40 protein-coding genes (2 of these 40 cut by a window edge) are annotated in these 57,671 nt (G+C 50.5%); 25 read left to right on the top strand and 15 right to left on the bottom strand.

All coding sequences use genetic code 11. The features are described 5' to 3' along the window. From L0Y31_RS16815 to L0Y31_RS16795, 5 genes are all read left to right on the top strand, one after another. Positions 1-656, top strand: partial view of an SPFH domain-containing protein gene (locus L0Y31_RS16815; protein WP_234734241.1) — the 3' portion only. Its footprint begins 331 nt before the window's first position; the window shows 656 of its 987 coding nt (coding positions 332-987); the start codon falls outside the window, past its left edge; the stop codon is at positions 654-656. A gap of 67 nt (positions 657-723) precedes the next feature. Next, positions 724-1,821, top strand: coding sequence for a TFIIB-type zinc ribbon-containing protein (locus L0Y31_RS16810; protein ID WP_234734240.1), 1,098 nt, complete (start codon positions 724-726; stop codon positions 1,819-1,821). A 76-nt stretch (positions 1,822-1,897) separates the two neighbouring features. Beyond that, a complete protein-coding gene (locus tag L0Y31_RS16805; protein ID WP_234734239.1) occupies positions 1,898-2,908 on the top strand; it encodes an ABC transporter ATP-binding protein in 1,011 nt (336 codons plus the stop codon). A 51-nt stretch (positions 2,909-2,959) separates the two neighbouring features. Further along, entirely contained in the window at positions 2,960-3,139 is a 180-nt protein-coding gene (locus L0Y31_RS16800; protein ID WP_234734238.1) for a hypothetical protein, read from the top strand. A gap of 20 nt (positions 3,140-3,159) precedes the next feature. After that, complete coding sequence (locus L0Y31_RS16795; protein WP_234734237.1) at positions 3,160-3,342, top strand: hypothetical protein; 183 nt, start codon at positions 3,160-3,162, stop codon at positions 3,340-3,342. Positions 3,343-3,365: 23 nt separating this feature from the next. Here the strand turns inward: L0Y31_RS16795 and L0Y31_RS16790 are convergent, their stop codons facing one another. Then, complete coding sequence (locus L0Y31_RS16790) at positions 3,366-4,403, bottom strand: alpha/beta hydrolase family protein (protein WP_234734236.1); 1,038 nt, start codon at positions 4,401-4,403, stop codon at positions 3,366-3,368. Positions 4,404-4,486: 83 nt separating this feature from the next. Next, positions 4,487-5,263 (bottom strand): hypothetical protein, encoded by a 777-nt coding sequence (locus tag L0Y31_RS16785; protein WP_234734235.1) that lies wholly within the window; start codon positions 5,261-5,263, stop codon positions 4,487-4,489. 267 nt (positions 5,264-5,530) lie between these two features. On the opposite strand from L0Y31_RS16785, the gene L0Y31_RS16780 reads away from it, so the two are divergent. After that, on the top strand, positions 5,531-6,097 hold the full coding sequence (locus tag L0Y31_RS16780; protein WP_234734234.1) for a hypothetical protein: 567 nt from the start codon (positions 5,531-5,533) through the stop codon (positions 6,095-6,097). Positions 6,098-6,161: 64 nt separating this feature from the next. On the opposite strand, the gene L0Y31_RS16775 is transcribed toward L0Y31_RS16780, so the two are convergent. From L0Y31_RS16775 to L0Y31_RS16760, 4 genes are all read right to left on the bottom strand, one after another. Then, complete coding sequence (locus tag L0Y31_RS16775; RefSeq protein WP_234734233.1) at positions 6,162-7,127, bottom strand: 2-hydroxyacid dehydrogenase; 966 nt, start codon at positions 7,125-7,127, stop codon at positions 6,162-6,164. Then, entirely contained in the window at positions 7,124-7,618 is a 495-nt protein-coding gene (locus tag L0Y31_RS16770) for a VOC family protein (RefSeq protein WP_234734232.1), read from the bottom strand. Before L0Y31_RS16770 ends, L0Y31_RS16775 begins: the two co-directional genes overlap by 4 nt. Before the next feature lie 12 nt (positions 7,619-7,630). Next, a complete protein-coding gene (locus L0Y31_RS16765) occupies positions 7,631-8,791 on the bottom strand; it encodes a mandelate racemase/muconate lactonizing enzyme family protein (RefSeq protein ID WP_234734231.1) in 1,161 nt (386 codons plus the stop codon). Between the two features lie 61 nt (positions 8,792-8,852). Continuing rightward, on the bottom strand, positions 8,853-9,740 hold the full coding sequence (locus L0Y31_RS16760) for a sugar phosphate isomerase/epimerase family protein (protein WP_234734230.1): 888 nt from the start codon (positions 9,738-9,740) through the stop codon (positions 8,853-8,855). 237 nt (positions 9,741-9,977) lie between these two features. Between L0Y31_RS16760 and L0Y31_RS16755 the strand changes: the two genes are divergently transcribed. After that, positions 9,978-10,886 carry a ThuA domain-containing protein gene (locus L0Y31_RS16755; RefSeq protein ID WP_234734229.1) on the top strand — a complete coding sequence of 303 codons (909 nt, stop codon included), beginning with the start codon at positions 9,978-9,980 and terminating at the stop codon, positions 10,884-10,886. A gap of 8 nt (positions 10,887-10,894) precedes the next feature. After that, positions 10,895-14,086, top strand: a complete 3,192-nt coding sequence (locus tag L0Y31_RS16750) for a PVC-type heme-binding CxxCH protein (RefSeq protein WP_234734228.1) — start codon at positions 10,895-10,897, stop codon at positions 14,084-14,086. A gap of 80 nt (positions 14,087-14,166) precedes the next feature. Here the strand turns inward: L0Y31_RS16750 and L0Y31_RS16745 are convergent, their stop codons facing one another. After that, positions 14,167-16,689 carry a DUF5686 and carboxypeptidase-like regulatory domain-containing protein gene (locus tag L0Y31_RS16745; RefSeq protein WP_234734227.1) on the bottom strand — a complete coding sequence of 841 codons (2,523 nt, stop codon included), beginning with the start codon at positions 16,687-16,689 and terminating at the stop codon, positions 14,167-14,169. Between the two features lie 284 nt (positions 16,690-16,973). On the opposite strand from L0Y31_RS16745, the gene L0Y31_RS16740 reads away from it, so the two are divergent. The 3 genes from L0Y31_RS16740 (at position 16,974) to L0Y31_RS16730 (ending at position 22,610) form a co-directional block, all read left to right on the top strand. After that, a complete protein-coding gene (locus tag L0Y31_RS16740) occupies positions 16,974-20,435 on the top strand; it encodes an Eco57I restriction-modification methylase domain-containing protein (protein WP_234734226.1) in 3,462 nt (1,153 codons plus the stop codon). A 146-nt stretch (positions 20,436-20,581) separates the two neighbouring features. After that, positions 20,582-21,037 carry a hypothetical protein gene (locus L0Y31_RS16735; protein WP_234734225.1) on the top strand — a complete coding sequence of 152 codons (456 nt, stop codon included), beginning with the start codon at positions 20,582-20,584 and terminating at the stop codon, positions 21,035-21,037. A gap of 88 nt (positions 21,038-21,125) precedes the next feature. After that, the gene (locus tag L0Y31_RS16730) at positions 21,126-22,610 is read left to right on the top strand and encodes a helix-turn-helix domain-containing protein (RefSeq protein WP_234734224.1); all 1,485 of its coding nucleotides are present in this window, start codon (positions 21,126-21,128) and stop codon (positions 22,608-22,610) included. 28 nt (positions 22,611-22,638) lie between these two features. Here the strand turns inward: L0Y31_RS16730 and L0Y31_RS16725 are convergent, their stop codons facing one another. Next, on the bottom strand, positions 22,639-23,658 hold the full coding sequence (locus L0Y31_RS16725) for a LacI family DNA-binding transcriptional regulator (protein ID WP_234734223.1): 1,020 nt from the start codon (positions 23,656-23,658) through the stop codon (positions 22,639-22,641). A 468-nt stretch (positions 23,659-24,126) separates the two neighbouring features. Here L0Y31_RS16725 and L0Y31_RS16720 point away from each other — a divergent pair, with 468 nt between their 5' ends. From L0Y31_RS16720 to L0Y31_RS16685, 8 genes are all read left to right on the top strand, one after another. Beyond that, positions 24,127-27,306, top strand: coding sequence for a SusC/RagA family TonB-linked outer membrane protein (locus tag L0Y31_RS16720; protein WP_234734222.1), 3,180 nt, complete (start codon positions 24,127-24,129; stop codon positions 27,304-27,306). Between the two features lie 20 nt (positions 27,307-27,326). After that, positions 27,327-29,189, top strand: coding sequence for a RagB/SusD family nutrient uptake outer membrane protein (locus L0Y31_RS16715; protein WP_234734221.1), 1,863 nt, complete (start codon positions 27,327-27,329; stop codon positions 29,187-29,189). Between the two features lie 105 nt (positions 29,190-29,294). Then, a complete protein-coding gene (locus L0Y31_RS16710) occupies positions 29,295-30,908 on the top strand; it encodes an endo-1,4-beta-xylanase (protein ID WP_234734220.1) in 1,614 nt (537 codons plus the stop codon). 68 nt (positions 30,909-30,976) lie between these two features. Further along, positions 30,977-32,602, top strand: a complete 1,626-nt coding sequence (locus L0Y31_RS16705) for a GH35 family beta-galactosidase (RefSeq protein WP_234734219.1) — start codon at positions 30,977-30,979, stop codon at positions 32,600-32,602. Positions 32,603-32,643: 41 nt separating this feature from the next. Further along, entirely contained in the window at positions 32,644-34,971 is a 2,328-nt protein-coding gene (locus tag L0Y31_RS16700) for a glycoside hydrolase family 95 protein (protein ID WP_234734218.1), read from the top strand. A gap of 51 nt (positions 34,972-35,022) precedes the next feature. Then, positions 35,023-36,267 carry a mannonate dehydratase gene (gene uxuA / locus L0Y31_RS16695; RefSeq protein ID WP_234734217.1) on the top strand — a complete coding sequence of 415 codons (1,245 nt, stop codon included), beginning with the start codon at positions 35,023-35,025 and terminating at the stop codon, positions 36,265-36,267. After that, positions 36,264-38,375: an alpha-glucuronidase family glycosyl hydrolase gene (locus L0Y31_RS16690; protein ID WP_234734216.1), complete on the top strand. Its 2,112-nt coding sequence runs from the start codon at positions 36,264-36,266 to the stop codon at positions 38,373-38,375. Before uxuA ends, L0Y31_RS16690 begins: the two co-directional genes overlap by 4 nt. After that, positions 38,375-39,187: an SDR family NAD(P)-dependent oxidoreductase gene (locus tag L0Y31_RS16685; protein ID WP_234734215.1), complete on the top strand. Its 813-nt coding sequence runs from the start codon at positions 38,375-38,377 to the stop codon at positions 39,185-39,187. The genes L0Y31_RS16690 and L0Y31_RS16685 overlap by 1 nt, the downstream gene beginning before the upstream one ends. A gap of 351 nt (positions 39,188-39,538) precedes the next feature. On the opposite strand, the gene L0Y31_RS16680 is transcribed toward L0Y31_RS16685, so the two are convergent. Next, complete coding sequence (locus L0Y31_RS16680; protein WP_234734214.1) at positions 39,539-40,729, bottom strand: acyl-CoA dehydrogenase family protein; 1,191 nt, start codon at positions 40,727-40,729, stop codon at positions 39,539-39,541. A 196-nt stretch (positions 40,730-40,925) separates the two neighbouring features. On the opposite strand from L0Y31_RS16680, the gene L0Y31_RS16675 reads away from it, so the two are divergent. Continuing rightward, positions 40,926-42,524, top strand: a complete 1,599-nt coding sequence (locus tag L0Y31_RS16675; protein ID WP_234734213.1) for an NAD(P)/FAD-dependent oxidoreductase — start codon at positions 40,926-40,928, stop codon at positions 42,522-42,524. A 54-nt stretch (positions 42,525-42,578) separates the two neighbouring features. Then, entirely contained in the window at positions 42,579-43,226 is a 648-nt protein-coding gene (locus L0Y31_RS16670; RefSeq protein WP_234737191.1) for an NUDIX hydrolase, read from the top strand. Positions 43,227-43,295: 69 nt separating this feature from the next. On the opposite strand, the gene egtD is transcribed toward L0Y31_RS16670, so the two are convergent. The 5 genes from egtD to L0Y31_RS16645 form a co-directional block, all read right to left on the bottom strand. Beyond that, positions 43,296-44,273: an L-histidine N(alpha)-methyltransferase gene (egtD, locus tag L0Y31_RS16665; RefSeq protein WP_234734212.1), complete on the bottom strand. Its 978-nt coding sequence runs from the start codon at positions 44,271-44,273 to the stop codon at positions 43,296-43,298. An 81-nt stretch (positions 44,274-44,354) separates the two neighbouring features. Further along, a complete protein-coding gene (gene egtB / locus L0Y31_RS16660; RefSeq protein WP_234734211.1) occupies positions 44,355-45,551 on the bottom strand; it encodes an ergothioneine biosynthesis protein EgtB in 1,197 nt (398 codons plus the stop codon). Positions 45,552-45,560: 9 nt separating this feature from the next. Continuing rightward, positions 45,561-45,845 carry a UBP-type zinc finger domain-containing protein gene (locus L0Y31_RS16655; protein ID WP_234734210.1) on the bottom strand — a complete coding sequence of 95 codons (285 nt, stop codon included), beginning with the start codon at positions 45,843-45,845 and terminating at the stop codon, positions 45,561-45,563. A gap of 4 nt (positions 45,846-45,849) precedes the next feature. Next, entirely contained in the window at positions 45,850-47,511 is a 1,662-nt protein-coding gene (locus L0Y31_RS16650; RefSeq protein WP_234734209.1) for an FAD-dependent oxidoreductase, read from the bottom strand. Positions 47,512-47,576: 65 nt separating this feature from the next. Then, entirely contained in the window at positions 47,577-48,983 is a 1,407-nt protein-coding gene (locus L0Y31_RS16645) for an ATP-binding protein (RefSeq protein ID WP_310587102.1), read from the bottom strand. Between the two features lie 376 nt (positions 48,984-49,359). Here L0Y31_RS16645 and L0Y31_RS16640 point away from each other — a divergent pair, with 376 nt between their 5' ends. The 3 genes from L0Y31_RS16640 (at position 49,360) to L0Y31_RS16630 (ending at position 56,211) form a co-directional block, all read left to right on the top strand. Next, on the top strand, positions 49,360-52,410 hold the full coding sequence (locus L0Y31_RS16640; RefSeq protein ID WP_234734208.1) for a SusC/RagA family TonB-linked outer membrane protein: 3,051 nt from the start codon (positions 49,360-49,362) through the stop codon (positions 52,408-52,410). A gap of 39 nt (positions 52,411-52,449) precedes the next feature. After that, the gene (locus L0Y31_RS16635; RefSeq protein ID WP_234734207.1) at positions 52,450-54,132 is read left to right on the top strand and encodes a RagB/SusD family nutrient uptake outer membrane protein; all 1,683 of its coding nucleotides are present in this window, start codon (positions 52,450-52,452) and stop codon (positions 54,130-54,132) included. A gap of 75 nt (positions 54,133-54,207) precedes the next feature. Next, the gene (locus L0Y31_RS16630; protein ID WP_234734206.1) at positions 54,208-56,211 is read left to right on the top strand and encodes an alpha/beta hydrolase family protein; all 2,004 of its coding nucleotides are present in this window, start codon (positions 54,208-54,210) and stop codon (positions 56,209-56,211) included. Here L0Y31_RS16630 and L0Y31_RS16625 read toward each other — a convergent pair. Then, the gene (locus L0Y31_RS16625; RefSeq protein WP_234734205.1) at positions 56,208-56,855 is read right to left on the bottom strand and encodes a redoxin domain-containing protein; all 648 of its coding nucleotides are present in this window, start codon (positions 56,853-56,855) and stop codon (positions 56,208-56,210) included. The two genes, L0Y31_RS16630 and L0Y31_RS16625, sit on opposite strands and share 4 nt — an antisense overlap. Before the next feature lie 489 nt (positions 56,856-57,344). Here L0Y31_RS16625 and L0Y31_RS16620 point away from each other — a divergent pair, with 489 nt between their 5' ends. After that, positions 57,345-57,671, top strand: the beginning of a protein-coding gene (locus tag L0Y31_RS16620; RefSeq protein ID WP_234734204.1) for a DNA gyrase/topoisomerase IV subunit A. 2,325 nt of this gene lie beyond the right edge of the window; the window shows 327 of its 2,652 coding nt (coding positions 1-327); the start codon lies at positions 57,345-57,347; the stop codon falls past the right edge of the window.

Genomic DNA, 57,671 nt, shown 5'->3' with positions numbered 1-57,671 from the left:
AAAACCCGATTATCATCCGCGATCCGGAATTGAAGCAGGTACGCGTTCGGGCATTCGGGGTGTTTGCCTTGCGGGTTGCCGATGCCGGAAAGTTCATCAAGGAGTTCGCCGGAACAACGCCGGTCGTGCGCATCAGTGATGTAGAAAGCCAGCTTCGGTCGGCCATTATTACGAATTTCTCCGATACGGTCGCTGAAGCCGGGGTATCCGTCTTCGACATGGCCCGGAACTATAAAGAGCTGGGCGACAAGCTGCTACCCATGTTGCAGGATAGCTTTACCGGCTACGGACTGGAACTAACCCGCTTCTACATTGAAAATACGAGTCTACCGCCGGAAGTAGAAGCCTTCCTGGATAAAACTACGCAAATGAACATGGTCAATGACATGGCCAAGTTTCAGCAGTTTCAGGCCGGGATGGCGTTGGAAGATGCCGCCGAAAACGGGGGTGGTGTTGGCTCGGCTATTTTGATGGGAGGCTTAGGTAACTTCATGCAAAACTCCAGCGCGGCGAATGCGCAGCCACAAAGCGCGCCGAAAGAAGACAAAGGGCAGGTGATGGAGTTGCTCAAACAACTGGGCGAACTCAAGGCCGCCGGTATTCTGACCGATGAAGAATTTACTGCCAAAAAAGCAGAATTGTTGGCAAGATTATAATTTTTGATTAAAAGTCGCCGGGGCTAGCTCAGTACGTGGTTGGTTCCGGCGGACTTTTGTCCAGCCTATGCAATCCCTAGAACTTGCTGATTTGTTCCGGGCGCCCTGCAAAACCTGCGGGGCGCAATTGAAATTCTCCGCTGAAAAACAGAAACTCGCCTGTGACCATTGCGGCAACACCGAAGATATTGGGTTTACACGCAATAAATTACAGGAAAACCCGCTGGATTTCAAGGTGGAGAATCGGCAGTTGCCCAACGCGCCAACCGAAGAAAAACGGATTTTTGCCTGCCAGAATTGCGGGGCCAAAACCACGGTGAACTACGATGTGCCAACGCTGACCTGCGCCTTCTGCGGATCGAAAAACGTCAATCCTGAAGCGCAGAAGACCAGGCTGATCGAGCCGGCGGGCGTGCTGCCTTTCCGACTTTCGAAAGAGCAGGCATTGCAGCGGTTTAAAACCTGGGTCGGCGATAGCTGGCTGGCCCCCTCGGACCTGAAAGCGGGGGCGGCGCTGGACAACCTGCACGGCATGTACATTCCTTTCTGGACATTCGACGCACAGGCGCATTCGAGCTGGGAAGGCGATGCCGGATTTTATTATTACGTGCCCGTTCAGGTGCGCGATGCGAACGGCAGAACGGTGACGCAGCAACAGCAGCGGGTTCGTTGGGAATACCGCAATGGCAGACATCAGGCTTTTTATGATGACATGCTGGAGATGGCTTCGCGTAAACTAACCCAGCAGGAAAACCACGTTCAGGAAGCCAGTCGGTACGATTTAAAAGAAATTGTTGACTACGATCCTCGAATTTTACTGGGTTGGGAGGCCGAAGTCTACAGCATTGATTTGAATGAAAGTGCCCGAAAAGCGGAGGAACAGATTCAGGAGCGGGAACAAAGTGCCTGTGCCAGCCAACTGGGCGGCGACACCCAGCGGAATCTGCGGGTCCAAACGGAATTATCGAATCAGACCTTCAAGCATATCCTGTTGCCTCTCTGGATATGCTCGTATGTCTATAACGGGAAATTATACCGATTCTTAGTAAATGGTCAAACCGGCCAAATTGCAGGAGAACGGCCAAAATCAGCCTGGAAAATTGCCTTGCTCGTTCTTGCCTTCATTCTGCTGGTTTTGTTTTTTATGTACTTAGGAAAAAAATGATAAGTTTGAGTTAACCTTAGCGTTAATTTGGTAACAAAGGCGTGCTTCAACGTCAATTTCAAATACAATTTAGATAGTGCTTCAGGCAGAACGAGTTAGTAAGTATTTTGGCGATTTAATGGCCGTGCGGAGTGTCACGCTGACTGTAAAGTCGGGTGAGGTAGTTGGGTTGGTAGGGGCAAGCGGTTCCGGAAAAAGTACGTTACTGAATCTAATGGCTGGTTTGCTGGATAGCGATGACGGAGGCGTGTCGTTTAATAACGAACACATACAAGGTCCTTCTGAGCGCCTGGTGGCTGGGCATCCCCAGATAAAACTCGTTCATCAGGAGTACCAGTTGATGCCCAATATTACCATCCGGGAAAACATCGTTTATTCCATTCGTTTTTACGAAAAAGAGTACCAGGAGTATCGCGTTAAGCAATTGCTGGCGCTTTGCCGGCTCGAACACGTAGCGAATCGCCTGCCAAAACAGGTCTCGGGTGGCGAAAAACAACGAACGGCCATTGCCCGGGCCATTGCCGAAAAACCGGCCGATGGGGTACCAACCGCTTTGTTGCTGGATGAACCGTTTAGTCACCTTGATTCGGCTAACCGCGATCTGATCCGCGAGTTGATTCTGGATTTGGTTCGAAATGAAAAAACCGCGTGTTTGTTTGTAACGCACGATGCCGCAGATGCCCTCTCGATCTCTGATCGAATCGGTATTTTGCAAAGTGGTCGGCTGATTCAGCTGGATACGCCGCAGCAGGTGTACCGGTTTCCGCACAATGCCTATGTGGCACAACTAACGGGACTGGCCAACATCATCCGGGCAAAACACTTGCCATCAATGGGTATCCAGCATTCGTTTCACCCAAACGCGACGGTTTGCGTTCGTCCGGAACAGTTGGAAATTAATGACCGGGGATTGTTTGGGGGAATCATCCGACGGATTTTCTTCAAAGGTCATTACTCCGAGGTTCAGATCGAATTAAATCGGTATGCAAAAGTTACCGTAGTGACCGACAAGCCGGAAGGCCTGGCCGTTGGGCAGTTGGTGGGGCTAAACCTGCTGGGTGGTGTGCATTGGTTGCGGGATGGCTAAAACAGTTCTCGGTCCAGAGAGTTATAACCAAATAACAAACAACACAGCGTTATGGAAAGCATAAATCAACAATCGGACGAAGAACGGATGGCACCCTATGGCCAGCATCTGGTAGATGAAAATCACGATGATGTGGAACCGACCGGAGTAGATGATAAATCAATGGGCGAAGAAGGCAACGGCGATGACTACCTGGGAAAATCAAATTTAAAAAGAAAGAACGACGAGTAGGTTGTCATAAAACAAGTAAGATGCCTGGTGATGAGCCAGGCATTTTTTACGTCATAGCCTACCTTTGGCGCATCAATCGAAAAGCATTGGCTCGGTTATTCGTGGATGATCTTCGGTATACGATGCAGGACGGGCAGGAATCACCCTTATTTGCCGCCCTTCTGAGTAAGGCTATGATTCATTTCGCGAATACTCCGCTCTAAACTTAGGCTGACTAGGGAATCGGCTAGTGCTTTGCCAGCCAGTCGAAGTAGTCCTTTTCGACCGCATCGCCGTTGTATGTTTTCTGACTTACTTTTCCCGCCGCATCGTAGGTTAGTTTAAAGAATGTGTGGTCGTGGCTGGGATAGGCTTTCAGCGTCAAATTCTTCTTTCCGCGTCGGGCAAACTCCAGGGGAAGGATGTCGTTGGACGTTGCTCCGACGTCGGCAGTGCCGTACAGAATGCAAATTGGAATTTGGAGCGATAGTAAGTGATCAAGCCCATCGCCGTTTGAAAATGAATAGGTTGTTCGGTAATTATCACCTAGTTTTCGTTCTGTGCCGAGGGAGTCCCGGCAAATTTCCGCCCATTCCTGCTGAAGCGCTTCGATGGAACGCTGGGCCTCTTCGTGGCTAGTCTGTCCGGCAAAGGCTTTAGCCCGCTCCGCTCGGATAATCGATTGAAGGCGACCTTCCAGATTACCCGAAAACGCAATTAAATGAGTAACCTGTTTATTCTGAGAAGCTGTTTTGATCGCCACGTGATACCCTTCCGACCCACCCGTCAAAACCACCTTTGACGGATCAGCCCACGGCTGTTTTAGCACGAAATCCAACACCGCATTCGTCTGGCGGACGTAATAATCCAGGTAATTGCATTCCATGTATTTTTTGGGATACATCTCGGCTTTAGGGTTATTCAAGGTCGAAAATAGCGTGTCGACATACGCCGAATTGACAACGAGGGGTAGGCCCGGTTTGGCAATGGTGATGCTGTAATACTCGTCATGCGCATAGCAAGCGGCTGGCAACTGAATCAGTACAGGGGGCCTGTCAGTAGGCTGCTCAAACAAAGGGATCGGGAGTGAGCCTTGACGAAAAAGAAAAATAGGCTTCTTTTGAAGTAGTTTACCCGGAGGAGTTGTTACGGCAAAGGTCACCGAATCCCCATCGAAGGGAATGGTGAAAACGCTATAATTACCGATAGACCGGGGCGTAGTCTGAGCAGAAGAAGCGTAATAAACAAACGAAAAGAGAGCGGCAAAAACTAAAAATACCTTCATGGAAAAGAGCGCAAGCAACTTGGACGGTACAAAGATGCTGGCTGACTAACGAAGGTAAAAGTTAAAAAAAGTTAAGCCCTGTTTTAACGAATCTGATAGGCAACCGAAATAGACAACGTTGGTATAAACCGGCTTTCAAATTGCTTTTTGATTTCTTCATCTATTAGTGGAAGTATATTGGTTTCGGCAAACTCGCGCAGAAAAGCCGGTTCCAGACGATCCACTTTAGTATTAATTCGGGCTGAGTAAAGCACACCCAAGTCCGTGGAAATGCTTAGTCGGGGAACTTGAGGAATGTAAAAGGTGCGCCCCGCCGACAGCCCCACCTGAGAAAAATGGCCCGTCGGTGTAAGGTCCTGGTTTTCGTAGAAGTCAACAATGCCGGGTAAAATCGGACGCAGGGCTGACGTAATATTTTCGATTGTGCGGGCCTGATCTGGCGCAAACGCTTCGACGAGTCGTTTCGGGGTGCCATCCACTTTGTAATTCAGTCGCTGCCACCAGCCACTCACGCGCCATTTTCCCAGGTGCAGCCGCCCGCCTACGCCGTAGCTGATTGATGACTGCAAATTATCTCGGACGTATTTATAATCGATATCCCTGTTTTCCGGACTGAAATGAGTCAGCATCCATTTGGTATAAGGAACGGAAGGAAAGCCAACCTGCCCGAAAACGGAAAACTGGCGGATGGGCCGAACCTCTACGCCAGCAACGTGCTGGAAAGGAAGTTGTGTGCCAGCATAAATTTGGTAGGTAGCTCGAAAAGGAACCGGTGCAGGTCGGGAAATGGAATCGAATTGAGCCGAAGCGGGCTGAGCCAACCAGGTCAGAAAGCAAATTACAGAGAGAATCCGCGTCATTAGATTTAAGAACCAGCCTATAATTCCAGTCTGGCCGGGAGGCAAATTCATCAGAAACGATTTCTAAAACAAGCTATGCGGAGTGGAAACCCGCTTTTTTCTGCTGAGTGGCCAACAAATAGCAATTCAACCAAGCTTTTTGGCAATTCAGGAGGCTGTCTGGTCGATTGAGTAAGCCCCATTTTGGGAAAAAGGGCCTCATCCATTTTGTTTGTATTCATAAATAAAACAAACAACAACTACTGAACCGCTTCGGCGTAAATAATCATGAAAAAACAGTGTTTTGCGCTTTTAGCGTTCCTATTTCTTTGCATGGCTTGTACTGATAAAGGAGGTAAAGTTGACCCCGAAAACCCAGATAATTCTGGTAGCATAGGTGGTGGAACCGGTGGGGGAGGTGGAAAAATCCCTTCCTCGGTCGTTGGTAAGTGGTCATACGGTGTATTTTCGCCAAGTAACTTCTGGGGATATGACGGAGTCTACAAAGGAAATGCCTACGAGCAGGCGCTGGTCTTTGTGTTCAATGCCAACGGAACGTACGAACAATACGTGATCAACTCGGTCATGGCCTATAACTGCCGAACCGAAGCCTACACCTATTTTAAGGGAAGCGTAAAAGTCAACGAAGCAAACCACACCCTCACCATAACGCCAACGGAAGGTCGGCAACGGGGTTATTATTCCTGCGCTCCTAAAAGCAATATTGATCGGCCTGCAAAAGCCAGTGAGATGAAACAGGAAACGTTCACGTATCAGGTTGACGGTAAGGCCGGAATCAAACTGTCTGATGCTGAAGCCCCCAATGGAGTTTATTTGAAAGCCATTGCTTGGTAACAGAAATATAAAGTGTCTAAAACAAAAAGCCCCGGAAGTTTTTCCGGGGCTTTTTGTTTTCGTATTATTCCTGGAAAAGATCAAGTGCTTCCCGGTTAAAAATACTTCGGGGATCGGGGGTTCCACCCGCCAGGATAGCGACTACATTCTGAACCGTATAAATGCACATCAGCCGGTAGGTTGTAGCCGTCAAGCTGCCTACGTGGGGCGTAATGATGGTTTTCGGATGTTTGGCAAGCTGGTTGTCGGGGGCGGGTGGCTCCTGGCTCAACACATCCGCTCCGAAGCCGCCGATGGTGCCTTCATCCAGCGCCTGCAACAGAGCCGCTTCGTCAATCAACGCACCCCGGGCGGTGTTAATCAGGATGGCATTGGGCTTCATCAGACTTAGTTCTCTGGTACTTAAAATCTGGTCTGTCTCGTCCGTTAATGGCAAATGAACGCTGATAATGTCGGCCTGTTGGAGGACCGCTTCGAAGGAAAGCGATTGATACAGAAGCAGATCCGTGCTTTGTTTGTCCCAGTAAACGATGTTCATGCCAAAAGCCTCGCCCAAACGGGCTACTCGCTTCCCAATATTTCCCATGCCCAAAATACCCAGCGTTTTGCCGGATAGCTCATCGCCCGAAAACTGATTTCGCCAGTTCCAGGCTCCGGCTTTCACCTGCAACGCCGATTCGTAGGTATTTCGCATGAGCATGAGCATCAGCGTCAGCGCGTGTTCGGCAATGGTGCCCGCATTGGAGCCAGGCGCATTCACCACTTTCACGCCCCGTTCGGTCGCCGCCTGAACATCCACATTATCCAAACCGACACCGCAGCGAGCCACTACTTCCAGGGCTGGGCAGGCATCCAGTAAAGCCGGGTTGATCTGGCCTTTTCCACGAGTGATGACAGCATGAATTTCTTCTGTTTCAAGAATGTCAGCCAGTGACCGCGCTTCGTAAGCGGGTATCACACGGGTATTCTCGTCCAGCAAACTCAAGGCTTCGTCGGCGATGGTTTCCAGCAGTAAGACCGTTTTTTTCATGAATTGCTGCTGTGGTACAAGGTCGCGTTGTCGGAGCGTTCACCCCGGAAATCGTTGCGATTGGAGACGTATAAACCATCGGCATATAACTCATCTTCCAGAATGGCCGGATCAACTTCACTACCCGGTTTAGACGAAATTTCGACCAGATTGCCCGACGGGTCGCGAACGAACATCTGCATGGCGCCATCCGGTAGTTTGCGCACTTTCCCCCAGGGACTTACGTCCACAACGCCCAGCTCTTTCATGCGGTAAAAAAGGCTGTTGAAATCATCGACTTGCACACAAATATGACCCCGGAACGAAGGCGTATCTTCCCACTCAGAAATATGAAGTTGCTGCTCTTCGTTGAATTTGAAGAACATAACGGGATAATCGAAATTAAAAGCGGGCAAAGCTTCCAACCCTAATTCGTTGGCATAAAATTCTCCGGCTTTTTCCAGGTTGTTAACAATGAGGGTAACGTGATTGATTTTTAAAGCGCGTGCCATAGTGTTAAGGGTTTACTGTTTATACTCGTTCACAAAATCCCAATTGGGCGTCAACCCTAAACCGGGACCAGTGGGAACATCGATAAAACCATCTTTTACTGTAATCTGCTCCTGAACCAGTTCATACATCATGGGGTTTCCACCCAGCGAAAATTCAATGATGGTGGCCGCTGGTGAGGCAAACGCCACGTGCAGCCCCGCCATGAACGAAAAGGCTGATCCCCAGCAGTGCGGCGCCAGTTCGAGTTGGTAGGTACTGGCCAGGTGCCCCACGCGCATCGCTTCGGAGATACCGCCAATGATGGCCGAGTCGGGTTGTACCACATCTAGCGCCCGTACTTCGATCAAATCCCGAATGTCAAAGCTGGTGTATTCGCTTTCACCGGCAGCAATGGGAATCGATGTAGAAGCCCGCACCTCCGCCGTTCCGTGCCGATTGTCCGGGCTTATGGGTTCTTCAAACCAGTAGAGGTTGCAGTCTTCAACGCCCCGACAAAACTGTTTTGCTTCCGGTACGCTGAAGGTACCGTGGGCGTCGGTCATTAATTTGATGTTATCGCCGAGGGCTTCGCGAGCCGCCCGCACGCGCGCAATGCTGCTCTGAACCGTGTCGTCCATGACGCCCACGCGCATTTTTACGCCGCTAAACCCTTTGGATACATAGCCATTTAACTGCTCGCCGATGCGGTCAACCCCCGCCCAGCCGCCGCTCGCGTAAGCGGGCATCTGGTCCCGGCACGCGCCACCCAGTAATTCCAGCACGGGTACGTTCAGCGCCTTTGCTTTCAGGTCCCACAGGGCCGTATCAATGCCACTCATGGCCGAAATGGTCAGTCCCCGACGCCCCAGAATCGGGAATTTCCGACCGCGTTTTAAGGCGTAGTGGTCGCGGGTTCCGTTGTACAGGTGTTCCCAGATGCGGGAGATGTGCCGGGCATCTTTCCCAATCAGGAGCGGTTTTAGCTCCTGTTCAATGCAATGAACAATGGAGGAGCAAACGCCCGATGACCCAACGGCGGCTTTGGCTTCTCCAAATCCCTGTAGGCCGTCTTCGGTGGTGACCACCACCAGCGTCATATCAAAATCGGTTAGCAGACCGTAATCCGAAGCGTGTTGTTTTTCTTTTGGGATCGGGCAGCGCAGCCAGAAAGCTTCTACGTTACTAATTTTCATGGAGGAATTCAGGTTTGTTTGTGTCTGGTTTCGGCTGATTACTCAAAAACCGCCAGACCGCTTATTTAATCAGGGCTGAAAGCGTATCGATTGATTTTTGGGTGAGCATGGTATAAAACTCCTCCGTGACGGATGAGCTTCCGTGGTCTTCCAGAAACTTCTTCTGTTCGGGACTTAGCCCCTGCGGGTTTTCGTCGATGGAGTTGGGGTAAGGGTTGGCCGGAGTGCGGTCCAGGGGCGAGCAGAACTCCACCGAAAGGACTTCATCGTAGCCCACTTCGTGGAGGGTTTCAATGATTTTCGGCCAGTTTAGCGTCCCCATGCCCGGAGCCATGCGGTTGCTGTCGGCTACGTGGAAGCCAACCAGACGTCCTTTGGCCCGACGAATCGCATCGAACAGGTTTTCTTCTTCAATATTCATGTGAAACGTATCCAGACAGACGCCGCAATTAGGCCCAACCGCCTCGGCCAGTGCCAGCGCCTGGTCGCCGCGATTCACGAAATAGGTCTCGAAGCGGTTGATGGGTTCGATGCCCAGCAAAATTCCGGAAGCCTCGGCGTAGTCATAAATTTCTTTCATCGCCTCTACGGCCCATTTCCATTCTTCGTCTGGTCTGCCGTCGGGGACAATTTTTCCAACTGTTCCCGGAACCACCGAAACCATGTGGCCGTCCAGTTCTTTGACCATGCGCACCACATCTTTGACGTATTGAATGGATTTGGCCCGTTGTGCTTCGTCCTTAGCCAGCAGATTGCGATCTTCCAGCATCAGCGTAACAGACCCCCAGCAGCCTAAGCCGTTTTCTTTCAATAACTTCCCGACAACTTTGGTGTCGTAGTGCTCGGGACTTCCGGCAATTTCCAGTTTGTTATAACCTAATTTGGCAATCCTCCGGATGGTCGTTTCGATGGGTTCGGCGCGCATCCAGTTATGAATTGAAAGCTCCATAAATACTGAATTGGATAATGGGGATTAAGGTGTAAATAGGGTATAAGGCGGGGACTCACCTTGATACGTTGTCCGATCTTATAAACATAAAGACAGATCGACGTAATTTATACTTCTTTTACGGAAGGCCGAGTGCCGCTTCTAAATTGATTTGGGGCTTTTTTGGGTAGTATTCTGGGACGAATGTCTTTTATCGAAAGAATGAATGACTACTGATTCAGGCCTAAGTGATACAATATGAAAACAAAACGCAGAGCTTTTCTCCAACAAACAACGAGTCTATTGGGCATGGCCGGTTTATTGACGCTGACCAAAGCCGGGGCGCAGGCCGCGCCGAATGCAGACCAGCAGGCAGCCAAGCCTTTAGTGGTGTTTGTAACCGGAGATCACGAGTACAGCAGCGAGCTTACCCTGCCGCTGCTGGCCGCCGAACTGGAAAAGAACTACGGAATGCGCACAAAAGTCCTGACATCGGTGCCGGACTATAAGGGGGAAAAAGATATTCCGGGCCTGGAAATTCTGCGCGAAGCCGATCTGGCCGTGTTTTACCTGCGCTGGCGTCTGCTTCCCAAAGAACAATTGCAATACATTGACGAGTACCTGAAATCGGGTAAGCCCGTGATGGGTTTCCGAACCACCACCCACGCCTTCAATTATCCCGACGGCGACGACCGCAAGTCCTGGAATGCGTTCGGAGAATATGCCTTTGGTAGTCCTCCGGGTTGGGGCGGAGCGGCCAAGCACACGCACTACGGCCACGAAAGCACAACCGATGTCAGCATTATCCCCGCCGCAGCCAAGAATCCCATCCTGATCGGCGTTGCACCTACCTTTCATGCCGCCTCCTGGCTCTACCACGTGCTGCCCGATTACCCGGCGAAAGGGTCTACGCCCTTGTTGATGGGTAAGGCCGTTAATCCCAACAACAAAAACGCGGTTGATAATCCCGTGGCCTGGACCTGGAAAAACCAGTGGGGCGGTAAAGCCTTTATGACCACGCTGGGGCACCCCGAGGATTTCAACGTGGAGTCATTTCAGCGGCTGGTTATAAACGCGATCCATTGGGAATTAGGCAAGCCCGTTCCTAAAAAATGGAAAGGTAAAATCGATATCAACGTGCCCTACGGCCATCCTAACAAATCCTGATCACCACAATGTCTAAACCCAGGAAGCGCAGTCTCATTGGCGTGCTGATCGCCTTTGGATTGGCACTCATCGCCTTCAGTGCTTTTCAGTCGAGTCAATCCGAATCATTAACCATTAAGCTAGGGTCCCGCATCGTTTTACTCGGTAATAATCTGGGATCAAGGATGATGAATTACGGTTCTTTCGAGACCGAAATGCAAGTTCGGTATCCCCAGCATTCGCTGGTCATTCGCAACATGTGCGATGGCGGGGACACCCCCGGTTTCCGCCCCCACGCCAGCCGCAATTTGCCCTGGGCGTTTCCCGGAGCCGAAAAGTTTTATGAAGGAACCGAATTAGCCACCAATTCGCAAAGTGAAGGGCATTTTGACAACCCCGACCAGTGGCTTACCCGCCTGAAAGCCGATGTAATTGTTGCTTTTTTCGGCTATAACGAATCCTTCAATGGAAAAGCCGGTCTGGAAAAATACAAAGCTGAATTGGATGCTTTTATCAAATGGACACTGAGCCAGAAATATAACGGAACCGCTGCGCCCCAACTGGTCCTTGTATCGCCCATCGCCTTTGAGGATTTGTCCGGTAAATACGATCTTCCGAACGGCAAAAAAGAAAACGAAAATCTGGCGTTGTATGCAAAAGCGATGAAAGAGGTTGTCGAAAAAAACAACCAGAGCGCTGGATCCGTGCTTTTTGTAGATGCGTTTGCTCCTTCGCAGCAATGGTATGCAGACAGTAAAGAAGACCTGACCATTGATGGTTCGCAGCTTAATGCCGCGGGGTATCAAAAAATGGGCGTTTTGCTGGCCGATCAGATTTTTGGGAAAACGCCTGCCAAGACCGAAAAGAACCGGCAGCTCGTCGATGCCGCCGTTTTGGAAAAAAACTGGATGTGGCATAACGATTACAAAATTCCGAATGGCGTGCATGCCTACGGTCGTCGGTACAACCCGTTTGGACCAGACAATTACCCCGCCGAAATTGAGAAGATTCGCCAGATGACCGACATCCGTGACCAGGCGATCTGGCTGGCGGCTGACAAAGGTCAGAAGATGGATGTGGCCGCTGCCGATAAAAACACCAAGCAGCTTCCCCCGGTAAAAACGAATTTCAATCCCGAGAAAAATGGTAGCCTGACCTACCTCTATGGCCAGGATGCGCTGAACAAGCTAAAAGTCGCTCCCGGCTATAAGATTGAGCTTTTTGCGTCGGAGGAGCAATTCCCGGATCTGGCCAAGCCCATGCAAATGTCGTTTGACAACAAAGGGCGGCTCTGGATTGCGACGATGCCAAGTTATCCGCACTACAAACCCGGCGATGTTAAGCCCAACGATAAAATCATCATTCTGGAAGATACCAATGGGGACGGAAAGGCCGATAAACAAACGGTTTTTGCCGATGGCCTGCATTTGCCCGTTGGCTTCGAAATTGCGCCGGAAGGCGTTTACGTTTCGCAGGGAACCAACCTTAAATTTTTCCAGGATACCAACGGCGACGATAAGGCCGATAAAGTGGAGATTCTGCTGAGCGGCTTCGATGATCACGATACGCACCACAATAGTCACGCGTTTACGGTCGATCCGTCGGGAGCAATTTATTCGGGCGAAGGCGTGTTTTTGCACACGGACGTGGAGACTTCGTACGGTCCCGTCCGGGCAACCAACGGCGGTTTTTACCGCTACAGTCCGCAGCTTCGTAAATTGGAACGGACGGCCCAGCTTTCCATCCCGAATCCCTGGGGAATTGCTTTCGACGAATGGGGACAACCTTTCTTTGCCGAGACCTCTAGCCCCGATGTGCGCTGGATGATGCCGGGTTCGGTTTTTCCCCGCTACGGTGAGGCAACCCATAAATCCGTTCAGTTGGTTGAAGAAGCCCACCGCGTGCGTCCAACTTCGGGTCTGGAATTTATTTCGAGTCGCCATTTCCCCGACGAAGTGCAGGGCGATTTCCTAATCAACAATACCATTGGTTTTTTGGGGACGAAAGAGCATTCGCTCGTAGATGATGGGACCGGCTATAAAAGTCGCCACCGGGCCGATCTGATCGTGAGTGAAGACCGGAATTTTCGGCCTGTCGATATGGAGTTTGCTCCCGATGGTTCGCTTTACGTCATCGACTGGCACAACATCCTGATTGGTCACATGCAGCACAACGCCCGCGATCCGCTGCGGGATCATTCGCATGGGCGGGTATATCGGGTTACGTACCCGGCGCGTCCACTGGTGAAACCAGCCAAAGTTGACGGAGCGAGCATTGAAGAATTGCTGGATAACCTAAAGTTACCGGAATACCGGACTCGTTACCGCACCCGTCGCGAACTTCGGGGACGGAATACAGTGGAAGTATTAGCCAAACTAAACACCTGGATCGCCAAACTGGACAAAAACGATCCGCGTTACGAACACCATATGCTGGAAGGCCTGTGGGTAAGCTGGGGGATGAACAAAGTAGACCAGAAGCTACTGCGGCAAATGCTGAAAGCAAAGGATTTTCACGCGCGGGCGGCGGCGGTTCAGGTGGTGCGTTATACGGGGCATCAGGTGCCCGATCAGGCTAATTTGCTGATGCAGGCCGTTCGGGATGAAAACAGCCGGGTTCGTCTGGCCGCTATCGTGGCTTCCTCCTGGATCGGAAAAGAAAAAGGACTGCCTATCCTGGAAGAAGCCAAAAAGATGCCGCTAGACGACTGGATGATTCACGCCTACGAAACGGCGGTGGCGCACTTGAACGATAAGCCGGTTAAAAAAGAGAAAGAGGTTGCCGTAAAAACTAGTCTGAAAGGAAAGGAACTCGAACTCTTCACGCTGGGAAAAACCATTTATAACAAAGAAGGCTATTGCGTTACGTGTCACCAGGCAGACGGAAAAGGCTTGGTCTCCTCTGGATTCCCGCCGCTGGCCAGTACGACGTGGGTAACCGGCAACGAAGATCGGTTAATCAAGATTGTACTAAAAGGGTTATTGGGGCCACTCGAAGTTAACGGGAAAAAATACCCCGGTCAGGTGCCAATGACGCCTTTTGGTGGCTTGCTCAACGACAACGAAGTAGCCGCCGTACTGACCTACGTGCGCAATTCATTCGGCAACCAGGCGGCCGCCATTCAGGCCGATCAGGTGAAAAAAGTCCGGGCTGCCACTGAAAGCAAGAAGGATTTTTATTCGTCGGAGCAGCTTCTGAAAGCCCATCCGATGGAGAAATAAAAAGGAGATAATCTGTAATAAAAACCCCGCGACAGCTTACGGTCGCGGGGTTTTTGTTGGTATCGTCTTGGCGAAAAAGTCTACAAACTTAGATAAGCAGAGACCTTAACGGCGAAGCGCGTCACGTTTGGATTGTCGCGGTACGTGAGCCGGTGCAGCGCATCGACCCGAAAAAGCTTGAAAATATTGTCGATGCCGTAGCCCACTTCCACATACGGCGTGCGACCCAACGCCCGGAAGCCTTCCACGGAGCGGCCCGCTTCGTCGGTGGTGGGAATGAGCAGTGTGTTTTTCTCACTAACACTACCCGCAAATACTTTGGCGGTCACCAGCGTACGCCACTTCAGCCGCCGAATGGCCGGTAGCCGGTTGAAAAACAGGCCTTCGAAATTGTGTTCAAATTTCAGCGATACATAGCGGTCGCTGACAAACTCGAAGAAATTCATCAGGTTATAGGCGTTGTAAAGGTAAAAGAACGTCTCGTTGCCCAGCGGTGTATACAAGAGCGGATAGGGAATGGTCGAAGGAATATAGCCAGCATTCACGTTGTAAAACGTCCGTCCCAACACCCCCACGCGAAAAGAGTGCCGCCAGTCGGCGGAGAAGCGGTGGTAGTTGAAATCTCCGTGAAAAACGTGGCTCATGCCCAGGTTATACCGAAAGGTAAATACAGGTTTATTGGTGGCCGTGATGTTGTAGCGTTCATTATCGTTCTGGACCATCAATTCGCCCGGTGCGTAGCGTGTTTCCAGCGTCAATTCGGTAGTCTGGTAACTGGTTCGAACGTCTGTTTCGGGACTAATAACAGGCTCCGTACGGTAGGCAAATGGGAAAAGCGGCTGAAAGCTTCTGTTTTGTAGGGCAATAGTCTGCGTGAAGCCACTGCCTAACTCGCGTCGAATGTAAGTCGAATAGCTCTCCTGATAATAGGGTCGGCGGTAGATGCCAAATCGGCTGTAGGCCAGCAAAAGCGAATTGTTGTTCAGGTTTTCGGCATTAATACCCAACTGCTCCAGATCGTTACTATACCGAACACCGGCAATGGTATAAGGCTTTTTAGAGAGCACATAGTCGATATTGAGGCCATATTTAAACTGCTCGTCGCGGGTGCCATAAGCGAGGTAACCGCTTAATAGCCAGCGGCGGCTAAAACCCGTGTTGGTACGTAAACCAATTCGAAACCGGTTGCCCTCAAAAGAATTGTTGGCGTACGTGTACAAAATAGGCCCAAAATCAAGATGGAGCTTACCCAGCGGCTGGTAACCGTTAAAACTAAGTTGAAGCAGTTTAGCCGTTGTTTTCAAAAAAGGCGTATTCCGAACCGAATCAACCACATCAAAGGCGTGCATTTCTTCGGCGGTGACCGAAGCCGGGCGAATGTCGTTCCAGAACTTCGGGTCTTTTTCCTTGTAATTGTCGGCCAGTTCCAGAGCGGGTTCGTAAAACTTGGCTTCTTTGGGTTGATTAACGACGATTTCCTGGGCAGCAATAAAAAAGCGAACGAGGGCTCCCGGCGCATTAGGCGATACCTCGGCCATATCGATGCTGATTTGCGTCAGCGTTGGCAGGCGATGCCCCGTTTCGGTAGCCTCGTATTCCTGTTCGATCCGTAGTTCATCCACAAAATTAATGTTGGCGCGCCCATCAATTTTAGACTCAATCTGAACGAGTGAAAACTGTGTTGTATCGACCCAGACTGTGCCTGTGAAAGCCAAATCCGTTTGCCGTTTGGGCTCAAAATCAATCTGAAAGCAAGTCGATTCGCCCACTTTCAGCGTGTCCATCAGGTGAAATTCGTAATACGTTTGCCAGGCAGAGCCCAGGGGGGAGGGGATGTCCTTCCGCAGGACCGTCAGGAAGTTGTTGTAGAAATTATATTGCTGAAAAGACGCACCCGTAAACTGAGAAACCAGACTGCCATCGTTGATTCCTACGGCAGCAATGCGGGTTCTACGAATAATTTCTTTGGACTTGTTCGGATTATGAAGCTCGTAGTAATCTGAATAGTTTTCGGACACAAAAACCGGAACGGCGGGCAGCCCATTGTCGTCAGTTACGGCAGGGAGCCGACTTAGTAAGCGCCCGACGGGACCCGGGCGGCGGCCCTTTTTGCGTTTTTTAGCGAAATTATTGATATAGGCCTCAATCTTGGTGTAATTCTCGTACTGGAAGGCTTTGAGTTTACTGGGGTCGTATTGGTCACTGCGGCGGCGGGTCTCCCGAATAATGCGGTAGGCTGGATCACCACCTTTGGCATACACTTTAAATTCTTGTAAAGTGGCGGCAGAGTTTTTCAGGGAAATATCAAGGGTCTGGACAGAGGTTTGACCAAGAGCGGCTTTTGTGGTTTGATAACCCAGGCTGGAAACCACCAGCGAATCAGTGAGTTGGGGCGTTTTGAAGGAATAGCGTCCATCGGCATCAGAGGTAGTTCCTATGGCTTTGCCTTTCAGAGCAATGCTGGCAAATGGAATTCCTTCGTTAGTAACTGCGTCGGTAATGCGTCCTGAGAGAGTGTATATATTCTGGGCAAACAGCAGGTTCGCCAGAAGACAGAATACGATACTTAGTCCACCTGATAAAGCAGGTATAGCATGTTTCATGGAGTTAGTTGATGTATCAACCATAAGCTAACGCTAAAAAAGTCAATCTGGTTTACTTTCTTTGAATAATTCCAGACAGGATGTCTATAATTGCTAATAGAGCCTATAAAATGTAGGTTAATTGCAATTTTGATTTCTACCTCTAGCTCAAAGGACTAGCGTTGGAGCCTCTTGAAAAGAACGGGAAGATGGCTTCTGCCCTTAAGGATGATGCTGGAAAAGACCAGACTGTTGCTAAATCATTGTAACTTGGCATCTGATTTTGTTTCAGGTATACTTTTTTCATGAATACCACCGCTGCCAAGCCTTACTTAACGCCCCGTCAGTCGCTCGAAAATACAGTTAGCCGAATGGCCGTCGGGCGTGCGCAACTGGAGATTTTTAAAAACCAACTACGTTTTTTGCTTGGTGAGGTAGAAGAGAACAGCGCACCAGAAACTGTGAAGGCAGCGCTTGTTGGCTTCTTCAGCGAAAACGGGTTTGGTACGGAATACCTGATTGGAACTGACAAAAAAGCCCGGATTGACCTTCACGCATCACAGGCAGAAGACGGGCGGCCCGGAGCTATCATAAGCGTTAAGACACCGGCTGATCTGGCCGAAATGCCCACCTTGTTTAGCCTCAACGTACGGGCGATGCATGAACTGGTTTTGCATTACCTGAATGAACGAATCCTAGGCGACAACACGAATTTAAAGCGACTAGCCATTACCAACGGCCACGAATGGTTTCTGTTCGAGGCGGCAGATTTCGAGCGTTTGTTTGGGTCATCGACCATGCTGGCGCGGCATTTCCGGCAGTGGCACGAGGGGAAAAAAAGCCGCCAGACACCCGAGTTTTTTTACGACGAGCTAGTAAAACCATACCTTCGTAACCTAAAGAACGAACAGATTCCGTTCACCTACTTCAACCTGAAGGAATACGAAAATCGGCTGACCAGCAACGGTATACGCGCTGAAGATGAACCGTTGATTCCGCTTCTGAAAGTGCTGTCGCCCACGCATCTGCTTAACCTTGAGTCTGAGGGTATAACTTCATTCTGCGCTCCGTTTTACCACGAACTGCTACACATCATCGGTCTGGAAGAAGTGAAGGAGTCCGGCAAAGTGATCATTCGGCGGTGTCAGCAGCCTGTAGAAGGGTCTTTGCTGGAGCGAACGATTTTGAAGCTGTACGAAGGCAACTATATAAATCTGCCGGGGGACCGAGCTGAGGAAACAAATGCTGCGGATTTGGTCTTTTCCGCAGCGCTGGAGCTTTGTCTGACCTGGGTTAACCGAATCCTCTTTCTGAAATTGCTGGAAGCGCAAATTGTCAGCTACCACAATGGCGATTCCTACAAGCATTTTCTGCGCTGCGACCGCATACCCAACTATGAGGCGCTCAATAATTTGTTTTTTCAGGTGCTGGCCTGTCTGCCTGAAGAACGCTCGGCCACGGTCCAAAAAGGCTTTGGATTTGTGCCTTACCTGAATAGCTCTTTATTCGAAGTGAGTGAGCTGGAAGCGCAGACCATTCAGATCAGTCAGTTGGGAAATGAGGCGGTTATGCCTTTTTACGCAGAGACGGTGCTACGGGATGGGCAGGGTCGTCCCGTGACGGGTTCGGCTTCCACTTTGCATTATCTGCTTGACTTTCTGAATGCCTATCACTTTAGTCCGGAAAGCCGCGAAGAGATCCAGGACGAGGCAAAAACACGCATCAATGCAGCGGGGCTGGGACTGATTTTTGAGAAGCTGAACGGCTTCCAGCAAGGCTCGTTCTACACGCCGGGCTTTATGCCTCTGTACATGTGCCAGACAGTACTGCGGCGAACGGTTGTTGAGAAATATAACGAACAGATAGCGGAAAAAGAGCACGCTGTTGCTGACTTTGCTGATTTAAAAAAACACTTAGGTAGTAGTGATATTTCAGCTCGCCAACGCGTGAATGACCTCATCAACAACCTGCACATCTGCGATCCGGCGGTCGGTTCGGGGCGTTTTCTGGTGGCAGCCCTAAACGAACTGATTGCGATCAAGGCCGATCTAGGCGTGCTGAGTTACCACGACAATGGCGAGCCAGTCGCAGAATACGACATTACGCTTGAAAATGAGGAGCTATATGTTACGGAGCGGGATACTGGCAAGCCGTTTGCCTACCACCTGGATCGGCAGAACCAGCGCCCGATTCCGGCACTTCAGCGCATGCAGGAAACCTTGTTTTATGAGAAACAGACACTGCTGGAAAACTGCCTTTTTGGTGTCGATATTAATACAAATGCCGTTAAAAGTTGCCGACTGCGTTTGTGGATTGAGCTGCTGAAAAATACCTTTTATGAGGTAAAACTGAAGCTTGAGGAACCGCGAACGGACGTCGCCTTAACGCCGGGTACGCCACTTTGCATTCTGCATTTGAAGACGCTTCCAAACCTGGATATAAACATCAAACAAGGCAATAGTTTGGTAAGCCGATTTAAGTTAGGAGAGGATTTGACGGACGTTTTTCGGCAGCAGCAGTTTAGTCACGAACTCTACATCAGAACGGTTCAAGCGTATAAAAATACAACGTCCAAAGCGGCTAAGGCTGAGATGCTGGATTTTATCCAACGCATTAAGGAACAGTTTCGCACGACTGTTTCCTTGCGGGACCCACGGCGTAAAAAGCTGGCTGAATTTCGGGGCCAACTGACGCTGCTGGAACATAACGTAGATCTTTTTGGCAATGAAATTCGCTCAGGGGAAAACATTGCGCTCGAAAAAGAACGCATTCGTCAGCGGTTGGATCTGGTGGAAGAAGAGCTAAAAGCCGACGCCAAGGCGGCGCATTACCGCTCCGCGTTTGAGTGGCGCTTTGAATTTCCGGAAGTACTGGATGAGCAAGGAAACTTTATCGGTTTTGACGTTGTAATTGGCCATCCGCCGTTCGCGCGGGCTACCGAATTGGTAGCTCTGAAATTGCATCTGGCCCGCCATTTTAACGTGTATGCCAGCGCGGCTGACCTGGCCGTGTATTTTGTGGAATGTGGTCTGTCATTGCTAAAACAAGGCGGGCATTTTTCGGCCATTATACCAGCGGATAGCATTCGGGTAGGGGCCGGTAAAGCTTTGCGGCGGTGGCTTCAGAACTGGCAAATTACTGAGGTACATGATTTTGGCAATCTGCCTGTATTTGGGCGAGGTCTCCGGTCGCCGCTTATTTTGTCGGTGCAGAAAACCACGCGAAATGCTGCCGCAGTTGTCTCGCAAGTTCAAAGCTTGTCCGTTCAGGATTTGAAAACACACCTAACGACGCACGGGCTGACGCTGTTACCCGAATTTATGGGAGATGAAGCCTGGCAATTTGTGCCCGAAAAACAGCAGCAACTGTGGACTAAAATACGGAACAAAGGCGTTTTGCTCAAAGATTTAACCGACGTATCGACTGAATGGCGTTTTGGCTGGGACGTAGGCGATCAGGAAGAGGCAAGCGAAGAAAGCTATTATTGGCAGGCGCTGCTTCAGTCCAAACCCACCCGCTATTACCTGTCGTTGCTTGGACTGAACCAACTAAAAGCTACTGCGAAGATAATTGGCCTTATCCCGATTCCGCAATTACTCCCAGAAAATCAACAGCCTTTTATTCAGCGCGTAAAAGCCGTATTGAACGCTAAGCGGCAGAACCCGGAGACGGATATTTCAGCGTTGGAGAACGAAATCGACCGGTTAGTTTACCATGTGTATGAGTTAACTGATGAGGAAATTGCCACCGTCGAAGCAAATACTTAGTTTGTACTTTGAACAAAGCCAATAAGGGCTGGTTTTAATACGCAATGTCTCCCATTAAATCTGAAAAAATATACGTATTTTGGTAACATCTACGTTTAAATAGGAGCTTAATGCACTGAGTTAACGCGTTTAAAATCTAGCTTTTTATGATCCGCTCGACGATATTTTTGTTAGTTCTGGTTTTTGCTTTTTCCTGCAAGTCAAAAAACAAGGATGATGTCAACCCCCGTGAACAATACGTTGGTACCTATGATGTAGCTTACACGGCATCAACGCTTGTGGGCACTTTACCCTTCAATCCTAATGAACGCGGTAATGGACAAGTTGTGGTGTCGGCGGGTAATGCTGCTGACGAACTTAAGTTTGATATTTCGTTTCCGGCTTACACAGAAACAATCATGGCCAAATTATCGGGCGGTACCTTTGTCTGGGAGAAGCAGAAGGATATTCTGAAAGTTGGCGCTGGCAGCTACGACGCTGATTATTCGGCATCGGGTGAATTTAGAGGAGCCAACCTGATCATCAATGCGCGAGCGGAAACCACTACGCCAGACGGTACCAAGATTGTTAAAACAAGCACTTTCAACGGAATAAAAAAATAAGGTTTAGCGGGTAAGGTTTGAACTTTGAGCTTAGATTGAAGAACTTTAAACTTTAAATCTCAAATCTTTCCCATTAAACCCCTTTGCCGTGGCTGTACATACGGATCATATTCGACTTCTGTTTGGACTTAAACTGAAACAACTACGGCTTGATAGAGGATTGTCAATCAGTGAATTGGCTCAAGCTTCCGGGCTGTCAGTTTCTTATTTTACCGAGATCGAAAAAGGGCGTAAGTACCCTAAAACCGATAAGATTGCCGCCATTGCCGCCGCGATGGGCGTTGACTACGATACGCTGGTTTCGCTGAAACTAAGCAAAAAGCTGGAGCCAATTTCCGATTTACTGCGCTCTAAATTTCTGACCGAAATTCCGCTCGAACTTTTTGGCATCGATCCGTCTGACTTGCTGGAGTTGCTGGCTGAAGCGCCCGCCAAAGTGAGTGCGATGATTTCGACCTTCATGGAAATTGGCCGTAGCTACAACATGAGCGTTGAGCGTATCTACATGTCCGTGCTGCGTTCTTACCAGGAAATGCACGACAATTATTTCGAAGACATTGAAGCCGAAGCAGATCGGTTTCTGGAACAATATGCCTCTGGAAATACGCCCGTCGATGAATCCTTGTTAACGAGCCTTTTGCGGTCGAATTATAACTACAAAATAGAACGCTTCGACCGGGCGTCTCGCCCTGATCTGGCACCCTTGCGGTCTTTCTTTCGGCCCGAGTCGAGTACGCTGTATCTGAATGGGCATCTATCGGAGGAGCAGCGGCTGTTTATCCTGGCGCGTGAGGTTGGCTTTCGGTTTCTGAATCTTAAAAATCGTCCATTAACGTATGCGTACGTAGAGGCTGATTCCTGGGAACAGATCTTAAACAACTACAAGGCTTCTTATTTCGCTGGGGCCATCTTGATTCGCCGCACCATGCTAATCGAGCGACTTCAGGAGCTTTTCAACCGGGAAAGCTGGAGCAACGACGGCTTTCTGGAACTAATTCAGTCGTGCCGGGCTACTCCAGAGCGCTTTTTCTATCGATTGAGTAACTTATTACCCCGGTATTTTGGCATTGATCAGCTGTTCTTCTACCGGATCAATAATACAAGCGGAAAGACAAGCTACCATTTAACAAAAGAAATGCACCTTTCACGCCACCAGGGCCCGAAAGGCATTGTTGATGAGCATTTCTGCCGTCGCTGGATTGCGCTTACTATTCTGCAGGAACTATCGTTTACGCAGCAGCATAAAAATTTCGGAGGAGCCTTGTGCCGGGCTCAGCTCTCCACCTACGCCGACTCGGAGCAGACCTATTTTATCGTGTCGGTAGCGCAGCCGTACCAGCCTCACCAACAAGAGAATATGAGTGTATCCATGTGTTTCAAAATGACGGATACACTACGGACCAAGATGCGCTTTTTGAACCCCTTATCGCCTGAAATCCCCATTCGGATTGTGAATGAAACCTGTGAGCGCTGCGGTATTTTCGACTGTCGGGAACGTGTGGCAGCCCCAATAATTTTGCAACGAAAACGCCAGCTCGAAGCCATGAAGCTTGCTTTGGAAGGACTAAAATAAGCCTTTGAAATCGGTTACAATACTCATTCTACTTGCGAAGCGAAGAAGCCCGAATCTGTAGCTCAGACCGTAAAACGATGGTATTTGTGCTAGTCATGCTCATGGTGCCATTTAAATGGTTAATTAAGCACTGTACCGCCATTTCGCCCATTTCCTGACCAGGGTAGTGAATGGTAGTCAGTTTGGGTTCAACTACCTGAGAAACAGGATCATTATTAAAGCCAACTACGGCAATATCTTGCGGAATGGATAGACCTACCTGCTTTAATTCGCCCATGCAGCTAACGGCGCACAAGTCATTGGTAACAAATAGTCCATCGGGTTTTTCATCCAGGGCCTCGATCCGGCGGGCCGCTTGCAGACCAGCTTCGCGGCTGAGGTCAGTGACGAGCAGCAACGAATCATCAAAAACTAGGTTATGGTCCATCAATGCCAGTTTATAGCCTTTTAAACGGTCGGCGTAAACATTTCGCTTTAGATTTCCGGTAACGTGCATGATGCGACGGCATCCCTGTTCAATGAGATGTTCGGTGGCTTCGTAACCAGCCCGAACGTTATCAATAATAATGTTTGTGCAATTCTTATGGGCAGCTACCCGGTCAAAAAATAATAGCGGAATTTGCTTTCTGACGAATTTATCAAAGTGATCAATGCTGTCTGTATCGTAGGCAAGGGAGACTAGTAAACCGTCTACCCGGCTGTTGAACATGGTTTCTGCATTGGCTATTTCTTTCTTGACAGACTCTAACGACTGGCTGATAATCAGGTTGTAACCCGCTTCGTTAGCTACCTTTTCCATGCCTGCCAGAACATAGGACATGAAGTTACTATTTAGGCGAGGAACAATAACACCAATGGTATTGGTCCGTTGGCGGCGGAGATTACTAGCGAACGTATTCGAACGGTAGCCCATCTCTTTGGCCGCCGTCGTAATGATATTCTTTGTGTTGCTATTTATTGCCGGATGGTCATTCAGTGCCCTGCTAACAGTAGCGGGAGAGAGATTGAGCAACTTGGCAATATCATAAATCGTAATTTCTTTCTCCATGAGGTTAGTAACTCGAAAAGCGGTGTCGTAAGATAAAAGCAATTCTTTGAATAAACTGCTGCAATCGGTTTCTGAAAGTCGGAAACTTATTCAACAATTTCTCTAATTATAATAAATAATTTTACAAGCTACTACTATTCAGGTACTTGAGTAAAAGATTTGATTTTTACTTAAGAAAGAATCAGTATAGGAAAATTGAATAACCTGTTTCTAGGGACTAATAGAGACAAACTCTATTAAGCTTATCCGACGATATTTCTCCAAAACAGTACATTTCGACTGTAAAATTTAACTATTCTAAAAAATATATACTGCAACCGATTGCATTGTATAAAAAAAAGTAGGATTTTTAGGCTCCAAAGGGAAAAAGCCAGATCTAGGAGGCCATTACTGCCTGCTACTCATTTCAGACTGGCTTGATCTTCGGTAAAATCAGTGAAAACCTATAACTAACTGATAATTAAAACGATGATTCTTAATTTTTACTTCACAAAGCCATTCTGCGTACAGCGTGCAAGTGCTCCGCCAATGGTTAACATTCTCTTGAGGCAGCTTCGACTCTTACTGTCGGTCGTGTTGCTCTTGTTAGGTAGCTTATTCAGCGCTCAGGCACAGAACGCAGCTGTGCATGGCACGGTAACGGATGACCAGGGTGGGGGACTACCCGGCGTAAGCATTCTGTTAAAGGGAACGCAAACGGGAACCGTAACGGATGTTAATGGTCGCTACTCCATTAATGTGCCCAATAGCGGCGGTACGCTGGTTTTTTCGTTCATAGGTTATGTGAGCCAGGAGGTACCGGTTAGTGGCCAGTCAACCATCAATGTCAAGATGGCTACGGACATTAAATCACTCAATGAAGTGGTTGTAGTCGGTTATGGTACGCAGCGGAAAAGCGACATTACCGGCTCTGTTGCTTCAGTTGGTTCCGAAGCTTTGCGGGAAGTGCCCGTAGCCAACCTACAGCAGGCCTTACAAGGCCGGGCGGCGGGTCTGGAGGTACAGCAGATCGGTTCCAAGCCGGGTGCTGGTGCCCAGATTCGTATTCGGGGCGAGCGCTCCATCAATGGGTCCAACGACCCGCTAATCGTTTTAGACGGGATTCCGTTCGAAGGCGGAAACCTGAACGACATTAATCCAAATGAAGTAGAATCCGTTGAGGTTCTGAAAGATGCATCGGCAACAGCCATTTACGGATCGCGGGGTGCCAACGGTATTATCTTGGTAACTACGAAACGGGGCAAAGCGGGTCCGGCCCGTCTGACTGTCAATTCATACTATGGCGTTAGCTCCGTGGCGCGGAAATATCCAGTATATAGTCCCGAGCAGTACCGGGCCTTGCGGGACATTTCACCGTTTAACGGGGGCTATTTTCAGCAGGAATTGGAATCGATTGCAACTGGCCGTTCAACGGACTGGCAGGACTTGATGTACAAAAATGGGTACATTACCGACAACAGCGTTGGCTTATCGGGCGGAACGCAGGACAGCCAGTTCTCATTGGCAGGTGGTTATTTTAAACAAACTACCGTGTTGCCAGGACAGGATTTTACGCGCTTCTCGCTACGGGCAACCATTGACTCAAAGGTTGGGAAGCGGTTGCGTATAGGCCTGAACACACTCAATACGTTAGGCATAACGAACGGCGATCAGTTTGTGAATCCCATGTTTCCAATTTTGGCATTAAGTCCGCTGATGCCGGCCTACGATGCCGATGGCAATATTGTTCGGTCGCCTGCTGGTAACGTGGATGACCAGGCTGGAACCTACAGTCCATTATTGCTTAACAACAACGATAACAACTGGGTTGACCGGAAACGCCGCCTACGCACCTTTAACAGCGTTTATGGTGAATATCAGATCATTGATGGGTTGAAATACCGCTTGAATATCGGTCTGGACTACCGCCAGGAACAACAGGCGCAGTTTCAGGGAGCAGATAGCTACTTCCGGGTTCGTACCGGTAATACGGCCAGCGTTAACAACATCGAAGGATATGGTTACACCATTGAAAACCTGTTGACCTACGAAAAAACCATTGCCAAAAAGCACCGGATCAATCTGACTGGATTGTATAGCCGACAAACGGATCGTACGTATAACAGCTACGCGAAGGTGGATTCCATCGACCAGGATTTTATTCAGTTCTACAACCTGGGGCAGTCCAAACAATCCTCGACAAACCGGCCAACGCTGAGTGGTTCAGAATCGACCTGGGGGTTGATTTCCTATATGTTCCGGGCGAACTACGCTTACGACGACAAGTACCTGATCACGCTAACGGGTCGCCGGGATGGGTCTTCGCGGCTGGCGCAGAAATGGCACAACTACCCGGCTATATCACTGGGCTGGAACATTGCAAACGAAGCCTTCATGAGCCCCGTCAAAGTGATTACGAACCTGAAATTACGGGCGGGTTGGGGTGAAACATCGAACCAGGCTGTTGCGCCTTACTCATCGTTGGGTGGTGTAACCAATACGATCGCAAACGGTAGCACAAACGTTCCTATTTTGTACAATTACGGTCGGGATATTCAAAGCGGTTACTACGTCAATGCGGCGCCAAACACAGCGCTGGATTGGGAATATACACGTACCACAAATGTCGGGCTTGACTTTGGTTTCTGGGGTAACCGCCTGACGGGGTCAGTGGACTGGTACAGCGCGCAAACCCGTAACATTCTCTACGGTCTGGCGCTGCCATCTTCATCGGGAATTCCGGGTAACTTCACGACCAACATTGGTCGGATGGAGAACAAAGGTTTGGAAGTAGCCCTGAGCAGTGTAAACGTTAAAACATCGTCGGGTTTTACCTGGTCAACGGATCTGAACTTCTTCTTTAACCGCAACAAACTGCTTGGTTTACAGGATGGTTTCGTTCGGAACATTCCCAACGGATTGCACGTAGGTTACCCGATTAACGCCATTTACGACTACAAAAAGCTAGGCATCTGGCAAATTAACGAATCCGAAGAAGCCGCCAGATACGGTCAGGTTCCGGGGCAAATTAAAGTGCAGGATGTTAGCGGTCCGGAAGGTAAACCCGATGGCAAGATTGATGCAGACTACGACCGGACGATCATCGGTAGCGGACAAGCCAAGATTCAGGGTGGTCTGACCAATCGGTTTTCTTACAAAGGATTTGATTTCTCGTTTGTGGCTTACGCCCGCATTGGCGGAACCCTGGTGAGCGGCATTCACCAGCCTTTGGCGGGTTACCTGACCATCGACGATGGCCGCCGCAACCAGTTGGCCGTTGACTACTGGACCCCAACCAACCCAACGAATGACTTCCCGATGCCTTCGTCGCAAATTAACCCGCCAAATGCCAGCACGGCCTGGACAACGCTGGGTTATTACGATGCCTCGTTTGTCAAAATCAGAAGCATGAACCTGGGGTATACCTTCGATAAGAAAATCCTGGATCGTCTGAAAACCAATTCCATTCGCGTATACGTGCAGGCGCTGAACCCATTCCTGTTGTTCTCGCCCTACGTGAAAGCGGGAGGCATTGACCCCGAGCCAACCGGAACCGGAACCAGCGGATTTATCCAAAGTGGCGGTAACCTGCCAAACCGTGCGTTGACCATTTCGTTAAGCACGCCACCAACTCGGTCGTTTATTTTTGGTGTCAATCTTAGCTTTTAATTCAAGAACCCATACGGAATATGAAAATGAATTATAAATCCTCTATCGTTCGTCCACTAAGCGTAGTCCTGATGGCTGTCGCCTTGCTGGTCTTACCTATGAGCTGTAAAGACGATATACTGGAAGAAAAACCATACACCGTTTTTACACCGGATTATTTTAAATCAGCTACTGGTCTACAAAGTGCCGTGACAGCGGCTTACGCGGGCCTTCGTTATGACTTCGGTCCCATCGGAGCGCTGGATATTGCCAACATGGGCACCGACGAGTGGACAATGGGCGACCAGAGTCTAAGCGGCGACGCCTACCAGGAAGGTACCTACGGACTCACGGCGAGTGACGGAGCTATTCAAACGCCCTGGAACCGTAATTTCTGGCACATTAACTTGTGTAACGCGGTGATCGATTTTGCCCCCAATGTTCAGATGAATGAAGCGGCCAAGACCGTTCTCGTTGCGGAGGCGCGGTACCTGCGGGCGCAATATTACCTGTTGCTGGTTCAGCAGTTTGGCGCGGTTCCGGTAAACCTGGGTTCCGGTGATTTGAAATTCAACTCGACTCCGACGACGGAGTTCTTTCGTCTCCCCGTCAACGAGGTGCTGACCAAAGATTACCAGACCATGATTGAGGATTTAACTTTTGCCAGCGCTAATTTGCCCGTAACTCGTCCGGCGGGGGCTTTCAAGCTCTCCCAGGCGGCAGCGCTCCATTTGCTGGCGAAAGTGTATCTGTTTCGGGGTTATTCGCCGGTGAAGCAAGGAGATGATTTCCAGAAAGCTTACGATAATGCTAAGAAGCTAATCGACGGCCAGGGAACGTACGGAACAGCACTCCAGCAGGATTTTGGTAAGGTAATGGAAGAAGGCAACGACTACAATTCGGAGATTCTTTTCTCAGTTGAACGGATGCCATTGAACAACGCCGCCAATGAGTCACCCAGCCCAGGCACGGATTTTGCCAATAAGGTGAACATTGCGAACAACATGTTTAACCCAAATTACCAGCAGGCTGTGCCGAGCAACTACCCGAATGCTGCCCTGGCGGGAAAAACCATTTTCACGACGCGGGTGCTGCAATACGGTCGGCCCCTGCGCCACTTTGCTCCGACGAAATGGCTGCTCGAATCAGCTTTTGCGGACCGTACCAACGACAGCCGTTTTGATAATTCGTTTCGGATGGTCTGGAAAGCTGATACGTACGACGCAGCAGGAACGGATGCCTACAAAACCTACGTGGCTAGCCTGGCTACCATGGGGCTGGCTATCGGTGACACGGCGATCTATCTGACGCAAACCGACCGCATGGCCGACTCGCTCAAAGCCCTGACCGGAACACGGAAGAAGAATTACTTCATTGTCGGACCATCGCAGTTCTTCCTGCCTTCAAACCGCGCCCTGAATCTTTACCCGAACCTGAAGAAATACGACGCTAAACAACGCGCCAATTTCCAGGATGCTTCGGGCCGTCCGTTCCCGGTGAGCAAGCTGTCTGAAACGTATTTGACGTTAGCGGAAGCAGCAATGCAAACCGGCAAAGCAACCGAAGCCGTTGACCTGATCAATGTATTGAAAAGACGGGCCGCTTACCGTCCCGGTCTGAGTGCAGCACAGATCAACGCCCGGTATGAGCGGATTAGAGTAACATCGCCCTCACAGGTTACGCTCGACTTTATCATGGATGAGCGCGCGCGCGAACTGTGCGGAGAAAGCCTGCGCTGGCCGGATCTGGCCGTTCGTGGTTTGCTGGTAAGCCGCCTGAAAACGCGCAATCCGGATGCCGCACCAAAAGTGCAGGATTTCCACATGCTGCGCCCTATTCCGCAGAGCCAACTCGACGCCTTACAGGATCCGAACAAGGCACAATACCAAAATCCAGGCTATTAATTAATGAGCGAATGAGCGAATTGTGAATGAGTGAATAAAACCGGCTAGCGGTAGCATTCAGCTTTATTATTCACTCAGTCGCTCATTCACAATTCAACATTATCCATGAAGAACCATCTCAAACATATACTAGTACTGGGCTTGAGTGCCGGGATTTTCGCCTGTCAGCCCGACGAGGTTAATACCCTGAATCTGGGAAATTTCTCGGATACGAATGGAGAACTGAAAAACGCAGCTAGTTTTCCCGTGGGCTTAGCCATTGATTATACGCCGTTTGTGAACGATGCCAAATACCGGGAAACGGTGCTGCGCGAGGCAAAATCCATTACGGTTGGCTACCACATGAAGCACGGTGCCCTGGTTAATAACAACGGCGCGATTGACTTTAGCAAGGCGGATCAGATTTACAACCTGGCATCAGCGGCTGGCGTGGAAGTGTTCGGCCATACGCTGGGCTGGCACGCAAACCAGAACGCCACCTATTTGAAAACGCTTACGGCGGGGTCCAGCTCAACGGGCGCTACCAACCTGGCAACCAACGGTGATTTCGAGCAGGGAACGGGCGGTAGCTTTACGGGCTGGTCGGTACTGAACGGAGCGGCCTCCATCACGGGCGGCACCACGGCCGAATCACGCGGCGGCCAGCGTTCGCTGAAAGCCACCGTTGCCGCCAGCGGAAATCCCTGGAGTGTGCAGGTGGCCAGTCCCGCGATGGCTACGCCGGTTGGCAAACAATTTCGGATTTCGTTCTGGATAAAAGCGCAGAATGCAAATGGCAAAATGCGCCTCTCGACAACGCCGAATCCGCAGTACAGCGCCGATTACACGATTGGCACCGAGTGGGCACAATTTAGCTGGACAATCACGTCCAATGCCGAAGCAACGCAGGTTGTTTTCGATTTGGGAAGTACGGCCAATACCTACTTCATCGACGATGTAACGGTGACCGATCCGAGTGTGGCACCACCGGCTACGGGCGCTGAAATTGCCAAAGCGGTGGATAATGCGTTGAATGATTTTATCACGAAAACGGTCACGCATTACAAAGGTAAAATCAACGCCTGGGATGTGGTAAACGAGCCGATGGCGGATGGAAACGGAGCCTTGCGGACCAATAGCAACACCACGGTGCCCGCCGGTACAACCGACTTTTTCTTCTGGTCGCAGTACCTGGGCCGCAACTGGGGCTTGAAAGCTTTCCAGTATGCGGCGGCGGCAGATCCGGCGGCTGAGCTATACATCAATGACTATAATCTCGAATCAAACGGCGTTAAGCTGGATTCCTTGATCGGGTATGTAAACGAGTTGAAAGGCAAAGGCGCAAAAATAGCCGGTATCGGTACCCAGATGCACATTTCGGTCAATACCTCCTACGCGGGAATTGATAACGCCTTCAAAAAGCTAGCGGCTACCGGCCTGAAAGTTCGGATTTCAGAGCTGGATGTGCGGGCTAATCCACTGGATAAAGGCGATTTCAATCCGGCATCGAATCCGCAAGCGCTGGCTTATCAGGCAGTGATGTACAAATATGTAGTTGACTCTTACATGAAGCACGTACCGGCGGCGCAACGGGCAGGCATCACCATTTGGGGCGTAACCGATGCCGATAGCTGGATTGTCGTGAACCAGAAAAAGCTCGATTTTCCGCTGCTATTCAATGCGAATTATGAGAAGAAACCAGCCTATTCTGCGGTTCTGCAAGGATTAAAAGGCCAGTAAAAATTGAGAATCAGCAAAAGCGGGAACAAATGACAGTTCCCGCTTTTCGTATATAACGCTATCGACTTATGTCCCGAAAATACGCCTGGCTTGCTTTATTTCTGTTAACCTTTCCGGCATTTTCACAATCTCGTACCACCATTCCGCATTTGAAGAAGCAAGGCGATGCAACGCAGCTCATTGTGCAGGGCAGTCCCTTCCTGATGTTGGGTGGTGAGCTGGGCAATTCCAGCGCGTCAGATCTTGGCTATATGAAACCCATCTGGCCCCGGCTGGCTCAAATGCATGTCAACACGGTGCTGGCTCCGATCTATTGGGAGTTAATGGAGCCGCAGGAAGGCAACTTTGATTTTACGCTGGTAGATGGCCTGATTAAAGAAGCCCGCGAACATCGGATGAAAGTGGTGTTTCTCTGGTTCGGTAGCTGGAAAAACAGCATGTCGTGCTACGTGCCTGCCTGGGTAAAAACCAATACGCAGCGCTTTCCCCGGGCGCAAAACCGGAAAGGGCAGGGCCAGGAAATTCTGACGCCGTTTAACAAAGAAAATCTGGAAGCCGATAAGAAAGCGTTTGTTGCCCTGATGCGGCACATTCGGGAAACCGACGAGCGCCAGCAGACGGTAATAATGATCCAGGTGGAAAATGAAATCGGTATGTTGCCCGACGCCCGCGACCATTCTCCCGCTGCTAATGCTGCTTTCCGGCAGTCTGTTCCAAAAGGGTTGATGCAGTATTTACAAACGCATAAAAATGAGTTGGCGCCGGCCGTTCGGGACGCCTGGAAAAGCACCGGTTTTAAACCGAGCGGTACCTGGGAAGAGGTTTTTGGCAAAAGTTTGGCTACGGATGAACTGTTTATTGCCTGGTTTTTTGCTCAATATACCAACGAAATAACGGAAGCCGGTAAGCAGATTTATGCCTTGCCGATGTTTGTCAATGCAGCCCTTAATCGCCCGAATGTCAAGCCCGGGGATTATCCCAGCGGCGGACCCTTGCCCCACATTATCGACGTCTGGAAGGCAGGTGCTCCGGCCATTGATTTTCTGTCACCGGATTTTTACAACCCCGATTTCAAGCATTGGAACGACCAATATACCCGCAAAGACAATCCACTTTTTATCCCGGAAATCCGGTTTGAGCCGTCGGTAGCGGCAAAAGTGTTTTACGCCATTGGCCATTATCAGGGCATAGGATTTTCGCCGTTTTCCATTGAATCGACCGACAAACCGGCTGATGAGCCCATTGCTAAAAGCTATCGCGTGCTAGAGCAACTTAGCCCCGTTGTCCTGGCTCATCAGGGCAAAAAGAAGATGGAAGGCGTGTTATTCGACAAGAAAACGGCGGTTGATACAGTCAAATTGGGCGGGTATATCTTTACCGTAAAGCACGATTATACGCTGGGTTGGTCGCCCAAAGCAAAGGACGACGAGTGGCCACAAACGGGCAGCCTGATCATTCAGACGGGTGAGAATGAATTTACAGCGGCTGGTACAGGCATTGTCATTACGTGTACCTCCGACCGCAAAGAAGCGCCGCTAGCAGGCATCCTGCGTGCGGATGAAGGCACCTATGTCGATGGGAAATGGGTGCCGGGCCGCCGTCTAAATGGCGATCAGGACCACCAGGGGCGGCACATCCGAATTCCCGCTGGAGAGTATGGAATTCAGAAATTCGCATTATATCGCTATAAGTAAAATGCGTTTCTTCGCAGATTATTCCTTATGTATAACGCTCTATGAAATTGCTCCGCTCTCTTATTGGGATTCTGTTTGGTATGATTTACAGTGCGCTGGCTACCGGTCAGGGCACAACTTCTGACGAGTTAAAATTGTGGTTTACGCATCCCGCCGCCACCTGGAACGAAGCGCTTCCGGTGGGAAACGGACGATTGGGCGCAATGGTATTTGGCGGCGTAACAACCGAGCGATTGCAACTCAATGAATCGTCGGTCTGGACCGGAAAAAAAGCCGATTTTGTCAATCCGGCGGCCAAAGGGGCGTTGCCAAAAATTCGCCAATTGCTCTTTGCGGGAAAATACGCTGAAGCGAAAGATCTGGCGGAGAAAACCATGATGGGGGATAAAAAAGATTATGCCACCTATCAAACGCTGGGCGACCTGAACCTGCAATTGACGCACCCGAAAGGCGATATTACAGATTATCGGCGCGACCTGGATCTGGAAACCGCCGTGGCCAGCGTGCGTTATCGGGTTGGGTCGGTTGCTTTTCAGCGGGAAATTTTTTCCAGCGCGCCGGATCAAGCCCTGGTTGTTCGGTTAACGGCCAGTAAACCCGGTTCCCTGAGCTTTAACCTGTCGTTAAGCCGGCCCGGCAACAAGGCTAAACTAGAGGTGAAAAACGGCGAAATCACGATGAGTGAGCACGTTGGCGATGGCGTCGGCGTTCGCATGGTGGCGCGGTTAAAAGTCCTGAATGATGGCGGCGAAGTCACGGTCAACGACCAGGCCATTTCCGTCGGTAAAGCCAACGCTGTAACGCTCTTGCTGACAGCGGCGACGGATTACCGCAACAGCGATCCCGTGGCAACAGCAAACACCCAACTGGCCGCCGCCGAAAAACGTACGTTCGAAGCGATCAAGAAAGACCATATTGCCGATTACCAGCGCTATTTCAAACGGGTTGACCTGGACTTAGGCCGCACCAACGCGGTTTATTTTCCAACAGACGCCCGGCTGACAGCTTTGCAAAACGGCAATACCGACCCGCAACTAATTAAATTATATTACCAGTTTGGTCGCTATCTGCTCATCAGCAGTTCCCGCCCCGGCGGATTGCCCGCTAACCTGCAAGGCATTTGGGCTGATGGGCTGACCCCGCCCTGGAGTGCTGATTACCACATTAATATCAACATCCAGATGAATTACTGGCTGGCTGAAGCCACGAATTTATCGGAAATGCACGAGCCTTTTTTTGATTTTCTGGGGGATTTACGAGAGGATGGCCGCAAGACCGCCCGCGACATGTACGGCATTTCGGGCACGGTAGCGCACTTTACAACCGATCCGTGGCATTTTACCGAACCCTACGGACAAACGCAATGGGCCATGTGGCCAATGGGCCTTGCCTGGAGCGCCCAGCATGTGTGGGAGCATTACCTGTTTACGGGCGATGAAACCCACCTGCGAAACGTAGCTTACCCCATTCTGAAAGAAGCCGCCGAATTTTGTGCCAACTGGCTGGTCGAAAATCCGGCCACGAAACAATTGGTGTCGGGGCCGTCTATTTCGCCGGAAAACACCTTCAAAACCAAGACCGGCGAAGTAGCCACGATGGTGATGGGGCCGACGATGGACCACATGATTATTCGTGATCTGCTGAGCAACACCATCGAAGCCAGCCAGAAGCTAAACATTGACGCGGCGTTTCGGCGGCGGCTGACCAATACGCTGTCTCGACTGGCTCCGACCCGCATCGGTAGCGACGGGCGAATCATGGAATGGACCGAAGAATTTGAAGAGGCGGAACCGGGCCACCGGCATATTTCGCACCTGTTTGGTCTGCACCCCGGTCGGCAGATTACGAAGCAGAAAAGTCCGGAGCTCCTGACCGCCGCGCGTAAAACCATCGATCATCGCCTGAAAAACGGCGGTGGCCACACGGGTTGGAGCCGCGCCTGGATCGTAAACTTCTTTGCGCGTTTGCAGGATGGCGAAGCAGCTCACGACAATTTGGTGGCACTCTTACGTAAATCGACCTTACCGAACCTATTTGATAATCACCCGCCTTTCCAGATCGACGGCAATTTCGGCGCTCCGGCGGGGATTACCGAAATGCTGCTGCAAAGTCACGCGGACGAAATTCAGTTGCTTCCGGCGCTGCCAAAAGCGTGGCCCACGGGACGCATCAGCGGGCTTTGTGCACGCGGCGGTTTCGAGGTGGCGATGGAATGGGAAGGCGGTCGCCTGAAACAGGCCACGATTCTGTCAAAACTGGGGAATGCCGGACAGGTGCGTTATGGCGATCAGGTGATTACGCTGCCCGCCCGGAAAGGAGCCACAGTCGTCCTCGATGGAACGCTGAAAGAGATAAGCAGTAAAAATTAATTGAAAGCCAATCTTTTAGAAAACCTGAACAAGAAAATAAATAGCGTACGAATGGGAATGTTACAAACAATGCGCTGGTTCGGCCCCAATGATCCGGTTTCGCTGATGGATATTCGGCAGGCCGGTTGTGCGGGCGTGGTGACGGCGCTGCACCAGATTCCGGTAGGCGAGGTCTGGTCAATTGACGAAATTAAAACGCGGATTCAACTCGTGGAAGCGGCCAATGAACGCTATACGCCCTTGCACTGGGCGGTGGTGGAAAGCCTGCCCGTACACGAAGACATTAAGAAAGGACGTCCAACGCGGGAGGTTTACATCGAAAATTACAAGCAATCGCTGCGTAATCTGGCGGCTTGCGGCATCCGAACGGTCTGCTACAACTTCATGCCGGTGCTGGACTGGTCGCGAACGAACCTGAATTACGAAATGCCGGATGGTTCGCGCGCATTGCGGTTTGTCTGGGAAGATTTTGCGGTATTCGACCTCTGTATTTTGAAACGACCGGGTGCGGAAGAAGACTACGAGTCGGAAGTTATTGAATCGGCGCGTCGGAAGTTTACGGAAATGACGCCGGAGCGAATTACAGAACTCTCCTCCATCGTGCTGTTGGGCCTGCCCGGTTCGGAAGAAGCGTTTACGTTCGAAACATTTCAGCAACTACTGGACGAATACAAAGCTATTGGCGACCAAACGCTGCGCGAAAACCTGTACTACTTCGTGCGGCAGGTAGCGCCACTGGCGCAGGAACTCGGCGTCAACCTGTGCATTCACCCCGACGATCCGCCGCGTCCGCTCTTGGGTTTGCCGCGCATTGTCAGTACGGAGGCCGATTTGACCCAGTTAATGGCCGCGTGTGATGTGACGGCCAACGGCATTACATTCTGCACCGGATCATTGGGGATTCGGGCGGATAACGACCTGCCGGGCATGATCCGGCGTTTCGGCAACCGGATTCATTTTATTCATCTGCGCACGACCAAGCGGGAAGGCAATCCCTGGATTTTCCACGAAGCAGACCACCTCGCGGGCGATGTCGATATGTATGCCGTGGTGAAAGAAATCGTGCTGGAGCAGCAGCGGCGAGAAAAGGCTGGCGAAGGCGAAACATCCATTCCCATGCGCCCCGATCACGGTCACCAGATGCTCGACGATCTGCATAAGAAAACCTATCCGGGGTACTCGGCCATTGGCCGGTTGCGCGGACTGGCCGAATTACGCGGGCTGGAAATGGGCATAATTCGCTCGTTGGCCGAAAAAGAAACGAGAGTTACCGAACTTATCGCAAAGGATCTATGAAGTATATACAATGGGGTAAATGGCTATTCCTGATTCTGCTGACGGCGACTAATGTCCGGGCGGACGACGGCTATCGGTTGTGGCTTAAGTATGATTTACTAAAGGATGTCGCCAAACGGCAGGCATATGCCCGTTCTGCGCAGTTTATCGTGGTGAGCGGAAATAGTCCGGTATTAAAAACAGCCGCCACAGAATTACAGGCTGGTTTACAGGGTTTAACCGGAAAGTCAGTGCCGATTATCGCCAATGCGGGGAACAGAACGGGCGGCATTGTGCTGACTGTTGGCGCTGATGCAAACCTGGTGGATGACGGCTACCGCATTAGCAAAAAAGGAGCTGCCGGCAATCTGATCATTTCTGGTAAAACGGCCAACGGCGTGCTTTATGGAGCGTTTGCCCTGCTGCGGAAGATGCAGATGCTAGAGCCCATCGAGACGCTTTCGCTGACGAGTAACCCCAGAATTCGTTACCGGCTGCTGAACCACTGGGACAACGCAAACGGAACCATCGAACGCGGTTACGCGGGAGAATCGCTTTGGAAATGGTATGCTTTACCGGAAACCATCGATCCACGTTACCAGGATTATGCGCGGGCCAATGCGTCGCTGGGCATTAACGGGACGGTCGTCAATAACGTCAATGCCACAGCTCGTTTCCTGACCAACGAATACCTGGAAAAAGTAGCGGCTCTGGCCAAGGCGTTCCGGCCCTACGGCATCCGGGTGTATCTGTCCATTTATTTTCCTGCCCCAAAAACCATTGGGGGCTTGTCCACTGCCGATCCGCTGGACCCGCAGGTTCGGAAATGGTGGGCCGATAAAACCAAAGAAATTTACAAGCTAATCCCTGATTTTGGGGGCTTTCTGGTAAAAGCCAACTCGGAGGGCGAGCCTGGTCCGCAGGATTATGGCCGGAGTCATGCCGACGGCGCAAACATGCTGGCGGAGGCGCTGGCCCCCTACGATGGAATTGTAATGTGGCGGGCTTTTGTGTATAAAGCCGATCCCAACGGCGACCGGTTCAAGGCGGCCCACGAAGAGTTTATGCCGTACGATGGGAAGTTTGACAAGAAAGTGATTGTGCAGGTGAAAAACGGCCCGATAGACTTTCAACCGCGTGAGCCTTTCTCTCCGCTGTTTGGCGCTATGACCAAAACGCCTTTGTCGGTGGAATTTCAGATTACGCAGGAATACCTCGGTTTCGCGACGCATCTGGTCTACGAAGCACCTATTTTTAAGGAATGTCTGGAGGCTGATACGTACGTAAAAGGCAAGGGGTCAACGGTGGCAAAAGTAATTGATGGGAGCTTGCACCAGTACAGCATGTCGGCCATTGCGGGAGTCGCCAACACGGGTTCCGACCGCAACTGGACCGGTCACCCGCTGGCGCAGGCCAACTGGTACGCCTTCGGACGACTGGCATGGGACCACACACTCACGTCTGAAGCCATTGCGGGCGAGTGGGTTAAGCAAACGCTAACCAAAGAGCCGCAGGCCGTAGAACGCATCACCGACATGTTGATGAGATCGCGGGAGATTTACGTGAATTACAACACGCCGTTAGGTTTGTCGCGACCCTGGACTGGCGTACACTTTGCGCCGGAACCCTGGCAGAACAAAAGCTCCCGCCCTGATTGGACCGCCATCTACTACCACCGTGCCGACTCCGTGGGACTCGGCTTTGATCGGACGGCCAAGGGCAGCAATGCGCTGGCACAGTATGCTCCTGAAGTCCGCAAAATGTGGGGAAATCCGGCAACCTGCCCATTACCGTATCTGCTTTGGTTCCATCATGTACCCTGGACGCAAAAGCTCAGTACGGGCCGCACGCTCTGGGACGAACTTTGCACGCGTTTTTACACCGGTGCTGATTCCGTGAAGTGGATGCAACAGCAGTGGGCGCAGGTGAAGCCAGCCGTTGATCCGGTCCTTTTTGCCGATGTGGCGGGGCGTTTGGAGACGCAACACAAAGAGGCGATTTGGTGGCGGGATGCGTGGGTATTATACCTGCAACCTTTTGCGCGGCAGCCCATTCCAGCGCCATTCAAGAAGCCGGAACGCAGTTTAGAAGATGTTAAACGATTAGTCGATATTTATCAATTAAGATAATGAACCAAGTAGAATCAGTGCAGGAAAATGGACAATACCAGGAAGAACAAGCCTACGCAACGGTTTTTTCGCTGGCGGGTAAGGTTGCTTTAATAACGGGTGGCGGCAGTGGAATTGGGTTGGATATTGCCCGTTGTATGGTGGATGCGGGAGCCACGGTGGTTATCACGGGGCGGCGGGAGGAGCCGCTACGCGAGGCCGTTGAGCAACTGGGTAAGTTAGCGCATTACATCGTCAATGACATAACTGAACGCGCTTCGCTGGATGGTTTGGTGGCACAGATTGAAACAACATACGGACCGGTTGATATTCTCGTGAATAATGCCGGGGTGAATCTCAAAAAACCAGCCTTGGAAGTCTCCGACGAGGAATTTGACCGGATTGTGCATACGAACCTAAACGCCGTGTTCAGCCTGACTCGGGCGTGTGCGCAGCGCATGATGGCCCGAAAGCAAGGCTCTATTCTAATGATTTCGTCGATGGCGGCCTATTACGGCATCGACCGGGTGGCGGCCTACGCAGCGTCGAAGTCGGGTGTCGAGGGTATGGTAAAAGTGCTGGCCTCCGAGTTTTCCGGCAATGGGGTTCGGGTCAACGCGATTGCACCCGGCTTTATTGAAACGGCCATGAGTAAGAAAGCGATGGGCGGAGATCCCGAGCGCCGCGACCGGGCCATGCGCCGGACGCCGATGGGCGTTTTTGGTCGTCCGGCGGATATCGGCTGGGCGGCGGTGTTTCTTTCCTCGGACGCGGCCCGTTACATCACCGGGGTGTCGCTGCCGGTTGATGGAGGTAATTCGATTGGCTTCTAGAACTGATTTAATTTGTTCTAAAGCACGCCCATTATTGCGTTTTAAGCTGAAGAGGAGATAATACCAAACCCTTCTAAGCAAATTATAAGGAGTTACTTAAACGACTCTAAGAATCGGAGGGCAGTTTTGTGATCAGGATAGAGGTTGTCTAAGACCTGTAATCATGATGTCGAAAATGCAAACTTACTCTTCAGGAAAAACAAAACGCAAACCGGCTCAAAAAGCCACCAGGAAAGCGTCGCGAACAGACCGTCCAGATTGGACCGTAGTCGTAACCGTTTTGATGATCGTACTTACGCTGATTTTTGGATGAAGGGCTGAAATCAGCCCTTCATCGTTTATGCCACAGGCTTATTTAAAAGCGGCAATTCCAGTAATATCATAGCCCAGAATCAACAAATGAATCTCGTGGGTTCCTTCGTACGTAACCACTGATTCGAGATTCATCATGTGGCGCATGATCGGATATTCGCCCGTAATACCCATGCCGCCGTGAATCTGGCGGGCTTCACGGGCAATGTTCAACGCCATTTCCACATTGGCGCGTTTGGCCATTGAAATTTGGGCCGTAGTCGCTTTGTCCTCGTTTTTTAGCATACCGAGTCGCCAGCAAAGCAACTGGGCTTTGGTAATTTCGGTTAACATCTCGGCCAGCTTCTTCTGGGTCAACTGAAACGAAGCGATGGTTTTCCCGAACTGCGAGCGTTCCAGCGCATAGTGCCTGGCTGATTCATAGCAGTCCATCGCCGCGCCGACTGCCCCCCAGGCAATGCCGTAGCGGGCTTGGTCAAGGCAGGCCAGCGGGCTTTTCAGGCCATTGGAGCCGGGAAGCATATTTTCTTTTGGAACCTTCACATCCTGAAAGACCAATTCACCCGTGGCGCTGGTTCGGAGCGACCATTTGTTGTGAATCTCGGCGGTGGAAAAGCCTTCCATACCGCGCTCAACAATTAGGCCCCGGATGCTACCCTGTTCGTTTTTGGCCCAGACAATGGCAATGTCGGCAATGGGAGCGTTCGTAATCCAGAGTTTTGAGCCATTCAGCAGGTAATAATCGCTGCGTTCAATGAAGTTCGACTGGAGGCCACCGGGGTTAGAACCATGGTCCGGCTCGGTGAGGCCGAAGCAGCCGACTAATTCGCCTTTAGCCAGTCCGGGCAGGTATTTTTGCTTCTGCTCTTCGGTCCCGTAAGCGAAAATAGGCCACATCACCAGCGAGCTTTGCACCGAAACGGTGGAGCGCATCCCGGAATCGCCCCGTTCAATCTCCTGCATCATCAGACCATAGGAAATATAATCCAGACCTCCTCCGCCAAATTCGAGCGGCAACGTTGGGCCAAAAGCACCAATCTGCCCGAATTTCGGAATAATATTAGCGGGAAAGGTGGCGTTTTGCGCGTGGTCTTCAATGCAGGGAATAATTTCCCGATTGACAAAATCACGGATGGACGCCCGAACTAATTTGTGCTCCTGACTCAGCAGGTCGTCGATCCCGTAAAAATCCGGGGCTTCAAACGTCGAAGGTTGGTGGCGTGGTTGCATAGTCATATCGAACGAACCCAATAAAGAGCCAAGATGTTCATCATTTAGTAGATTTCAAAATACCGCGATCAAGAGCTCGGTTTTAGCCTGTGAACCATTTTAAGGGTAAAATATAGTAGCTTTGTTTTGAATCCAATTTGTTAACTTATAATTAACTGGCAACCCGGAATCTCTCGCTGTTATAGAGAACCGCTTTATGATTCATTCTATTTCTTTGACTTTAGATCCTGAGCTAGCCCTTGAAGAATCGGCTTTTGAGCAGGAAGTTATACGGCATTTGCGGCTATCGGCTGATAATCAGCCCGTTGTTCGGAAATTGCGGCAATCGGTTGATGCCCGGGGGCGGCAGGTGAAAGTGCATGTAGACGCCGAAGTGTATGTTGGTGAGGAGCCGCGTCCGCGCATTGCTTACCGAAAAGAATACCCGGATGTTAGCCGGGCCGCCCAGGCTATTGTCGTCGGAGCCGGACCGGCCGGACTGTTTGCGGCTTTGCGGCTGGTGGAATTGGGCATAAAACCCATTTTGCTGGAACGCGGGAGTGATGTTCGGGAACGGCGGCGCGATCTGGCGGCTATCAACAAAGACCATATTGTTAATCCAGAGTCGAATTACTGTTTTGGGGAAGGTGGCGCGGGGACGTATTCGGACGGCAAACTTTACACGCGTTCCAAAAAGCGGGGCGATGTCCGGCGCGTTCTGGAAATTCTGGTGGCTCACGGCGCGACCGAACAAATTCTGGTGGATGCCCATCCGCACATTGGAACCAACAAATTACCGAATGTAGTAGCCGATCTGCGCGAAAGTATTCTCAAGGCGGGCGGAGAGGTTCATTTTGATACCAAAGTAGTTGATTTTATCCTCTCCCAGCATGAGATTAGAGGCGTAATCACGTCCACCGGAAAAGAAATAACCGGACTTGGCGTTATTTTGGCTACGGGACATTCGGCGCGTGATATTTTTGAGTTATTGCACCGGAAAAGTATTTTAATCGAATACAAGCCTTTTGCCATGGGCGTTCGGATTGAACACCAGCAGGCACTCATTGACCGGTTGCAGTACCACCGCCCCGACCGGGGTGACTATCTGCCGGCGGCGTCCTATAGTCTGGTCACCCAGACACGCCACAAAGGGGCGGAGCGGGGCGTTTTTTCGTTTTGCATGTGTCCCGGCGGGTTTATCGTTCCAGCGGCTACGGCTCCGGGTGAGCTGGTGGTCAACGGCATGTCTCCGTCGCGGCGGGATTCCAAGTTTGCCAACTCTGGTTTGGTGGTTGCGGTGCACGAAAATGATCTCAAGCCCTATCGGGAATTTGGTCCTCTGGCGGGCTTGCGCTACCAGCAGGCGGTTGAGCAGCGGGCTTGCCGAATGGCTGGAAATTCGCAGGCGGCACCGGCCCAGCGCGTGGGTGATTTCACGAATGGCCGTTTTTCAAATAGCCTTTTGCCCACTTCATACCAGCCCGGATTGGTATCGGCAGACATGGCCGAGGTGCTGCCCGAGGCCATTGCCGTTCCCTTAAAATTAGGGTTGCAGCAATTTGGCCGGACAATGCGTGGATATGTCACAAATGATGCGCAAATTATCGGTGCCGAAAGCCGGACTTCATCGCCCGTACGCATACCTCGTCATCCGCAAACGCTGGAGCACCCGGTTGTGCAACGCCTGTTCCCTTGCGGAGAAGGCGCGGGCTATGCCGGAGGCATTGTTTCTGCGGCGATGGACGGCGAGAAATGCGCGGAACAATTGGTTGCCGAATACGGGATAGCCCTTGGCGCTTCCCAACGAATGCGTTAAAGCCAGATGCGATTACCGGACTGTTATCTGGTGATCCGAGACGAGACGAAAATGATGATCGACCTTACATTTCATGCGTTTAAATCAGCCTTAAGCCAACGCTTGCAGGAACCGCTGCCGGGTATTGAAGCTCACCAGAAAATGGCGTCAACATCCCGGATGCGGGCGATGCTCAAACCCAACGAGCGAACCCGTCGGAGCGCGGTATTGATTGTTTTTTATCCGTATCAGGATTCCATTTTCCTGCCCCTGATTCTGCGTCCGATTTACGACGGAGTTCATGCCGGGCAAATGGCTTTTCCGGGCGGGCGCATGGAACGTACCGATGAAAACCTGACCCGAACGGCTTTGCGGGAGGCTCAGGAAGAAATCGGCATTCGGGCATCGGATGTGCAGGTGTTAGGTCATTTAACAGAATTATACATTCCACCGAGTAATTTTTACGTATTGCCGGTCGTGGGCATTTTGCCTTATAAACCTGAATTTTATCCCGATCCCCGCGAAGTTGATCAGGTGGTGGAAGTTCGGCTGGACGAATTGATGGATGATGCCATCATTGGCCGGAGCTTTATTGAAGTACGTGGTGCCAGCATCGACGCGCCTCATTATCAGATCCAGGGCTTTAAGGTTTGGGGGGCAACCGCCATGATGATTAGTGAGTTGCTGACGGTGATTTATTCCGCTCAGAATATCAGTAGTTGAGGATTAGCAACTGATTCAACCTTTATGGTTACAAAAAGGGCTTCCAAACTGTTTTGGAAGCCCTTTTTTCTACATTCGCTCAAACAAAACATCGGCGAAATAGCCTTTGCAATCTGTTAGCCAGGAGTCGATGCGGAAGTTGGTCGCTTCGGCAAGACGCTCAATGCCTTCGCGGGTGAATTTGCGAGAAATTTCGGTATGAATTATTTCGCCGTAATCAAACGAATACGTTTCGTCGAGGGCTTCGATACGCACCTGCTGGGCCTTCTGGCTGACCAGATAGCTACGTGCTTCGCCCGTTTCGGGGTTGTAGCTTTCGTAATGGTCCCAGGCCGACAGGTCAAAATTCGCGTCCAGCTCGCGATTAAGCCGACGCAATAAGTTGAGGTTGAAAGCACGGGTTAAGCCCTGCGAATCGTTGTAAGCCGCCTGAATGACAGCCGGGTGTTTTTGTAAGTCAACGCCGGTAAGAACCAGATCGCCGGGGCGCAGGCGCTGGCTCAATTGGTGGTAAAACTCCAGGGCTTCGTCTTCCGAAAAATTACCAATATTCGATCCCAGAAACAGCACGACCTTCCGCGTGTAGGAAGCAGCTGATAGCTTCGACAATCCCCGGAAATAGTCATTGTGCATGGATTCGACGGCCATATCGGGCCACTGCAACCGGAGCGAAGTCGCCAAGCCATTCAGGGCGTCTTCCGAAATATCAATCGGGATATACGTAAATTCGGCCTGCTGTTCCCAGAAATGACGCAGCAATACTTTGGTTTTCAGGCCATCGCCAGCGCCCAACTCAACGAGTTCAAACGCGTTGGTGCCGCGCAGAAAACGCTGAAGTAACTGCGCTTTATTTTCGTTGACAATTTCAAATTCGCAGCGAGTCAGGTAATACTCCGGCAAGTGCATGATCGCCTGAAAAATGCGGCTTCCTTCAGCATCGTAAAAGAGCCGGGAAGGCAGTTGTTTAGGCGTTTGGGCCAGTCCGGTTCGGACATCGTCCAGCAAAAGAGCGTCTACGGATTCAGGCGTATGTAGGGATTGATCCATAAGGGTTATTGTATGGTGTGCTAAATCATGTACCGTCCAATGAATGAACTTGCTGAAAGATTCAGGTACATGAATACGTAATTAAACAATCGTCCGGATTCCAGTGAATTGCCAGCGTTTGTCGGTTTGGAAAAAATTGCGGTATGTAGGGCGTGAATGGCCCTTCGGGGTGGCTACGGATGCACCGCGCAGCACCATCTGATTCACCATAAATTTACCATTGTATTCGCCCACGGCCCCCTCGGCGGTCTGAAAACCTGGGTAAGGCAGGTAGGCCGAGCCAGTCCATTCCCAGCGCTGGCCCCAGTCGAAACAATTGGCCTTGGCGGCAACTTCCCACTCCGCTTCTGTGGGCAGGCGCGTGCCTTTCCAGCGGGCGAAGGCGTCGGCTTCGTAGTAGCTGACGTGACAAACCGGCTCCTCGAGGGCCACCGGTTGAAGCCCATTGAAGCTATACTGCCACCATTCTCCATCGATGCTATGCCAGTAGAGCGGGGCTTGGATCTGCTGCGTGTTTACCCAATCCCAGCCTTCAGCCAGCCAGTAGCGGAAATTACGGTAGCCGCCCGCTTCGATGAACGCCAGGTATTCGCCGTTAGTAACCAGAGTAGGGCTTACGGTGTATTCATTCAGGTAGACTTTATGAGCCCCCAATTCATTATCAAAATGAAAGCCATTGCCTTCATAACCCACCGTGTAGACGCCTTCCGAAAGAGTTGTTGATTTTGATGCCGATTTATCCTGACGAACAGGTTCATTCGACAGACTGAAGTCAAAAACGGGTAGCAATGGATTGTGTCCCAGAATGTATTTAATGTCGGTAATCAGTAACTCCTGGTGCTGCTGCTCGTGGTTAAGTCCTAGAATCACCAAGGCTTCCAGTTCAGGCGAAAGGTCATTATGCTCCAGAAACGCGATCATGTGCTCATCCACGTACTGCCGATAGCGGTAGACCTCTTCGACGGTGGGGCGGGTCAGGTTACCCCGATTGGTACGCAGAACCCGTTTGCCGACCGTCTCATAATAGCTATTAAAAACAAAGCTATAATCATCGTGAAGCGCTTGGTAACCAGGCTTGTGTGGTGCTAAAATGAACTGTTCCCAAAACCAGGTTATATGCCCTAAATGCCACTTGGGTGGACTCACATCAATGATGGGTTGAACGACGTAATCTTCAATCTGGAGGGGATGGCAGATCGCTTCGGAATACTGCCTGACGTTTCGATAACTCTCGGCCAGGGTAGAATTTACGGCTAATTCAGGCTTTTCGGTAATCATAACTAAAGACTAGTAAGGCATTATTTGTTGATCTACGTAACACCAGAGCCATTGCTCCCCGGGTTCGGCAGAGGCAATAACCGGGTGCTCCGTTTGCTGAAAATGCTTCGTCGCGTGCTGGTTGGGGGAAGAGTCGCAGCAATGCGTTTGCCCGCAGGTCTGGCAAGTACGCAGGTGCACCCATTGACTGCCCGTTTTCACGCATTCGACGCAGACAGCGGTACCAGCTCCGGGAACCGTAATTTCTTCGAGCGCCCTAAGATGATCGCAGATTTTAGGTTGAAGTGTAGACATCGATTTAGGTTTCTGCTAAATATTTATGAACAAAACTAACCGCCATAGCGCCTTCACCAACGGCAGAAGCAACGCGGTTCATAGCTCCCGCCCGGACATCGCCCGCCGCGAAAATTCCGACGCTACAGGTTTCGAGTGGGTAAGGCTCCCGATCCAGTTTCCAGGTTCGTTTGAAATCGTCGTACTGATTTAGTCCGTTACCGGTTTCAATGAAGCCGCGCTCATTTTTAATAATGCTCATGTGAATCCAGTCCGTAAACGGCTTAGTACCAATGAAAACGAACAAACCGCTGGCAGGGACTTTTTGCTCTTCGCTGGTGCGGGTATGCCGGATAACGAGGCATTCTAGCTTGTCTTCGCCCAATGCTTCGACTACTTCCGTATTGGACAATACATTAATATTAGGTGTATTGTTTATCTGATCGATCAAATATTGGGACATGGTAGCGCTTAGATCGTCCCGGCGAATCAGGATATTGACTTCCGAAGCCATGCGGGAAAGGTACATCGCGCCCTGGCCCGCTGAGTTGCCGCCCCCCACCACGTAGACGGGTTTGTCCTTAAACGCAACCGCTTCGACGGTGGCGGCGCCGTAGTAGACGCCTGCTCCGGTGAAGCGGTGGATGCTCTCGTTGTCCAGTTTGTGGTACGAAACGCCCGTGCAAAGTAGGATGCTCCGGGCAATTACCTCGCTGTCGTCGCTCATGGCAATGTGCTTGTATTGGCCCTGCGAACGAATGGCCACAACCTCTTGAGGCGCAAGAAATTCCACGCCGAAACGGGTTGCCTGCGTGATGGCCCGCCGGGTGAGTTCAGCGCCGCTGAGGCCGTTGGGAAACCCGAGGTAGTTTTCAATTCGCGAGCTGGTTCCTGCCTGGCCGCCGGGAGCCCGTTTGTCGATCAGAATGGTTCGGAGCCCTTCGGAACCACCGTAAACCGCCGCCGCCAGACCCGCTGGACCCGCGCCGATGATGGCCAGATCGTACAAATCCTGCCGCGCTTTGGGGGCCAATCCTAATTTTGAGCCCAAGTCGGGGAGGCTGGGTTGCTTCATGATGGTGCCATCGTCCAGAACCACTACGGGCAAATCCACCAGCTCCAGGTTATAAACTTTCAGTAATTCCTGCGCTTTGGGCGACGTTTCAATGTCCAGCCATTGATAAGGAAACAGGTTTCCAGCCAGAAAATCTTTTAAATCATGGGTATGCGAAGAGAATTGGTAGCCAATGAGTTGCAGCCCTTCAAACTCTGGTCGGTAGCGCATTTGCCAATCCGATAGCAGTTCATCCAGAACTGGATAAAGCTTTTCTTCCGGAGGGTTCCAGGGTTTGTTCAGGTAATAATCCAGTTGAACATCGTTAATGGCCCGAACGGCTGCTTCAATGTCGGAATAGGCAGTGAGTAAAACGGTTTTTGCGCTGGGAAACACTTTTCGGGCCTGCACCAGAAAATCAACGCCCAGCATTTCCGGCATGCGCTGATCAGAGACAAAAAGGGCAACTTCGTCTTTTTTCTTTTTTATTTCAGCCAGCGTATCCAGCGCCTCTTGGGCCGATGTGGTGGCAATAACCCGGTAATCTTTGCGGTAATGCTGCCGGAGGTCGCGCCGGATGGCTTGTAAAACGTTTTCGTCGTCGTCAATGGCGATGATGAAGGGGGTACGCATAGAGTTAAAAAAAGTTAAGCATAAGTGATGAAGAATCGCACAAGTGGTCGGGAAAGCCCGCCAACTTACAGCGAAGTTTTTGATTCAATAGGTAGGCATACTTTAAATTCCGTTCGCCCGGCTTCAGAATTGACATAAATCTGTCCATGATGGTGGTGAATAATGCCCTGAACGATGTCCAGTCCCAGACCGGTACCTTTGCCAATGGCTTTGGTTGTGAAAAAAGGATCAAATATCTGGTCCATGATTTCTGCCGGAATCCCAGCGCCATCGTCAATAATTCGGGTTAGGATAAATTCCCGGTCTACTTCAGCCGAGACCTGCAAGGTACCTCCTTCACTCATGGCATCAATGGCATTGTCAATCAAATTGGTCCATAATTGATTCAGTTCACTAGGCCAGGCCTGAATTTGGGGCAAATCTTCCGGAATGGTTACCTTCACGCTGATGTTTTTGGCTTTGATTTTGTGCTTCAACAGGGTCAGGGTGCTATTAAGCCCTTCAGCCAGAAAAACGCAATCCTGCCCAATGCCACGATCCATGTGGGTGTAAGACTTAATCGCGCCGATCAGTGTAGCAATGCGTTGCGAAGCTTCCGTTATTTCAGTAACTAGATTTTCGGTAATGAGGTTATTGACCAGCCAGCCTAAAACGGCTGCCAATCCGCCCTCGTTGGTTTGTTTTTCGAGCGCTTCGAGGTCATCGGTAGTAAAGCCAAATTCCGTCAAGGTTTCGGACAGTTCGGCAGCTTTATCAATGGCGTGGTCGTCGAGCCAGTCGGTTAAATCATCTTCCGTACAGGCTTGTTCCAGCAGGGTGAGGCTTTTTTTACTCTGCTGATTTTGCACCCGATTGAATAATACGGCACTAATGGCGTCGGTTTGGTCATCCGTCAGCTTCAGCGCCATGATGCCTTTGAACTGTTCGGGCGTAGCGTGAAGATGGTCTTTGAGGGTATCCACACTGCGGACAATGGCGGCCACCGGATTATTGAGTTCGTGCGCCAGCCCCGCCGATAGCCGACCCAGAGAAATCATTTTATCGTTTTGCTGCCGCATCTTGGTGAACTCCCGAACGCGGGCCGTCATCTGCTGAACCAGTACTTCCGTCAGTTCATAATGGCTCATGGTCAGCTCCCGGAAGCGGTCGCGGTGCAGCGTTAGAACGGTGGTCGGCTCCAGCGTTTGCCAGTAGCTAACCGACGTTTTCATGCGCGAAAAAGGCAGAACTCCCGTAATGCTGCCCGACTCCGATGTATTGACTTCCTGCTTTTGGCCAGCCTGAAGGAGGTAAAGTAAAATGCGCCCTTTCAGAATAATAAACAGATGGTCTGTTGGGTCATTCGGGCTATAAATAATGGTATCAGGCGGATAATCAATGCATTCGGATTGATCAACCAACCAGGTTAATTGTTCAGTAGGTACGGTTTCAAAAATCCGGTCTTGCCGGAGCGAATCAAGGCAGTCCATCATAACTAAGTTGCAGGTTTCTTGCTGTAAGTTAGCAAGGATTACTTTCGTTTGCTATACAACTATAATTTGCAGTTTTAGCTAGACAAAATCCTATTTTTTCTATAATTTAGCAGATCCTTCTAACGTTTAGAAAACAGGCTATTCAAGTTATTTCAACATTTGAACTTCAATTGTCACTATTTTGGTAACGTTCCCGGTAACGATTGCATAAAAAAAAACAGCCTTTTTCTTTTTGCTCATCTATCCATTGAATAATTTTTAAACAATTTCTTCTTGTGCAAATCCAGTTTTGGTGAGTGGATTCGTGGAATAGTTCTAACAAATATTTTTATTTCCCAGTGGTGAAAGCTTATACAACCTTAACCGTCCGTTGTTTATGTTAAAAAATCTATCGAAAACCTGCGTATTGTGTCTTCTATCCCTCTCGGGGTACGCTCAGAGCAGTGGTTCTGGACAAGTAATCTTGGTCAGAAATGAAGTGGGGCAAGCGCATTTGGTTACCAAGCCGGCCGGGAGCAATGGCCTTGCCGAGGCTGCCGTTTTTACCATCAGCGGTAAGATTAAGGATGAAAATAATGAAGGCTTGCCCGGTGTTAGCATTATTCTGAAAGGCACCTCAACTGGAACAACTTCGGGGGTAGATGGTTCCTACAAGCTCACGATTCCGGACGGGAATGGGATTTTGGTCTTTTCGTTTGTTGGATACGAGAGCCAGGATGTACCGGTTAGTAATCGTTCCATCCTCGATATAAAAATGACCACCGATACCAAGGCTTTGCAGGAAGTTGTGGTGGTTGGTTACGGAACGATGAAGAAAAGTGATGTGACAGGCGCCATTGCTTCGGTAAAAACCAAAGACCTCACGGCTATTCCGACCACCAATGCGCTGCGTTCGTTGCAGGGAAAAGTAGCTGGTCTGGACGTAACCCAAAGCTCCGGGCAGCCAGGAGCCAGCGTGGGCATCGTTCTCCGCGGGAACCGTTCGTTGCGGGCTGACAACCAGCCGCTGGTATTGGTAGACGGGATTCAGTATGGTTCTTACGTGGATATCAACCCGACGGATATTGAATCGGTGGAAGTTCTGAAGGACGTTGCTTCGACAGCGATTTACGGAACACGCGGTGCCAACGGGGTAATCATCATTACGACTAAAAAAGGCAGTTCGACCGGAAGAAGCAGCCTGTCGTTTAATGCGTACGTGTCAAGCTACCAGCGAGGGAAATACCCACGCATGATGAACGGCGATGAATACGCCCAGCTCAAGCGCGAAGCGTACCGGACAACCAATAACAACGTGTACCGGGAAGACAAGGACATTTTCCAGGTGACGGAATATGAATACATCCAACGGCGGCAATACGAAGATTGGCAGAGCTATGTTTTCCACAACGGCTTGCTGCAAAACTACGAGCTGAACTTGAGCGGCGGTAACGAAAAGACCGCATTCTCGGTGTCGGGCGGCTATCAGCGCGACCAGGGTTTGTTACTGAACGATGTATTTCGACGCGTTAATGGTAAAATCAGTATTGATCATAAATTATCTAAAGTATTTCGGGTAGGAGCCAGCGCGATTTATACCTACAAAAATCAGGACAAGCGCGATAACCCGCTGAACATGGCCAATAAAATCCTGCCGATTGCCAAGGCTTTCGACGATAACGGTCAACTGATTCTGAATCCGGCACCGGGCTACAGCGCCCAGTTTACGCCCTTGGCCGATGAGCAACCGGGCGTTTTTGAAAACAACATTGTCGACAAACGCCTCTTTACATCGGCTTATCTGGACGTGCAGATTCAACCGGACCTGTTGTTCAAATCGACGATTGGTTTGGATATCAGAGATTACCGCAACGGTTACTACAAAGGGTACAACACCGTCGCCAACGTTGGTCGGAACTCCAATTCAGGGGTAAGCATCAACAATACAATGAATTATACCTGGGAAAATACGCTGAACTATAACAAAACGTTCGGTGAGCACGGTTTTCAGGGCTTATTGGGAACAAGCTCGCTGGGAACAAATTATGAAGAGTTTAATGCTTCCGGTAACAACCAGGCTTCTCCAATCACTACGTTCTATGATCTAAACTCCAACACCATATCGAGAGCCATTGGCAGCCGACTGCGTCAGACGCGCCTGGCTTCGTTCTTTGGCCGCGTAAATTATAAGTTTAAGGATCGGTACATTTTCCAGGCTTCCTTGCGGACGGATGGTTCGTCTGTACTGGCGCAGGGACATAAGTGGGGTTATTTCCCGGCGGTATCCGGTGCGTGGCGGATTATCGAAGAGCCATTCATGAAAGACATTGTGGCGGTTGATAACCTGAAATTGCGGGTAAGCTGGGGTAAATCTGGAAACAGCGCCATCGATCCTTACGCAACCCTGGGAGGACTGACCAATTCGGCGTATGCTTTTGGAACAACCGCTGCTTTCGGGTACTGGCCGAGTGTGATTCCGAACCCTAATTTGACCTGGGAAACGACCGCAACCTGGAATGCCGGTTTGGATTTTGGTTTCCTGCGGAACCGGATTTCTGGTAGCATTGATGTTTACTTGGCGCGCACCAGCGACTTACTCCTGCCAAGCTTGTTGCCACCGGCTACGGGGTATACCGAAGTGTTGGAAAACATTGGTCAGACGCAAAACAAAGGAATTGAGCTGTCCATGACAACGCAGAATGTCGCCGCTCGCGGTTTCAGATGGTCAACAGACTGGACGTTCTCCCTGAACCGGGAAAAAATCGTTGCCCTGAACAACGGTGTTACGCGGAATGAAGCCAATAGCTGGTTCGTTGGTTCACCAACCAGAGTATTCTACGATTACAAAAAAATCGGAATCTGGCAATTGGGCGAAGAAGCCGCTGCAACCGAAATGGGTGGTTATAAGCCTGGTGACGTGAAAGTAGCTGACCTGAATGGAAACGGAAAAATCGATCCAGGTGATCGTACTACATTCTCGCGGGTTCCAAAATTCTCGTTTGGCCTTAACAACAGCTTCGAATACAAAAACTTCGATTTGTCCGTGTTTGTGTATGGTCGCTTTGGGCAGTTTATCAACTACGAAAACAACACCGCTTACAAACCAAGCGCCCTGGAAAACTCCTCCAATGTGGATTACTGGACACCGGAAAACCCAACCAACGCGTTCCCTCGTCCGAACAGTGGTTACTCCACCAACAACTACCTTTTCCAATCAACGCTGGGCTATGTGGACGGTTCGTTCCTGAAAATCCGGGATGTATCGCTGGGATATAATTTGCCGCAGGCCATATCCAAGAAGCTGAGTGTAGGCCGGGTACGTGTCTATGGAACGCTGCAGAACTACTTTGTCTTCAGCGGCATTAAAGACTACGATCCAGAACGCGATGGTGCACTGAGCTTCCCATTGAACAAACAAATCGTTTTCGGGCTAAACGTAGGTTTCTAAACCACCGCAATCAAGGCCGTTTATTAAAAAAGATATCCGATGAAAACCAAAATATTAGCTTTATTAATGACCGTATCCGCGTTTGGATTAACGTCATGCGAAGATTACCTGAAAGAAGCCAACAAGAGCGGCTTAACCGAAGATCCGTTCTTTAAGACAGATCTGGGCATAACCAGCATTGTCAACGCTTCGTATTCGGGCACGCGCTTGTGGTACGGGAAAGAGCACCCCTTTGGGTTTACCGAAAGCGGTACCGACCTTTTCCTGCGCGGAGGAGACAACAAAGCCAACCAGATTTCGGACTACACCGTCGATTTGAACGGAGCGCAAACGAACCTGAAAGATTACTGGGGTCATTTGTACAAGTCGTTAAATGCCTGTAATACCGCTCTTTCCCTGCTGCCGAGTCCGGCCATCAGCGATGCCCTGAACAAACAATACGAAGGCGAAGTAAAAGCGCTGCGGGCCTTGTACCTGTCGATTATTACCGAGACCTGGGGCGATGTCGTGCTGTCGACGACGCCAACGATTGGGGTGGTCACAACGGCAAAACGGTCTTCGGTGGATGATTTCTACAAAGTTATTTTCTCGGATCTGGATGTTGCTATTGCCAATCTGGCCGCTAAAAAATCAACGGATGGTCGGATTACGCAGGATGTGGCCAAAGCCCTGAAAGCGCGCCTTTGCCTGACACGGGCCAGCGAAACCAAAAACGTGGCTCTGTATGCAGAAGCGGCAAAACTGGCTAAAGATCTGATCAGCAGCGGACGGTATGCACTTTTCGCGGACTACTCGGCGCTTTGGGCAATGGCCAACAGCGAAGGGGGTTCTAATTCTGAGGTGGTGTATTATGTCAACTATACCAATGACGACACCATGAATGGCGATTATGATGCGGCTGCCGGCAAAGGAAACAACGGTCACCTGTATTACATCATGGTGTATGACAAACAGCCGGGTATGGAACGCTCCGTGGCCTATGGTCGTCCTTATCAGCGCTTTCTGCCGTCGGTTCACCTGCTGGATTTGTTCAACGAATCCGTTGACCAGCGTTACCGGGGTAGCTTCCAGACCGTTTGGTTTGCCAACATGGCTGGTCTGAAAGCGGGCAGCGTGACGGGATATCCGCAGATGGCGCTGGGCGATACCTCCATGGTTTTCCTGAAAACGGCGGCCACGGCTAGCCAGACGGCACGGGCCGCGGGCCGTTACAAAATCTTTGACCGCAACGCGATGTATCGGGCCGATGGTTCGCCGCTGCTTCGGTCGCAGTTCATTCAGCTGAAAAAATTCATGGACCCGACGCGTCTGACGGCTAACCAGGAGTGGAGTTCACGGGATGCATTTGTGATTCGGATTGCGGAGCTTTACCTGATTGCTGCTGAGGGGCTGATGGCAACTAATCCGACGGAAGCGGTTCAGTTTATCAACACGCTGCGTACCAAACGGGCTATTGCAGGTCGGGAGGAGCAAATGAAAATCACCGCTGCTGACCTGAACATCGACTTTATTCTGGATGAGCGGGCACGGGAATTAGCCGGAGAGCAGATTCGCTGGTACGACCTGAAACGCACAGGCAAGCTGGTAGAATACGTGCAAAAATACAATCCTGACGCCAAAGGAAACGTGAAGGATTTCCACCTGGTTCGCCCGATTCCGCAAGTGCAATTGGATGCAGTAACCAACAAAGATGAGTTCAAACAAAATCCAGGCTACAATTAATGAAAATGCCCCAACCTCACATGGAAGTTGGGGCATTTTTGCGAATAGACCATCCTTATCAGTCAATCAAATAAGATGAATTTGACGCGTATGTCTTTAATCCGGTATGTATCGCTCATACCGGTTTTTCTTTTTTGGAGCAGTCCGGGCCAGGCGCAGGATAACTCAAACGCGCTTTCCTGGAAAATGAATACGGCCTACAATGCCTACCTGATGCGTGATGTACACCAGCAATTTGCTGATCGGAAAAAAGCGCTCACCCAGGCCATGGCTTCGAAGCAGGCCATAACGCAATACCGCGACAAAGCCAGGGAGCGCTACCGCAAGCTGCTGGGGAACTTCGGCCAGAAAACGGATTTACGGAGCCAGGTTGTGGGCACTACCCAGTATGACGGGTTTCGGATTGAGCGGATTATTTTCGAAAGTGTCCCGAATCGGCACGTAACGGCCAACCTATACATCCCGACGGGCAAAGGTCCTTTTCCGGCGACGCTGATTTTGTCGGGACACGGCATGTCCGGGAAAGTATCCGATCAGAAAACGGCGTTGGCTTTCGTGCTTAATGGCATCGCTGCACTGGCGGTTGACCCCATCGGGCAAGGAGAGCGCGTTCAGTTAGCGGACAGCGTCGGGAAGGCGCTCACGCGCGGATCGACCACGGAGCATACCTTGCTCAATGTAGGCTCCAATCTGGTTGGAATGAGTGTGGCCGCGTATGAATACTGGGATAACATGCGGGCGCTGGATTACCTGGAAACGCGGCAGGACGTGGATAAAAATCGTCTGGGGTGCATTGGCAGTTCGGGCGGGGGAACGCAAACAACGTACCTGATCGGGTTGGATGATCGCATCAAGATAGCTTCCGTTTGCAGTTATGTTTCGCAGCGGGAGCGGACCCTTGAGCTGAGCGGCCCTTCGGATGGCTGCCAGCACATTCCGTATGAGGGCAGAGAGCATCTGGAAATCGGTGATTTTCTGGTCATGTTTGCGCCAAAGCCCCTGCTGATTATGTCAGGCTATTACGATTTTGTGGATTATTGGAGTGCGGCCCGCGTCTTTGATGAATTGAAAGGCGTATACGGCGTGTTCGGTGAAAAAGAGAAAGTGGGCATGTTCTCGCTGGAAGGTGGACACGGGATGCCTAAACCCAAACGAGAAGCCGCCGTTACCTGGTTCAGAACCTGGTTTTTCAACGATAAAAAGCCGGTCAAAGAAAAGGACATGCCGCCCTTAGCGGAAAAGGACTTGCTTTGTACCACTACGGGTCAATGCCTTACAGCTTTCGCCCAGGAAGTAAGCATTCCTGAAGCCAATTACGAAATGGTGCAGCGCACAGCTTTGCAACGAGCAGATTTTGGTAAAAAAGGAAAAGGCGAAGTTCGGGCTAAAGTGATGGAATTGCTGGGCATTGAGCTGCCGAAAGAGAGCGTTGTTGTCGAAGCCACGGGCTCTGCTTCCGCCCGAAATTATACCCTGAAGAAATACCAGCTTATTCGGGAAGGACAAATGCCGGTGCCTTGCCTGGTGCTTTATCCCGAAGCGGTGAAGCCGAATAGCAAGCTGGTTGTGCTGCTGAACGAGAACGGGAAAAGTGAAGTGATGGCGAGTGAAAAAATGCTGGAAAGTTTTGTGAACCGGGGCGAAATCCTCGTGCTGGCCGACCTCAGAGGGTTTGGGGAAACCAGCGATCCCGCCGAATTGAACGACACCAAATACTGGAACCGGGAATACCGAAACGCCATGATTAGCCTGCATACCGGAAAGCCCATCATGGGGCAGCGCGTGATCGATCTGTTTTCGGTACTGGATTTTATTAACGCAGACGCCAATCTGAAAAACCACACGGTTAAAGTGGTCGCTAACGGGGCGTATGGTCCGGCCGTGGTGCACGCGGCTTACCTGGATCAACGCATTGGCGAGGCGGAGATTTCACGTTCCATTAAAACGTTTGCGCAGCTTGTTCAGCAACCCATGCAGCGGGATGCTTACAGCCATGTTCTGTATGGTGTATTAGGGTATTATGATTTACCCGATCTGGTCCGGCAGGCAGGTAGCCAACGCGTTCGGTTTGTCGACTAAGCCGCTGAACGATTGTAACCGATTACTTCGGCAGGGGCAGCGTTTTCGGCTACCGCCTGAACAATGGTCTCTGCCGGAAATTCCCCCACGAAATCTTTGTCGACGTAACTGAATGCAATGCGTTGGTCTGGTGTGAGGACAAAAAGAGCGGGGAAGGGAACATCTTCGGTGATGCCCGCAATGCGATCCCAGACCGGCTCACTAGTGGAGTAAACGCCGAAGCGCTCGGCAATGGCTTGATCAATATCCTGCGCTACAGAAAAAGAAAGGGACTGCTTCCGGGCAAAGTCTGCCAAGACGTCTACCGAATCCGTTGTCAGAACCAGCAAATTGCCGCCCGCCTGCTGGATGCGGACATGCAGGTTTTTCAAGTGGTTCAGGTAGCGGTCTGCGTAGGCATTCCAGCCGGGGCTAAAGAAGCTAACCACCAGCGGAGAGTTTTGAAGTAAATCCTTTACCTGGATCGATTGCAGGTATGTTGTTTCTGCTGGTAGATGCTGCCAGATTCCCTGCTTCCGATTCAGGCTGAATGCGGGCGCCTTATCACGGTGCTTAAGCGGGGCAATGGGCACAATTTTCCGGAAAGTCTGGGGAATTATATATAGATCTGAATCTTCGATGGTGGTATCAATGAAAGAAAGCATAGTTAATATATTGATTTAGTAGATTAGTCAAGAAAATAAAAAAAGCCTAGAACGGAACGACCAATCTCAGCAACCAGACAGAGCGCTACGACAACAGCAAACCGGTCCTGTTAGCACTGACCTGTGAAGGGCAGGAGCAAAACGGGAGCCTCGATGAATGGTCTTATTTGGTAACATTACTATACTAGGTCAATAGAATTTGTGTAAATGTAGAAGACTTTATTATTTACTCCAAATTTTTCTTTTTGTTTTTTGAGATCGGTAAAAAAACCGCATCAACCGAATTTCTTTGGCGGCATAAGTTGTTCTTATTTTGCAAGTGATAGGTTATTGACGGAAACTAGGAAACCATGCCTTGAATTCTGCATTTTAAGGGCATTTTGCCAGTTTTTCTCCTAAAAAATGCGTATCTTTATGCAATACAAGCGCAAGGAAAAAGCTTCCTTTGCCGAAATGTTTTACTTATGTCAGTAGCCGTAACCGCAACCAATGAGCGAAATTCTGGAGCCCACTGATTCCAACGAACAAAACAACAACGAAGAAAACCTGCACCACCAGATTGTCGTTTCTGGGCTATACGAAAACTGGTTTCTGGAATACGCTTCGTACGTAATTCTGGAACGTGCCGTCCCGGCGGTAGAAGATGGATTGAAGCCGGTTCAGCGTCGAATCCTGCACGCCCTGCGGGAGATGGACGATGGGCGTTTTAATAAAGTGGCCAACGTAATTGGAGCCACCATGCAGTACCACCCCCACGGTGACGCGTCCATTGGCGACGCGCTGGTATCGATGGGGCAGAAGAATTTGCTGTTTGAT

This window comes from Tellurirhabdus bombi (assembly GCF_021484805.1).
Lineage (GTDB): Bacteria > Bacteroidota > Bacteroidia > Cytophagales > Spirosomataceae > Tellurirhabdus > Tellurirhabdus bombi.
This window is presented reverse-complemented; position numbering and strand designations above follow the sequence as displayed.

Excerpts from the sequence above, each read along its gene's own strand:
- L0Y31_RS16810 (WP_234734240.1), top strand. The coding sequence starts at position 724 with ATGCAATCCCTAGAACTTGCTGATTTGTTCCGGGCGCCCTGCAAAACC.
- L0Y31_RS16800 (WP_234734238.1), top strand. The coding sequence starts at position 2,960 with ATGGAAAGCATAAATCAACAATCGGACGAAGAACGGATGGCACCCTAT.
- L0Y31_RS16795 (WP_234734237.1), top strand. The coding sequence starts at position 3,160 with ATGCCTGGTGATGAGCCAGGCATTTTTTACGTCATAGCCTACCTTTGG.
- L0Y31_RS16790 (WP_234734236.1), bottom strand. The coding sequence starts at position 4,403 with ATGAAGGTATTTTTAGTTTTTGCCGCTCTCTTTTCGTTTGTTTATTAC.
- L0Y31_RS16785 (WP_234734235.1), bottom strand. The coding sequence starts at position 5,263 with ATGACGCGGATTCTCTCTGTAATTTGCTTTCTGACCTGGTTGGCTCAG.
- L0Y31_RS16780 (WP_234734234.1), top strand. The coding sequence starts at position 5,531 with ATGAAAAAACAGTGTTTTGCGCTTTTAGCGTTCCTATTTCTTTGCATG.
- L0Y31_RS16775 (WP_234734233.1), bottom strand. The coding sequence starts at position 7,127 with ATGAAAAAAACGGTCTTACTGCTGGAAACCATCGCCGACGAAGCCTTG.
- L0Y31_RS16770 (WP_234734232.1), bottom strand. The coding sequence starts at position 7,618 with ATGGCACGCGCTTTAAAAATCAATCACGTTACCCTCATTGTTAACAAC.
- L0Y31_RS16765 (WP_234734231.1), bottom strand. The coding sequence starts at position 8,791 with ATGAAAATTAGTAACGTAGAAGCTTTCTGGCTGCGCTGCCCGATCCCA.
- L0Y31_RS16760 (WP_234734230.1), bottom strand. The coding sequence starts at position 9,740 with ATGGAGCTTTCAATTCATAACTGGATGCGCGCCGAACCCATCGAAACG.
- L0Y31_RS16755 (WP_234734229.1), top strand. The coding sequence starts at position 9,978 with ATGAAAACAAAACGCAGAGCTTTTCTCCAACAAACAACGAGTCTATTG.
- L0Y31_RS16750 (WP_234734228.1), top strand. The coding sequence starts at position 10,895 with ATGTCTAAACCCAGGAAGCGCAGTCTCATTGGCGTGCTGATCGCCTTT.
- L0Y31_RS16745 (WP_234734227.1), bottom strand. The coding sequence starts at position 16,689 with ATGAAACATGCTATACCTGCTTTATCAGGTGGACTAAGTATCGTATTC.
- L0Y31_RS16740 (WP_234734226.1), top strand. The coding sequence starts at position 16,974 with ATGAATACCACCGCTGCCAAGCCTTACTTAACGCCCCGTCAGTCGCTC.
- L0Y31_RS16735 (WP_234734225.1), top strand. The coding sequence starts at position 20,582 with ATGATCCGCTCGACGATATTTTTGTTAGTTCTGGTTTTTGCTTTTTCC.
- L0Y31_RS16725 (WP_234734223.1), bottom strand. The coding sequence starts at position 23,658 with ATGGAGAAAGAAATTACGATTTATGATATTGCCAAGTTGCTCAATCTC.
- L0Y31_RS16720 (WP_234734222.1), top strand. The coding sequence starts at position 24,127 with ATGATTCTTAATTTTTACTTCACAAAGCCATTCTGCGTACAGCGTGCA.
- L0Y31_RS16715 (WP_234734221.1), top strand. The coding sequence starts at position 27,327 with ATGAAAATGAATTATAAATCCTCTATCGTTCGTCCACTAAGCGTAGTC.
- L0Y31_RS16710 (WP_234734220.1), top strand. The coding sequence starts at position 29,295 with ATGAAGAACCATCTCAAACATATACTAGTACTGGGCTTGAGTGCCGGG.
- L0Y31_RS16705 (WP_234734219.1), top strand. The coding sequence starts at position 30,977 with ATGTCCCGAAAATACGCCTGGCTTGCTTTATTTCTGTTAACCTTTCCG.
- L0Y31_RS16700 (WP_234734218.1), top strand. The coding sequence starts at position 32,644 with ATGAAATTGCTCCGCTCTCTTATTGGGATTCTGTTTGGTATGATTTAC.
- uxuA (WP_234734217.1), top strand. The coding sequence starts at position 35,023 with ATGGGAATGTTACAAACAATGCGCTGGTTCGGCCCCAATGATCCGGTT.
- L0Y31_RS16690 (WP_234734216.1), top strand. The coding sequence starts at position 36,264 with ATGAAGTATATACAATGGGGTAAATGGCTATTCCTGATTCTGCTGACG.
- L0Y31_RS16685 (WP_234734215.1), top strand. The coding sequence starts at position 38,375 with ATGAACCAAGTAGAATCAGTGCAGGAAAATGGACAATACCAGGAAGAA.
- L0Y31_RS16680 (WP_234734214.1), bottom strand. The coding sequence starts at position 40,729 with ATGCAACCACGCCACCAACCTTCGACGTTTGAAGCCCCGGATTTTTAC.
- L0Y31_RS16675 (WP_234734213.1), top strand. The coding sequence starts at position 40,926 with ATGATTCATTCTATTTCTTTGACTTTAGATCCTGAGCTAGCCCTTGAA.
- L0Y31_RS16670 (WP_234737191.1), top strand. The coding sequence starts at position 42,579 with ATGATCGACCTTACATTTCATGCGTTTAAATCAGCCTTAAGCCAACGC.
- egtD (WP_234734212.1), bottom strand. The coding sequence starts at position 44,273 with ATGGATCAATCCCTACATACGCCTGAATCCGTAGACGCTCTTTTGCTG.
- egtB (WP_234734211.1), bottom strand. The coding sequence starts at position 45,551 with ATGATTACCGAAAAGCCTGAATTAGCCGTAAATTCTACCCTGGCCGAG.
- L0Y31_RS16655 (WP_234734210.1), bottom strand. The coding sequence starts at position 45,845 with ATGTCTACACTTCAACCTAAAATCTGCGATCATCTTAGGGCGCTCGAA.
- L0Y31_RS16650 (WP_234734209.1), bottom strand. The coding sequence starts at position 47,511 with ATGCGTACCCCCTTCATCATCGCCATTGACGACGACGAAAACGTTTTA.
- L0Y31_RS16645 (WP_310587102.1), bottom strand. The coding sequence starts at position 48,983 with ATGATGGACTGCCTTGATTCGCTCCGGCAAGACCGGATTTTTGAAACC.
- L0Y31_RS16640 (WP_234734208.1), top strand. The coding sequence starts at position 49,360 with ATGTTAAAAAATCTATCGAAAACCTGCGTATTGTGTCTTCTATCCCTC.
- L0Y31_RS16635 (WP_234734207.1), top strand. The coding sequence starts at position 52,450 with ATGAAAACCAAAATATTAGCTTTATTAATGACCGTATCCGCGTTTGGA.
- L0Y31_RS16630 (WP_234734206.1), top strand. The coding sequence starts at position 54,208 with ATGAATTTGACGCGTATGTCTTTAATCCGGTATGTATCGCTCATACCG.
- L0Y31_RS16625 (WP_234734205.1), bottom strand. The coding sequence starts at position 56,855 with ATGCTTTCTTTCATTGATACCACCATCGAAGATTCAGATCTATATATA.